Consider the following 56,757-nt stretch of genomic DNA (forward strand, 5'->3'; position numbering starts at 1 on the left):
TGAGCTCTATCGGACTATCGACAGCTATCTCGTCTTGCGGCAGAACACCGACGGTCTGAGCTCTCTCGGTACCCGGTACGTGATGCACATGTATACGTACAGTTTCATCCTCGCTGACAAGCTCATACCTTATGTCGCCGCCAGCAGGACGCGCTAACGGCTCTAGGTTATAGCCAGGCGTTTTTTTTAATGACTCCAGAAGCGCCTCCTCACTACCAGCGCAAATGCTGACGGAGCGCATGTAGTACCCAACTTCCTTTTTCATGCCTAAATCCTATACTCGAAGCCAATAGCGGCGAAAAGACACTAGCATGGGAGAGCATTCAAAGCAGCCGGTTTGAGCCATAACACGAGACGATCGACAGGCCTCGCATGACAAGATAGTCAGCGAGCTGCGTCCTGCTCGGGGCATATGGCGGCGGCCGCATGCGAAAGCCAGGCGTATCTCGGTTGAGCCTGATGCGCCGACCGTTCGGTTCAGTGCAATGCGTCGGCTCCTCGATCTGGAAGCCTTGCTCGGCAGCGTAAAGCTCGGCAGCGAGCCGCACCTGCCCCCACTCAACCTCAAAAGGCACGAACGTTTCGGACAGCGTCTGATATTCGATCTTGCAGTCACGCCGAGGCCAGGCCATTGCCTGATCAGGATTGGCTTGACGTCCTTTCCACTGGCGACCGTTCATATCGGCGGCAGCGCGCAGCAGCAGTTCGACCTGCTCAGCCTCTGATTCAGGTACCCGGAACCCGTAGTAGTCTCGGTAAGCCGCCGCCACCGCGCAGCAGGCCGAACAGGACAGACGTTTGGCGCTTGAGCAGCGGCTGGCGGCCAGCGAGCAAACCCACTTCGAGAAAATGACCAATGCGCAAAATGACCAGGATCGCCTGCGCGATCGCCTTGCCACTGCTGATGTCCGGCTGTCAGTCCTCCTTGACGCAGCCGACGTTTCCAACGGCTGCAACGTGCCAGCCACCTCCTGCGCCGGCGGCGTGGATCATGCAGCCGTACGAGCCAGACTTGACCCGGCGCATGCTCAACGAATTATCGCCATCACCGACACCGGTGACCGGGGACTGATAGCGCTGCAGGCTTGCCAGGCGTACGTGAAAACGTTGGCTCAATGACGAGCAGCGTCGCTTTCTATGATGATGAAGAGCGCTTCAATCGTCGCGGATGGTAGGCGCCGCAACGCCTCAACTCGTTATACAAAGCTATCCGCGCTCGACCGCCATGCGGAATCGGCCTCACTCTGTACATCAGAACATGAGCGTCGAGCTTGCCTTGGAATGATAGTGGAAGCGAAAGCGACTACCTGCCGTCTGGACTGCTTCGGTTAAGCGTTCCCGCAACGGCGTAAACATCTGCGGGAGTTGCAAATTGCCGCATGCTAAAGTCGCGCCCTTGAACGGAACCCGGGGAGGGGCGGCCATGGCCGGCAAATTCAAAGCAGCGGAAGGCATCAGAGGCATTGCGTGCCTGATAGTGCTCGTACTTCATGCGGTAATAATCTTTTATTACGGTTATCACGGTTACTTTAACGGGATGGCCAACCTCGGGGTCTGGTTATTCTTTGTCCTGAGTGCATTTCTCTTAACGGTAAAGTTTGAGAAGGATGGGTTTTCTATAAACTCAGTATGTTCTTACCTTGTTGGCAGGTTTCTTAGGATCGTCCCGCTGTTCTCTTTTTTTGTTTTTGTCTATCTGTACTTCGGAACAGCGGATATCAACACGCTGGAAGATGCAAAAAAAGCTATCTTCATGGTTGAGGGATACCGCCACTTGTGGACGGTGCCAGTTGAATTTAAGTTCTATGCGCTGCTTCCGGTTGTTGCTTGTGCATTGATCTTAACGAAGAAGCGATACGGCTTATTCGCTTCAACATTACTTGGCGCCGCCATGATCGTTGCCCAACAGATGTTGTGGCCGTATTGGAAAATCCCAGGTCAAACTGTTGACCCGGTTTGGTATCTCTCTTGCTTCACCATGGGTGTAATGGCGGCGGTGTCGATCAGTGCTGTGGAGCGGCACGCAACAGATCGAATGGCGGACTTCGTCTTCTTTTCTGGGTTGGCATTGGTAGTTATTACTAGTCCATGGTTTCGATCGGTATTTTTTGGGATTGAACCTGATGGCTATCTTTCCAATAAAATTCTTCACTTCGGTGTCGGATGCTCACTAGTTACGATGTTCTGCATCACTGGCAAAGGGATTGCCGGGAAGATACTGACGAGTGCGCCGCTTCGCCTTATAGGCCGCTGGAGTTTTTCCATCTATCTTGGTCATTGGCTGTTGGTGATGAAGATTGCCGCTAACTATCATGAAAACTTTACTGCCTTGACGTTTTGCATCGTTCTCTCAATCTTGATGGGGGCTCTCACCTTTTATATGGTCGAGCGTCCGCTTGAGATTTTTCGTCACCGGTTCATGGCGGTCAGCGGGAAAGCAGCCGAGCAACTCAAAGTTCGGGTCTCAATAATGATGGCCAGATAAGTTCCCTTTTACTAAAAGCCCGCCCAGCGCGGGCTTTTATCTTATTCAACCATACACAAGCTTTATATCATCTTCGATACGGCGACCGAGGATCGCCGGCGCGCACTGACTTCGAATTAGGACAGGCTGCCTCAGGAATTGTCCCGCTGATTAGGGAAGGGTCTTTGAACGGATTGTCTCCGCTGAGGATCCGAATCTGGGTTCGCAACTCGGCTATGTGCTTGTCTTTCGCCATCAGTTCCCAGTTGCTCTTGGTCTCGATATCGGTAGCTCGCCGGCTGGCATCCGACGTTTCTGACCTCGAAACACTCAATTGAGAGCGGAGGGTTTCGCACTCGGCCGCCGCGGCAGCGTGCATCTCAACCAGCTTGAATATCCGCTCTCTGGACTGTTGCAGCTGAAGGTTCAGTTCCTCGAACTCATTTTCGTAGAGGGCCAACTGGTGCCGGCAAGTTTCGAGCGAAGTCGGGTTACCGAGCCAATCGTCGGTTTCTCCTATATAGAGGGGATCCACGGGGATGCCTTGTTGAATACTGTTTGCATATACAGTAATCGAGGCGATGCAAGCGGGCGAGGGTGAGGCGACGAGCTGTAGGATTTTGGATTGGTGTTTGTCGGCAGAACGCCGTAGGAGGGCAAAGCACTGTAGGAAAATACAGCGCTAAGTTGTTGATTCTTATAGGGAGTAATGGCGATTTTTTACCTTGCGATTTTAGGGTGGTTTCCCTTTTATATCAGTAGCTTACGGTAATTCCGAGGTCACCTTGACATGGTGGTGCTCTGGACAACGTCTTCGGAGCATCGCCTTATGCATAATCGGCATACTTGCCAATCAGCGTACGTGAGCCAAAAGGTGCCAGTACTACCAAATCTCGGCGCCTTTTTCCGGTCCGCAATCATTTGAAGGTATGCGGAAACATTGGGCTGCATGACAGGCTTTCGCGCTTCATTGCAGACCAGAAAACCTATCACAAGGCGCGGCCTGATTGATTTCCGCTCGGGACTTAAAATCCCCCGCTCGTAAGGGCGTGCCGGTTCGATTCCGGCTTCGGGCACCATCTTAAATCAAGGGTTTGCGGGCGAAAGCTGATGCAAGCCCTTGTTTGTTTCTGGTCCGCAATCATTTGGTTGGCATTGCTGTTTGCCCTTGCGATTCCTGATGTATGGCTCGGTCATTATCACGGTCGTACACTCAAGTTGATTCCCCGCCTGCAAAATCTCACGCTGGACTCTGCCTTGTCTGTACCTGCCTTGGCGCGCAAATCTTGCCTCTGAAACTCAGCCTTAAGCCATCCGTTCCGCTGGTCGCCGTTGGGCGCGGAGGGGAATGCATTCAGGTGGTGTGCCAGCGGTTTGATACGAGGCGGTTGTCATAGCTCGCAGTTTCATCCAAATCTCTCGATTGCCCAGCGGCTAATATCTGCAAGCTGCATGGCGTTACGAAAAGATGCCCGGACTTAGCCGGGCTTTTAGGGAAGAGTTCAGCGCGAATCCGCTTCTTTCGGAGAACGAGACGAAGTTTTTTCACTTCGTCTCCGAAGCCAGCTAAAGAACGCGTGCACCGGATGCAGGAAGGCCACAAGCACGCCGATGAGCATGATGATGAAGATGGCCACAAGCGGGATGCTTTCGTGCGAGAACATGGTGGGTTACTCCTGTAGTCACTATGTCGGAACCCGCAGCCTAGACGCATCGAACCATGTTTTCGATGAACGTATATTCATCCTTCAGCGCCTCGGTTGTGCTACAGCGAGGCTCACCAGTCAGGCGGTATCTGGAAATCAGCGAGCAACCAAAAGACCCTCCCGAGTTGGCTGGGTTATTTGAAATTTGGTTCGTAAAACATTCGCTGTATCGCCGCGCAACCGCCAGACAAAACCAGTTGCTCAATGCTGAACCCGCTTGTGAAGTGCCTGTTCGGGTATTAGCACCCGGCAAACTGTGCGTCCGCCGGGAACCCGGCGCGTTTAAGGCATCAAGACAGAGTCGACAACGTGGATCACGCCGTTTGACTGCATCACGTCTGCGATGCTGATACTTGCCTTACCACCTTTGGCGTCCACCACCCATAGCTTGCCTTCGTACAGCTTGATACTCAGCGACTCACCTTGAACGGTTTTCAGCATAACGGTGCCGCCGTTCTTTTTGGCCTCGGCCATTATTTGTGCAGATGTGTGAGTGCCGGACACAACATGGTAGGTCAGGATTTTGGTCAGATCGGCTTTGTGTTCAGGCTTTACCAGCGTGTCGACGGTGCCTGCCGGAAGCTTCGCAAACGCTTCGTTTGTCGGAGCGAAGACGGTGAATGGACCTTTGCTGTTGAGCGTATCAACCAGCCCGGCAGCCTTGACCGCCGCTACAAGTGTCGTGTGATCCTTCGAGTTGACTGCGTTCTCAACGATGGTTTTAGTGGGGTACATCGCTGCTCCTCCGACCATCACCGAGTCGGCGGCAAAGCTGAGCGTTGCAGTTACACAGAGAATGGCGAAGCAGGCTGCTGCAGCAATTTTTTTGTAAAAGGCATGCATGATGTATCTCCTTGGCTCTTGTGCCCTCCGAGTGAGGGTATTGGATCTACGAGCCAGCGATCAAAATGGATGCATCGGTTGTTGAAATGATTTTGTGAGTGCTGTCGGTGTCAGGCTTTTGTCCAGGTACTGGTGGCCGCTCATAACGGTGTGCCGGTTCGGCCACCCTGAATAGCAAAGGCCTGCATGAGTTTCCTCATGCAGGCCTTTTTTGTGCCTTGCTTACACGCACTGCTAGACGAATGCTTGCCCGCTAAAGCCGCGAGGCAAGCGCTGAAGACCGGCCATTGCAGTCAGGCGCTCGATCCACTCTGCGCGCCAGTTGGTTGCGCCGTGGGAGGTTTTGGCCTGACGGGCCATCCGGCGGGTGGCGTTGCGCTGATCCTTTCGCGCCTGTTTGTAGGCATCGGTATTGCGGCAACTGCGGCACTTCACGCGATTGAGTTCGCGGCTTGCCGACAGTTGTTTGCCTTTATGGCCGCAGGCCAGATGCCCGTCGACGTTGAAATGGATAACCATAACTGTCTCCTTTGCGACATGTATAAGTTATGACAACTCACGCACGGCAACCGTTCGCCATTTGGGCGCTGGTCAAAAAAACACCCACATGCGGGCGGGAGAGGGCGTTACTTTGCAAAGGAGTGATTTCACTGTCGTCGCGCAGATGCAGTCGTCACGTGAAAAACTGGAAAAATAGACATTACGGGCAGACACAAGCGCGGTGACTCCTGTGTCACCGCTAATGAGCAAATTCCTGACACCCTGGCCGGGTCGATGTCATCTGAACCGAGGCAGTGGCCGATCAACAGGCTTTAGCGCCGACAGCGTGTTGCGAATCAGCGGAGCATCCTTCTCGATGTCGTTCAGCCGGTCTCGGATGCGCAGGGCGGTGGGGTGTCCACCTTGGTGATCGACCCAGTCGGCGATCTCTTTGCAAGCGGCGGCGAGGCGCGCTTGTCGAGCGTCGAGCAGGGTGAGGAGGGTGGTGATGGACTCTTTTTCGGACATGGAACACCTCCGTTCTATGAAACCTGAGCTGCAGCAAAAAGCCCGCGTGTTGCGAGCCTTCTGCCGTGGGGCGCTGCTCCTTCAGCTGGTTTCAGTATAGACCCGCTTCTGATCGGCATCAGCCTGAAGACTGGCGGGCCGCTGATGGGGAACTCGCTGCGTTGAGGCGTCTGCATTCACGTCCTGCTTCACCCTCCGTGTCGTAGCCATCGCCGATGAAACCGCCAGTACGTGTGTCGCAGATGCGAAACCAGCTAGTGGCTTTCGCGGGATCATGCTGGCTGTCTTCGGCACGTCGGCCGTAAATAATGATCTTGTTGCAACGCTTCACGACGAAAATGTCTTCCATGGCGTCACCGCAGCTGATTCGTGTCAGATCAACTATAGAAGCCCTCGGCAATCGTGCAAAAAATAGGCAGGTCAGCTCGTCGGTTGCCAGCGCCAGCCTTCGGGGTGCCAGGTCAAACAATGGCTTGGGTTTAACGCCTGTAAAAACGCTTGATCGTGGGAAACCGCGACAATCGCTCCGGGAAATGCCTGCAAGGCGTGTTCGAAAGCGTGCACCGACGCCAGGTCCAGATGATTGGTCGGCTCATCCAGCAGCAGTAATTGTGCGGGCGTCTGGCGCCACAACGCCAGCGCAAGGGCTGCTTTCAAGCGTTCGCCGCCACTGAGTGAGGCGCACGGGCGGTTAACGCGTTGTGCGTCGAGTTGCAGATGAGCGAGAAAGCTGCGCAACTCACCTTCGCTCAAAAGTGTTTGCTGTGCCTGCAACTGATCGACAATCGATGTGTGCTCATCCAGCAGCTTCAGTTGTTGGTCAAGAAAGGCAAAAGGCACGTGCGTGATGCACTCGCCACTTACCGGCGCCCATTCACCTGCCAGCAATTTCAACAGCGTCGATTTGCCACAACCGTTGTGACCGCTGACAGCGATGCGCATCGGCCCTTGAATGGCGAGGTCAAGGCGGGTGGTGGGCGCATCTGCCGGTAACCATGGCAAGCACGCGTCGATCAGCGTGCACACCCGCCGATTGCTCGGCACCACGCTGCCCGGCAGATTGATCAGCACGCCGTCGGCGGGCAGGACGTTTTCGTACGCCTCGCGAACACGCTGATCCAGATCGGCCTTGCGTGCCTGGTGGCCGACTTTTACCTGCCCTATGATGTCCCGCGCAGCGGCTTTCAACGCTGCCCGCTCGAAGCCCGAAACGTTGGCACTTTGTGCGTGGCGACGGCTGCCGGCCGCGTGGCGCTGGATCGTGTCGTGCTCGCGTTGCAGCCGCGTACGTTCGCGTTGACGTTCGATACGGGCCTGATCGAGCTGTGCCTGCGCCGCCTGTTGATGGATCCTGCGTTGCTCGGTGAAATCCGAAAACCTTCCGCTGAAAACTGTTACTCCCAACGCCGTGAGTTCGACAATTCGCTGCATCTGCTCCAGAAGCTGGCGGTCGTGACTGACGATAATCAGGCCACCACGCCAGCGCTCAAGCAGGCTCATCAACCATTGCCGACCGGCGCTGTCGAGGTGATTGGTGGGCTCGTCGAGCACCAGCAATGGCGCCTGACTCAGCAGTGCGCCGATCAAAGCGATTCTGGCTTGCTGGCCACCGCTGAGGTGCTCGGTCAGATCCGACCCGGTGAGGTCGGTCAGCCCGGCCCCATCAAGCATCTGGCGCAAGCGCTCGGCCAGATCCCAGCGTTCATCGATGAGGTCGAAGTCGTGCGCAGTGGCAGCACCGCATCTTAGTCGCTCCAGTGCGCTGAGCGCCGGGGCCGTCCCCGTTACATCGGCGACGGTTTGCCCGGGTGTGGCGATGAACGTTTGTGCGACGTAATGCACGCAAACCGAGCGTGCCACGCTGCCGGTGCCGGGTTGTAACTGCCCGGCAATCAAACGTGCAAGCACGCTTTTGCCAACACCATTGCGCCCGACGATCGCAGTCGGTTGATGATCGAAAGTCAGGTTCAGGTCTTCGAACAGTGTTGCGCCATTGGCGAACTGAAAGCCCAGTTGATTCAGGGAAACGAGTGCGGGTGTACGCGAGACGTGAGTCATCGGCACCTCCAAAAAATGTCGTGAAAACTGACAAGCGCCGAGAACGGCGTGTCGCGATTACATTTTTAGAAGGCTGGATTGTTCACTGCTGCGGTCGTCCGAAGGAGGAGAGGTCGCTAGCCTAGATGACGCTCCCTTGCGGATCAAGATGCATCGGTCATCTCGCTCATTCGCTCGAGAAACATCGCCAGTGCCACTTCCTCCGCACGCAGGCCTTTGCGCACGCGCGGGCGAGGTAGTTCGGCGAGGGCGCCGAGCATGAATTTCTCCACCACGGCGGGGTGAATGTAGCATTTTCGGCACACCGCCGGGGTGTTGCCCAACTGCTTGGCGACGCCTTTGACCATCTCCACCACATGCCGCTTGGCCTCGGTCTCGGACTCCCATTGCAACTCGCGCAACACCGCCAGCGCCAAGGCACTGCCGGCCCAGGTGCGGTAATCCTTGGCGGTGAAATCGGCGCCGGTCAGGGTTTGCAGGTAGGCGTTGACGTCGGAAGAACTGACGGTGTGTCGCTCACCGTTTTCATCCAGATACTGAAACAGGTTCTGCCCGGGAATCTCCAGGCAACGCTTGATGATGCGTGCCAGACGCCGATCCTTGACGGTGATCTGGTGTTCGATGCCGCTTTTGCCGCGAAACTGGAACAGGATCGCGCTGCCGTTGACTTCGACATGTCGGCTGCGCAGGGTGGTCAGGCCGTAGGAACGGTTGTCGCGGGCGTATTGCGTATTGCCGACCCGGATCAATGTGGCGTCGAGCAGGGTGATCACCGTCGCCATGACCTTGTCACGACTGAAGCCGGGCGCGGCCAATAGCGCCTCCAGTTGCTTGCGCAGTTTCGGCAACGCGAGACCGAACTCACGCAGGCGCGAATACTTGTCGGCATCGCGCACTTCGCGCCAGCGCGCGTGATAGCGATATTGCTTGCGGCCACGGGCATCACGGCCGGTGGCTTGCAGATGACCGCGCGGATCCGGACAGATCCACACATCGGTATAGGCGGGTGGTACGGCAAGGGCATTGATGCGTTTGATTTCATCCGGATCACTGATGCGCTGGCCGGACGGCTCGAAATAGCTGAACTTGCCACGCAGCTTTTTGCGGGTGATACCGGGCTGGGTGTCGTCGACGTAATGCAGGTCGGATGGCAGGTCGGCAGTCAGCACGGTGTCGGGCATGGCAGTTTCCTTTGATGGCGCGGCGGTCTGTAAAACGATTGACCGCACGCCGTTGCCGTGGTGCCGAATGATTTAAGCGAGGACTGCGACCGCTTTGATCTGCGCCCATAAATGCTGGCCCGGATGCACGCCCAACTGGTCCCGGGAATAACGTGTAATACGCGCGAGCAGCGGAGTGCCGCCAGCATCAAGGCGAATCAACACGTGGGCGGCGTTGTCCGCCGATTGTTCGCTGACCACCGTCACCGGCAGTCGATTGAGGATGCTGCTGAATTCGCTGTTCTGCAGGCTCAGGCTGATATCCCGCGCGTGTACTTTGCAGCGCAGGGCCTGACCCGGTTCCATCGGCGCGTGCGTCACACGGATGCTCATCTCGGTGGCCGGCAATTGCAGGCTCAGCAGTTGATATTGCGCATCGTAGGCGCTGACCTGCCCTTCAATGATCACCCCGGCGTCATCGCCCATCGCCATCGGCAGGTCAAGACGTGCGAGGGTTTCGCCAATCGGGCCGCTGGCCAGCGCTTTGCCTTCGCTGAGCAAGACCAGATGATCGGCCAGTCGCGCCACTTCATCCTGGGCATGACTGACGTACAACAGCGCAATGTCCAGTTCGTCGTGCAGACGTTGCAGGTACGGCAGGATTTCACTTTTGCGCTGGCTATCGAGAGCGGCCAGCGGCTCGTCCATCAGCAGCAGTTTCGGGCTGGCCAGCAGGGCGCGGGCGATGCCGACACGCTGGCGTTCGCCTCCCGACAAATGCTGCGGATGACGCTCGAGCAAATGCTCGATGCCCAAGAGTTCGGTGGCCTGCGCCATGTCGACCCGACGCTGGGACTTGGCGATGCGCTTGAGGCCGAACTGCAAATTGGCCAGCACCGACAGATGCGGAAACAGGCTGGCTTCCTGAAATACATAGCCGAGCGCGCGTTTGTGTGGCGGGACGAAAATGCCGTTATCGCTGTCCTGCCAGACTTCATCGTTGATCTGGATGAAGCCATGTTCAGCGCGCTCAAGCCCGGCAATGCAACGCAGACAGGTGGTTTTACCCGAGCCGGAATGCCCATAAAGCGCAGTCACGCCACGGCCCGGCAAGTGCAGGTCGACATCGAGGCTGAAGTCCGTATAGACCCGTTTCAAACGCACATCGATCATCGATCAGCTCCAGCCTGCGCGGGTCTTGCGGCTGGAGTACAGCGCCAGCAACACCAGAAACGAAAACACCAGCATCGCCCCGGCCAGCCAGTGAGCCTGCGCGTATTCCATCGCTTCGACGTGGTCATAAATTTGTACGGAAACCACGCGGGTCTTGTCGGGAATGTTGCCGCCGATCATCAGCACCACGCCGAACTCACCGACGGTATGCGCGAAACCGAGTATCGCTGCGGTGATAAAACCGGGGCGCGCCAACGGCACAATCACGCTGAAAAACGTGTCCCACGGATTGGCACGCAAGGTCGCGGCCACTTCCAGGGGGCGGGTACCGATCGCTGAGAACGCGTTCTGCAACGGTTGCACCACGAACGGCATGGAATAGATCACCGATCCGATCACCAGCCCGGTGAAGCTGAACGTCAAAGTGCCCAGGCCCAGCCATTGGGTGAACTGGCCGAGAAAGCCGTGCGGGCCCATCATCAGCAACAGATAGAAACCGATCACGGTCGGAGGCAGTACGAGGGGCAGGGCGACGATCGCCCCGATCGGGCCGCGCAGCCATGAATCGGTGCGCGACAGCCACAGGGCGATCGGCGTGCCGACCACCAGCAGGATCGCGGTGGTCAGGGACGCCAGTTTCAGGGTCAGCCAGATCGCCGCGAAATCGGCGCTCGTCAGTGACATTTTAGAGCTGGTAACCGTAGGACTTGATCACCGCAGCGGCTTTCGGGCCTTTGAGGTATTCAACCAAGGCTTTGGCGGCGGCATTGTCTTTGCCTTTGTTCAGAATGACCGCATCCTGTTTGATCGGGTCGTGCATGCTCGCAGGGACGATCCATGCCGAACCGCTGCTGACTTTGCCGTCCTTGTAGATCTGCGACAGGGCGACAAAGCCCAACTCAGCGTTGCCGGTCGAGACAAACTGATAAGCCTGAGTGATGTTCTGGCCTTCAACGATCTTGGCTTTGGTGGCGTCGGTCAATTTCAGTTTTTCCAGCACTTGCGTGGCGGCCAGGCCGTATGGCGCAGCTTTCGGATTGGCGATGGACAGGTGCTGGTATTCGTTCTTTTTCAGCACTTCGCCTTTCGCATCGACATAACCTTCTTTCGCCGACCACAACGCCAGCGTGCCGATCGCGTAGGTGAAACGCGAACCTTTGACGGTCTCGCCTTCTTTTTCGAGTTTTTCCGGGGTGGTGTCGTCAGCGGAGAGGAACACTTCGAACGGCGCGCCGTTCTTGATCTGAGTGTAGAACTGGCCAGTGGCGCCATAAGCTGCGACCAGTTTGTGCCCGGTGTCTTTTTCGAAATCGGCGGCGATGGCCTGGATCGGCGCGGTGAAGTTGGCTGCCACGGCCACCTGCACTTCATCAGCCTGAACTGTGCCGACGGCGAAGACGGCGAGCAAAGAGGCCAGGCAACCAGGGGCAAGACGTGAGGCACGAATGGTCATGTAACAGCTCCGTTATTGACGAGTGCAGCGGGCAGCTATTGTTTGAAGTGGGCTGCGCCGATGCGAGGGGTGAATTCGCTATATAGCGAAATATATAGCGAAATGCCGCCAAACAGGAAGTGTTGGTTAAAACCAGCGTGAGGATGTTTGAATCTTCACGCTGTGCAGCTTCAGCGGCGAGCGAGTTTTGCCAGTGCGCCTTCGGCCAATTGTCGAGTCAGTTCAGCGCTACCGAGGTCTTTGCCCAAGGTGAATGCCTGACCGGCCCAGAGGTTGGCAAACTCTGCTTCGTTGATCGCTCGCAGCGGCATCAGCGCACCCCCGGCCAAGGGAAATGCTGGTGCCTGGGGCGAAATCGGGCCCAGTTCACGCATGACGCGGTTGAGAATGCCCCGTGCCGGCCGCCCGGTAAAAATATTGGTGATTGCCGTTTCGCTTTCCTTGGCGGTGCGCAGCGCCTTGTGGTGAGCGGCGCTGACTTTTGCTTCCGGCGTGAACAGATAGGCGGTGCCGACCTGTACCGCTGAGGCCCCCAATATAAACGCCGCCGCCATGCCGCGCGCATCAGCAATTGCCCCGGCGGCAATCACCGGTACGCTCACCGCATCGACCACCTGAGGCACCAGGGCAAACGTGCCGACCTGACTGCTCAGATCATCACTGAGAAACATGCCGCGATGGCCGCCGGCCTCGTAGCCCATGGCGATAATCGCGTCGCAGCCGTTCTGTTCCAGCCAGATCGCCTCATCGACCGTCGTGGCCGAAGAGAGAATTTTCGCCCCGGTTGCCTTGACCCGCTCGAGCAAGGATTTCTCTGGCAGACCGAAATGGAAGCTCACCACTTCAGGTCGAAACTCTTCCAGCACTTCACAGGCTGCGGCATCGAACGGCGCGCGGTTGGACACCGGCGTCGGTGCAGCGAAATCGGCGCCCAGTTCACGGTAATACGGTTCCAGTAAATGCTTCCAGTCACGTGCACGTTGCTCATCGGCTGCCGGTGGCTGATGGCAGAAGAAGTTCACGTTGAAGGGCTTGTCGGTGTGCTGGCGGATGGTTTTCAGCTCTTCGCGCAATTGCTCGATGCTCAACATCGCGGCCGGCATCGAACCCAGGCCACCGGCATTGCACACGGCGATGACCATGGACGAATTCGTCGCACCGGCCATCGGGCCCTGGATGATCGGCAATTCAATGCCGAGCAGATCAAGAAGACGGGTGTCTGGCCATTGGCTCATGAGGGCGGTTCTCCAAACGGTGTAGCGGGCAGGGGGCAAAACCGGTTTTTAGCAGCAAAACCGGATTCGGGGCCAGTTGGAAATTCAGAACAACCCGTGCAGTTTTTCAGCGTCGATGACATCCGGCGTTCTTCGGCCTCCAGGAGCGTGATGAAAATTGCTGGTACGTCGGTTGTCGCGGCAATGGCGAACTCTTTAAAAATTTCAACGAAACCACGACCGTCGAGAAAGCATAGACGCGGGTCATGGAAATGCCCGGCGAATTCGCCGATTGGCGCAAAGTCGAATGTGGCAAGGTGTTGCGATGTGCTATTTCAAGCCACGACATTCTGAAAACAGTCCAGCGAGGCAGTCATGTTTAACGCCATTGTGATCGACAAAGACGACAGCGGTTACCGCGCCAACCTGCAACAGGTCAACGAGGAGCAATTACCTGAAGGCGATGTCACCGTGGCTGTTGCGTACAGCACGCTGAACTTCAAGGATGGCCTGGCGATAACCGGCAGCAGTCCGGTGGTGCGCAAGTTTCCGATGGTGCCGGGGATCGATCTTGCGGGTACCGTGGAAGCCAGTTCACACCCCGACTATAAGGTGGGTGATCAGGTGCTGCTCAATGGCTGGGGTGTTGGCGAGAATCACTGGGGCGGTCTGGCGCAGAAGGCGCGACTCAATGGCGATTGGCTGATTCCATTGCCCAAGGCCTTTACGGCGGCGCAAGCGATGGCTGTCGGTACGGCCGGTTATACGGCGATGCTGTGCATTCTGGCGCTCGAGCGTAATGGCGTGACGCCAGAGCAGGGTGAGGTGCTGGTCACGGGGGCCAACGGCGGTGTCGGCAGTTTTGCCATCGCCCTGCTGAGCAAACTCGGCTACCGCGTCGTCGCGTCCACCGGACGGGTCTCCGAGCATGAATATCTGCAGCAGTTGGGCGCCGGCGAAATCATTGACCGTGCGACGTTGTCAGCGCCCGGCAAGCCACTGGCCAAAGAGCGTTGGGCGGCGGTGATCGATTCGGTTGGCAGTCACACCCTGGCCAATGCCTGCGCGAGCACCCGCTCCGAAGGCACCGTCGCCGCCTGTGGTCTGGCCCAAGGCATGGACTTCCCGGCGTCAGTGGCGCCGTTTATTTTGCGCGGTGTGACCCTCGCCGGCATCAACAGCGTGACCCAGCCCAAGGCCCGCCGGCTGCAAGCGTGGGAGCGTCTGGCGAAGGATCTGGATTTCTCGCTGCTGGCATTGATCAGCCACGAAATCGGCCTGAGTGAAGCCATCGAGGCGGCGCCAAAACTGCTCGCCGGGCAACTTCGCGGACGGGTTGTGGTGGACGTCAATCGCTGACAGGTTTTCAGGCTGCGTAGCATCCATTGACCGTTCACGCCGGCGTCTCGCGCTCAAGCAACTGACGCTTGCGCTCGACCCCCCAACGATAACCGGAAAGGTTGCCATCGCTGCGCACCACGCGGTGGCAAGGGATTGCCACCGCCAGGCGGTTGGCCCCGCACGCCTGAGCCACTGCGCGCATGGACGTCGGCGCGCCGATGCGCTGGGCAATCTCGGCATAGCTGGCGGTGCTGCCGAGCGGAATCTCCCGCAACGCTTGCCAGACACGTTCTTGAAACGCCGTCCCCCGTACGTCCAGTGGCAGATCCAGGCCAATGGCCGGCGCTTCGATAAAACCCACGACTTTGGCAATCAACTGTTCAAACCCGCTGTCTGCGCCAATCAGGTTGGCTTTGCGAAACTGATCCTGCAGGTCGCACACCAGTTGATGCGGGTCGTCACCCAGCAAAATCGCGCACACCCCACGCTCGCTTTGCGCCACCAGAATCGCGCCCAGCGAGCATTGGCCTACGGCAAAATGGATGTCGTTGTTTTGACCGGCAGCGCGGTAGTCGCCAGGTTTCATACCCAACAGTTGATTGGCCGATTCGTAGAAACGGCTGTTGGAGTTGAAGCCTGCGTCATATAGAGCATCCGTCACCGAATTGCCGTCCGCGAGACGTTCACGCACTCTGCGCGAACGATGGGCGGCGGCGTAGGCTCTTGGCGTCAGGCCAGTGGCGGCTTTGAACACTCGATGAAAGTGAAACGGGCTCAAACCGGCCGTCTCTGCGAGCTCGTTCAGGGCGGGCGGATTTTCGGCCATCTCGATTTGCCGGCATGCCGTGGCGACGGTCGCGGCATGCTGCGCGGCGACATCACTTTGATCCTTGCTCGCACGTTTGCTCGGCCGATAACCCGCGACTTCGGCCTGTTGGGCGGTGTCGAAAAACTCGACATTCTGCGGTTTCGGCAAGCGTGCCAGGCTGCTCGGGCGGCAGTAGATGCCCGTAGTTTTTACCGCATAGACAAACTGCCCGTCCGCCTGCGGATCCCGTGCAAGCACGGCGGCCCAGCGTGGATCATTTTCGGTATCAAGCGGGGTCGAAAGCGTTTTCATGATGAGTAATCCGTTGACCTGTTTGATTCAGGTTAACCAGCCTCGCCAGGCACAACACTCCGGGCCTTGCGGTCAAATTTTTCGGGTTCAGCGAGCGACCCGAAACGTCAGATTGATCCGCTGTTGACCCAAGCGCGGATGCTGACCGTGCTTGATTGGCAACACGCCGTGGTAGCGTAATCGGTCGACGCCGCCCCAGACCACCATGTCACCGTGCAGCAGCGGAATTCGCCGGGTCTTGTCGCTGCGCGCAAAACCGCCGAACAGAAATATGGCAGGCAATCCGAGTGACAGGGAAACGATCGGCGCGGCGTAGTCCTTTTCGTCTTTATCCTGATGCAATGACATTTTTGCGCCGGGGACATAGCGATTGATCAGGCAGGAATCTGCATTGAAGCCAGAGAAACCAGCTCGCTCGGCTGCCGAATGCGCCAGAGCAGCGAAGGTTTTCGGCATCTGCGGCCAAGGCAGCCCGTTGAGCGGGTCGACACTCGAATAACGATAGCCGCTGCGATCAGTGATCCAGCCCCACTCACCGCAACTGCTGGTGCCGACTGACATGCTGAAACCGCCCGGTGTGACCATGTGGCGCAAGGGGGCCGCTGCGAGAACGGCGTCCAGTGCCGGCAGCAATTGATCGACAATCGGCAGGGCGAAGCCGCGCAATAGCCAGGATTGCTCGCCAATTTGTTCGGCTCGGGCTTGTTGTTCGGGTTCGTGGTCAGCGAACAGGTCGAGAGTTGTTGAGGACATGGCCATCAGGTTGCGTCGTGAAAGATGATGCCTAGGGTATGCCTTTTTCCACTGTGCAGGCGACTGACGCCGTGGCGCATGGTCACCCGGTAGTCGCCGCGCACGCCTTTGACGGGGCGCTGATTCACGGCAAAGATCAGCGCATCACCTTTCGTCAGATCGAGTACGTGCGGGCGAGATTGCATGCGCGGGCGCTGCTCGGTGAGAACGAACTCTCCGCCGCTGAAGTCTTGCCCGGGTTCTGACAGAAGAATCGCCACTTGCAGCGGAAAAACCGATTCGCCGTACAGGTCCTGATGCAGGCAGTTGTAGTCCTGCGGGCCGTACTGCAACAGAAGAGGGGTAGGGCGTCGTTGACCGGCGGCATGGCAGCGCTGAAGAAACTCGGCGTGGTTCGCCGGAAAACGTTCGGGCAGGTGCATGCGTTCGTACCAGCGATTGGCCAATGGGACCAAGCGCGGATACAACGCGCAGCGAAGGCGTTCTACCGGTGTCGGCAGGGGATATCGAAAGTATTTGTACTCGCCGCGACCGAAGCCGTGGCGGGCCATGATGACCTGCGATCGAAACGGTTCGGTCTGTGGATACAGCGCACTCAGGTGATCGCAGGTGTTGGTCAGCAGCAGCGAACGGATGATCGCGTAGCCGTCCTGATCCAGTTGCTGCGCAAGGCTTGCCCAGTCGAGCGAATCCAGACGCGAGGGTGACATCGACATGCTGACTCCTTGACGCTTGGTCGAAGAAAGTCAGTCTAGGCAAGGCCTGGCGGCAGAACACTCCGCCGCTTGCGGTCAAATTCGCTGCCGCGCCTTACAGTGCTTTGCTTACCGAGATTTCGCTGATCACGTCGTCACTCTGGCCGTGAAGGGCCTCCAGAGCGGCCTTGGCTTCTTCGGCAGTGCCGTTTTCCAGCTGCGCGAACTCGAAGCGGCGTTCACCGTTGAGTTTGTACTTGATGACGTATTTGGTTGTTTGGGCCACGGTCATGCTTTCCTTTCTGGTTGAGCGGCGTGTCTCAGCTGAGTTTGGTGCTGGAGCGACGGATGATCTTGATCGAGTGGGTCAGCGTCGGCTTGCGGGTTACGCTGATCGCACGGCGGTTGACCGTGTCTATGGTGATGTTCCAGAAACCGGTGCTCGGCGCGGTGATACGGGCCGGGAAGGTGTCGAAGGCGCCGCCGTGATAGGTGTGACGGCCGCCGTTCTTGAAGCTGCGGAAATTGGCGTCGTTCATCAGACGGATGTTGCACATTTGCGAGCATTGGATGACGACGATGTCGTCTTCGTTGAGGTGTTCGCGCTGGTGAATGAATTTCATGGGCGCCTCCAGAAGGGCTTTTTCTACAAAATCAAAACGATAGCTTGTAATTGCGCGCAGTTTATCAGCCCGCACGGGTTATTATCTGGCCGTCGGGCGTTGGTTTGACAATTTTGAACAGATATTCGCAATCGGATGCGGGTTAAATGCAGAAGGCCCCGGAGAAAAACGGCATTTGTGCTGTCGGACGGTCTTTAACGGAGGTTTTGTATGAAGTGGGGTGTGGTGTGTCTGCCGTTGATTCTGGCTGTGGGTGGTTGTGCGAGTGTTTCCGAAATCAATGAAACGCTGCCGACCATGAGCGTGATCTCCGGCAAGAAACCCCATGAATATGCCCAGTGTCTGGCCGATAAACTGGCAGACAGCCGCGGCGCGCTGCAAGTGCAGCCGCACAAGGACGGGGTTCGGGTCATCGTACCGGGGAAACTTTCTACGGGTGCAGCCGCGGTGTTTGATATCGAAGATCGCTCCGGTGGCAGCAGCATCAAGTTGCATGAGCGCATGTCGAATGTGCCGGTTCGCCCGCGTGACGTGCAAAAGGCCGCCAATGCGTGTATTTCCGGCTGATAGACTGACAGTCATCAGCACCGATGCCGTCGCAGTCATGCTGTGACGGCATTTTCATTTCTGGAGTCGCGATGAAGCGAGAGCAAGTACGGGAGCGCCACGTAGAGGGCCTGATCTCTGCCACCCATGTTATCCAGAACCCGGCGAATCCGGGTGAGTGGATCGTGTTTTTCAAGAAGAGCGCCGGGCGCAGCTACTTTCTGGTCGACGATAACGACGAAGTCGAATCCTTCAACCGTCTCGACGATCTGATCGAAGTCGTTCGTGGACTCGGTATCAAGTTCGCCGAAATTCATATGTAAGGTCTATTTGCAGACCACGACAACGCTGCGGTTCTTGTAGTTGCCGACATCAACGCCCAGGGTTTTGTCGCTTTCCTTGGGCTGGGGTGTGCCGTCGGTGCCAACGATTCGGTAGCCAGTGCCCGCGCAGGAGGCATCGGCTTTTTCATAGCAGGTCGCCCAGGAATTCGCTTCGCCGGAACAATCGATCGACAGCCCCTGTTCACCATTGTTCAGGTATGTGGGTTGGGAGGTGGCGCAACCGGCCAGTGCCAATACCGCGATCAGGGGCAGCCATTTTTTCAGATTCATGTTTGTGGTCTTCAGCGAGGGGGACTAGACGCTCTGACAGCGCCGGTGTGAAAAGGTTATAGCGTTTGGCCACTTGTTTGTAAGTGGGCACAAAAAAGCCCTGCTCAAGGGCAGGGCTTGGGGCGTCGCAGTCGATCAGTCCTGATCTTTGCCGCGGCGCTTGGCCGATGCCGGAGTGTCGGTGAACACTGCCGCTACATCGGTCGCCATTTGTTCGCTGTCGAAAGGCCCGGCGATGTGTTCGCCATTGGTCGTGGTCAGCGTCCACTTGCCGTCTTTCTTGTCGATCACATACCCGTTGACGATTTTTACCGCAGCCATCTATCTGTCTCGTTCGCTGGTTCAAAGGCGCCATGATACCGGCAAATGCTCGCATTGGGGGGCGATGAGCGTATGGTGATTCAGTTTCTCGGCTGCTTTGAGCTACGCTGATCTGGCTGCGCCAGGATGTCGATGGAACTATCGGCGAGAATATTTCTCTATGTTGGCATCGGTTAGCCAGTGCGGGGCATTGTAAGGTGCACGCCGCCTGATTAGACTGCGCCGAAACTCGTACACACAGCCCTTTCAAGGACTTATATGATCAAGAAATGCTTGTTCCCAGCAGCCGGTTACGGTACTCGCTTCCTGCCAGCGACTAAAGCCATGCCTAAAGAAATGCTGCCGGTGGTAAACAAGCCACTGATCCAGTACGGCGTTGAAGAAGCTCTGGACGCTGGCCTGACGGAAATTTCCATCGTGACCGGTCGTGGCAAGCGTGCTCTGGAAGACCACTTCGACATCAGCTACGAGCTGGAAAACCAGATCAAAGGCACCGACAAAGAGAAATACCTGGTAGGTATCCGCAAACTGCTCGACTCGTGCTCGTTCTCCTACACCCGTCAAACCGAAATGAAAGGTCTGGGCCACGCGATCCTCACCGGTCGCCCGCTGATCGGTGACGAACCGTTCGCCGTGGTGCTGGCGGACGACCTGTGCGTCAACCTCGAAGGCGACGGCGTACTGACCCAGATGGTCAAGCTGTACAAGCAGTTCCGTTGCTCGATCATCGCCATCCAGGAAGTCGATCCGCAGGAAACCAGCAAGTACGGCGTTATCGCCGGCGAGATGATCCGCGACGACATCTACCGCGTTCACAGCATGGTCGAGAAGCCAAAGCCGGAAGATGCGCCGTCGAATCTGGCAATCATCGGTCGTTACATCCTGACTCCGGACATCTTCGACCTGATCGAACAAACCGAGCCAGGCAAGGGCGGCGAAATCCAGATCACCGACGCCCTGATGAAACAAGCCCAGAACGGCTGCGTCATGGCTTACAAGTTCAAAGGCAAGCGTTTCGACTGCGGTGGTGCTGAAGGCTACATCGAAGCAACCAACTTCTGCTTCGAGAACTTCTACAAGACTGGCAAGGCTTATTAAGAGCGCTTGAATTGTCTGTAAGAAAAACCCGCTTCGGCGGGTTTTTTTATTTTGCGCCCCCATATGATTGGCAGCGCTTGCCCAATGGGTGGCTGCAGGTATGCTGATCCCCTGCCGAGGAGATAGAAATGGCCTACGATTTTGACCTTTATGTGATTGGTGCCGGTTCCGGCGGTGTGCGTGCTGCGCGTTTTGCGGCCGGTTTCGGTGCGAAAGTGGCGGTGGCGGAGAGCCGTTATCTGGGCGGGACCTGCGTTAACGTCGGCTGTGTGCCGAAAAAGTTGCTGGTGTACGGCGCGCATTTCGCCGAAGACTTTGAGCAGGCGTCCGGTTTTGGCTGGAGCCTGGGTGAGGCAAATTTCGATTGGGCGACGCTGATTGCCAACAAGGATCGCGAGATCAATCGCCTCAACGGCATTTATCGCAATCTGCTGGTCAACAGCGGCGTGACCTTGCATGAGGCGCACGCGAAGATTGTCGGCCCGCATGAGGTTGAGGTGAATGGCGAGCGCTTTACCGCGAAGAATATTCTGATTGCTACCGGTGGCTGGCCGCAGATTCCGGAGATTCCGGGGCGCGAACACGCCATCGGTTCCAATGAGGCGTTCTTCCTCAAGGAGCTGCCAAAGCGTGTGCTGGTGGTTGGCGGCGGTTACATTGCGGTCGAATTTGCCGGGATCTTCCACGGCCTTGGCGCGAACACCACGCTGCTGTATCGCGGCGATCTGTTCCTGCGCGGCTTCGATGGTTCGGTGCGCAAGCATTTGCAGGAAGAGCTGACCAAGCGTGGATTGGATCTGCAATTCAACGCCGATATCGCGCGCATCGACAAGCAGGCTGACGGCAGCCTGAAAGCCACCCTCAAGGACGGTCGTGAGCTGGAAGCGGATTGCATTTTCTATGCAACCGGCCGGCGTCCGATGCTCGACAATCTGGGGCTGGAAAACACCGATGTGCAGCTCACCGACAAAGGCTTCATCAAGGTTGACGAGCAATATCAGACCAGCGAGCCGTCCATTCTCGCCCTGGGTGATGTCATCGGTCGCGTGCAGCTGACGCCTGTGGCTCTGGCAGAAGGCATGGCCGTAGCGCGGCGTCTGTTCAAGCCTGAGCAATACCGCCCAGTGGATTACAAGATGATCCCGACTGCAGTGTTCAGCCTGCCGAACATCGGTACAGTTGGTTTGACCGAAGAAGATGCACGCGAGGCTGGCCACGACGTGGTGATTTTCGAGAGCCGCTTCCGCCCGATGAAGCTGACCTTGACCGAGTGTCAGGAAAAGACGCTGATGAAGCTGGTAGTCGACGGCAAGACCGACAAAGTCCTCGGCTGCCACATGGTCGGCCCGGACGCTGGCGAGATCGTTCAGGGTTTGGCGATTGCGTTGAAGGCTGGCGCAACCAAGCGCGACTTCGACGACACGATCGGGGTACACCCGACGGCCGCCGAAGAATTCGTCACCATGCGTACGCCGGTCGGCGCTTAAGCGTCTTTCGGCTTGGCTGAGTCTGGCGCTGCCGTAACGGCAGCCGCCAGACGCTGGCTTTCTTCCAGGCTTGCCTGAGCCTTGTTCAATTCCTTTTTCAGTGACTGGTTGAGCAGCGTCTGCTCCTCGACGCTCTGCTTGAGTGTCTGGCTTTCCAGGGTGGCCACGCGCAGGCGTTCCTGGAGAAGGGTGCGTTCGCTGTCGACGCGGGTCGCTTGCTCGAGCAGTTGATCCTGACGCTGATTGCTCTGCTTGAGCTGATCCTGCAGCAGACTCAGTTCGCGCTGCGTGCCACGGTTTTCCGTGAGCAGGCGTTCGTTGTCGCGGTGCAGTTGCGTGATCTCGTCCTGGCGGACCAATGCACTTTGCTGCGCCTGACGCAATTCGGCCTGAATCTGCTGCACCTGCGCTTCGTGGCGGCTCTGTTCCTGCTCGCGCTGCTCTTTGCTGGCGTTGCGGTAGTGCTCCAGCGCGTCACGGGCATGCAGGTGTTTTTCTTCCAGTGAGCGGATCTGCTCGTCCTTGTCCTGCAAGCGCAACTCAAAGTCGGCCAATGCCTGATTCAGCCCGGCATTGCGGGTCTGCTCGGTCTGCAGCATCGAGCGTGTGTTGTTCAACGCTTCGGATTCACGCGCCAGTGCAGCGCCTTGAATGTCGTGCTCGTGTTCGAGCTTTTCCAGTGCCTGACGCGTCTGTTGCAGCTCCGACTCCAGTGCTTCGCGCTGCTCCTCGAACTGCTCGCGGGCTTGCTCGATGGGCTCTTGCGCTTGTTCTTTGAGGCGTTGGGCGAGCCTCGAGACGAGGGCGGTCAACTCGTCATCGATAGGCTCAGCCGAGGCTTCAACGGGCTGGGCGCCGTCATCCAGTTCTTTCAAATAGCGATGGATCGTGGTTTTCGAGCCGGTGTTGCCCATTTCAATGCGTACTGCATCGATGCTCGGGTGTTCGCCACGGGCGAGGATCGCTGTGCGCGCGATCTGCACCAGTGCTTTGGTTATGCCGCCACGGGCCATGTGAACTCCTACGTTTACGTACTGTGGTACATGCCACTAAAGTACGCAGTGTACCATCTCAAAAATAAAGATAAACCTTTGATATTGAAGACGCGGGATATACTGGTATTACCCAGTGTCAGGCGGCAAAATGCGCCTTTGCATTCCTGCATCAGTACGCCAGCGAGAAAACAGCCCATGAGCGACCTGGATCGCTATCTGCAAGCCGCCACCCGTGACAACACGCGCCGTAGCTATCGCGCGGCCATCGAGCATTTCGAAGTGAAGTGGGGCGGGTTCTTGCCGGCGACGGCCGACAGCGTCGCGCGGTATCTGGTAGCGCACGCCGAAGAGTTGTCGATAAACACGCTGAAGCTGCGTCTGTCGGCGCTGGCGCAGTGGCACAACAGCCAAGGGTTTGCCGATCCGACCAAGGCGCCGGTGGTGCGCAAGGTTTTCAAAGGGATTCGGGCTTTGCATCCAGCGCAGGAGAAACAGGCTGAGCCGTTGCAGTTGCAGGATTTGCAGCGCGTCATCGAATGGCTGGAGCATGAGGCGCAAACCGCAAAAGAACAGCAGGATCGTCCGCTACTGCTCAAGGCTTATCGTGATCGCGCCTTGATTCTGCTGGGCTTCTGGCGCGGCTTCCGCAGCGATGAGCTGTGCCGCCTGCAAATCGAACATGTGCAAGCGCATGCCGGCAAAGGCATCACCTTGTATTTGCCGCGTAGCAAAGGCGATCGGGAAAACCTCGGGCAGACCTATCAAGCGCCGGCGCTGCTCAAGCTCTGCCCGGTGCAGGCCTACATCGACTGGATCACCGAAGCGGCGCTGGTACGCGGCCCGGTTTTCCGCAGCATCGACCGCTGGGGCAATCTGAACGAGGAGGGCCTGCACGCCAACAGCATCATTCCTTTGCTGCGCCAGGCGTTGCAGCGTGCCGGGATTGCCGCCGAAAACTACACCAGCCATTCCCTGCGTCGCGGCTTTGCCACTTGGGCACACCAAAGTGGCTGGGATCTGAAATCGTTGATGAGTTACGTCGGCTGGAAGGATATGAAGTCGGCGATGCGCTATGTTGAAGTCAGCCCATTCCAAGGGATGGCTCGGATTACGGATAACCCGGCTTCGTCGTAGATATCGTTTTCTTCTATTAATACAGTCGGCTAATAGCGAAAACAAATCAGCAGCATCAGGTTTGCCAATGAGCCATCCGTCGAGTGAGTGGGTAGGATTCACCCATCGAATTCACAACCCTGACGGAGAGTCATCAATGCCTATCATCAACAGCCAAGTTAAACCGTTCAAAGCTACCGCGTTCAAAAACGGCGACTTCGTTCAAGTCTCGGACGCTGACCTGAAAGGCAAGTGGTCGGTTGTATTCTTCTACCCAGCCGACTTCACCTTCGTTTGCCCAACCGAGCTGGAAGACCTGGCTGACAACTACGCTGCCTTCCAGAAACTGGGCGTAGAGATCTACAGCGTTTCCACCGACACCCACTTTGCCCACGCTGCCTGGCACAACACTTCGCCAGCCATTGGCAAAATCGAATACACCATGATCGGCGACCCGACCCACGCCATCTCCCGCAACTTCGACGTGCTGATCGAAGAAGCTGGTCTGGCTGACCGTGGCACCTTCGTGATCAACCCAGAAGGCCAGATCAAAATCGTTGAACTGAACGATGGCGGCGTTGGCCGTGACGCTTCCGAGCTGCTGCGCAAGATCAAGGCTGCTCAGTACGTTGCTGCTCACCCAGGCGAAGTTTGCCCAGCCAAGTGGAAAGAAGGCGAGGCCACTCTGGCACCGTCCCTGGACCTGGTCGGCAAGATCTAAGTCTGTGACACGCAATGCAGGGCGGTACGCCGCACCTTCTTAAGTACGCTGCACCGCCCAATAAAAATGCCCGGGCGAGTTTCGCTCGGGCTTTTTTTCGCCTCAAATAAAGGAAATCGCCCGTATGTTGGACGCCAATCTTAAAGCCCAGTTGAAATCGTACCTGGAACGGGTCACCCAGCCGATCGAGATCGTTGCCTCCCTCGACGACGGTGCGAAATCCCGTGAAATGCTGGAACTGCTGAAAGACGTTGCCAGTCTTTCGAGCCAAATTACCCTGATCGACAGCGGTGACGATGCACGCAAGCCATCGTTCTCGATCAACCGCCCGGGCGCCGACATCAGTCTGCGTTTCGCCGGTATCCCGATGGGCCACGAGTTCACCTCGCTGGTGCTGGCCCTGCTGCAAGTCGGCGGCCACCCATCGAAAGCCAGTGTTGAAGTGATCGAGCAGATCCGCTCGCTCAAAGGCCAGTTCAGCTTCGAGACCTACTTCTCGCTGTCCTGCCAGAACTGCCCGGACGTGGTCCAGGCGCTGAACCTGATGGCTGTGCTCAACCCGAACATCCGCCACGTCGCCATCGACGGTGCGTTGTTCCAGGACGAAGTCAACGATCGCAAGATCATGGCCGTGCCGAGCATCTACCTCAACGGTGAGAACTTCGGTCAAGGCCGCATGGGCCTGGAAGAGATTCTGGCCAAACTCGACACCGGTGCCATCGAGCGTCAGGCTGAGAAAATCAGCGCCAAAGAGGCCTTTGATGTGTTGGTCGTCGGTGGTGGCCCGGCCGGTGCGTCGGCAGCGATTTACGCTGCACGTAAAGGTATCCGCACTGGCGTCGCCGCTGAGCGTTTCGGCGGCCAGGTGCTCGACACCATGGCCATCGAGAACTTCATTTCCGTACAGGAAACCGAAGGACCGAAACTGGCCACGGCGCTGGAAGAACACGTCAAGCAATACGACGTCGACATCATGAACCTGCAACGTGCCGACAAGCTGATTCCGGGCAAAAACGGCGAGCTGCACGAAGTCCGTTTCGCCAGCGGCGCGACCCTCAAAGCCAAGAGCGTGATTCTCGCGACCGGTGCGCGCTGGCGTGAAATGAACGTGCCGGGCGAGCAGGAATACCGCAACAAAGGCGTGGCGTACTGCCCGCACTGTGACGGTCCGCTGTTCAAAGGCAAGCGCGTGGCAGTGATCGGCGGCGGTAACTCCGGCGTTGAAGCGGCCATCGACCTGGCCGGCATTGTCTCGCACGTGACGCTGCTGGAGTTCGACGTACAACTGCGTGCCGACGCGGTATTGCAGCGCAAACTGCACAGCCTGCCGAACGTCACGGTGATCACCAGTGCGCAAACCACTGAAGTCACCGGCAATGGCGAGAAGGTCAACGGCCTGCGCTACAAGGATCGCAACACCGATGAGTTGCGTACCGTCGAGCTGGAAGGGATCTTCGTGCAGATCGGTTTGCTGCCGAATACTGACTGGCTCAAGGGCACTATCGAGCTGTCGCCACGGGGCGAGATTATTGTCGATAACCGGGGTGAAACGTCGATCCCGGGCATCTTCGCTGCCGGCGACGTGACCACCGTGCCGTACAAGCAGATCGTGATCGCGGTGGGCGAGGGCGCCAAGGCTTCGCTGAGTGCTTTCGATCACCTGATCCGCACTTCGGCTCCGGCGTAAGCGTCCAGCCAGAAATGAAAAAACCCGTGAGCGATCACGGGTTTTTTATTGCGCGTGAAAAGCTGCCCCTCACCCCAGCCCTCTCCCGAGGGAGAGGGRGCCGACCGAGGTGTCTGGCGTTTTCCATCGACCTGAATGACCGAGTCGATTATGGATTCGGTAAAGATCTYTCAYGTCGGCGGAATTCTTGMATATCCCCCAATCAGTTCCCTCTCCCTATGGGAGAGGGTTAGGGTGAGGGGCTTTTCAGCTTTTACAGCGGCGCAGGCTGAATGATCTCGACCCAGTAACCATCCGGATCCTTGATGAAAGCCAGGCTCTTCATGCGGCCATCGGTCAGGCGCTTCTGGAAGTCACAGCCCAACTCTTCAAAGCGTGCACAGGCCGAGACGATATCCGGCACCGAAATGCAGATATGACCAAAACCACGCGGGTCGGTATTGCCGTTGTGATAGGCAAAATCCGCATCGTTTTCGGTGCCGTGGTTATGGGTCAGTTCGAGAATGCCCGGGATCGACTTCATCCACTCAGTGCGGGCAGCCGCGTCGGCCGGGATCTGCGCTTTGTCGACCAGTGCGAGGAAGTACAGGCTGAACTCGGCTTCCGGGAAATCGCGTTTCTCCACCAGCGAGAAGCCCAGGACGCGGGTGTAGAAGTCCAGGGATTTAGTGATGTCTTTGACGCGCAACATGGTGTGGTTGAAAACGAAGTTGCGGGTTGCGCTGTCTGGGGTGGCGGTGACGCCGGGGAACGTATTGAGTTCGTGCAGGCTCATGAGCCCTCCAATAACTATGGGCGAGTGAATGGACGCAATGATACGCATGCCTGTCGGCATCGCCAAATGAAAGGGCAGGCTTGCCCTGCGTGCGGGCGAGCCTCAGACTTTACGGTTCAATCTGCGAGTGCGTCCGGCAATGATCCGACTGTTTAAATCCGTGTTTGTTTTTTTTGTGTTGTCGCTTGTGGCGGTCTGCGCGTCAGCGGACGAACCAAGCATTACCTGGCCAGCCGGTTGGCAAGTCGAGGCGCTGCCCGAGGCGGCTGCACAGGTTTCCCGTCAGCGCGCGGTCAAGAATGACGCCGATGGCAATCAGGTGATGGTTATGGAATTGACCATGACTCATGTCGAAGCAGGGCATCAGGTCAATTTGCAGGGCGTGCTGCTGGAGATGCGCAAGTCGATACAGAAGGACTTCTTCCAGGGCGGTTACCAAAGTGTCTGCAACAAAGTGCATCCGGCGACGCTGGGTACTTTGTCGGCGCTGGAAACCACTTGCACCATCACCGAAAACGGTCGGCATGTGTTGTCGCAAACCCTCGTGGCGGCAGTCGAGGCGGACAAGGCTTATGTTCTTTCCTACGCCGGGCAAGCTGAGATTTATAAGGCCAGCGCAGACGAGATAGTGGCGCTGAGAAACAGCTTGAAACTTTAAGGCGCTGTACTCTTCACGGAGGAGGTTAGATACCCGAACGGATTAAGCACAAAGTTTAATGGCGGCCTTGATCGCAACATCGCGCCGCAAAATGTTTAGCTTTCTGACTCAGCAACGTTACAGAAAACCCGCAACTTGTTCGATGAAATTCATTTCATTTGTTAGATATTGTCAACAAAAAAGCCCTGCGTCATGCAGGGCTTTTTTATTGGCGTTGGATTAACCGCGCAACCAGGAATCAACGGTGGCTGCACCGTATTGTTCCTTCCAGGCTTTCAGGCCACGGTGATTGCCGCCCTTGGTTTCGATCAGTTCACCGGTATGCGGATTCTGATAAACCTTGACCACGCGAGCGCGGCGGGTTTTAGGGGCTGCAGAAGTCTGCAAAGCGGATTTTGCCGGGTTCGGATCGAGGATGGCGACGATGTCCTTCAGGCCTTTGCCGTAGGTTTTCATCAGCCCTTGGAGCTTTTCTTCGAATTCGATTTCTTTCTTGAGCCCGGCATCGTTCTTCAGCGATTCCAGCTGTTTGAGCTGTTCCTGAAGGGCCTTTTCAGCTGCACGAAATTCAGCGAGTCTGGACAATATCTTTACTCCAATAGTGTGTTTGGCTGATACCAACCGCAAACAAAGCTAATAAGCCAAGAGCCTTGAAGCGACTCGGTGATAAATGGCTCACCTGCCAATCTTGCTCAGGTTGAAAAAATTGTAGTAGTTAATGCGCCAAGAGTAAATCCTGATGTTGTCCTCATGTAACAACAGCGGTCTTTTGTATCAATTTGGTGCGCCTGGCCGGTACGCTCGTCTTAATCTGGCTTAGTTAATGGTGAGTTAACGCGCTGATGAATTCCGCAGCCGGCATCGGTTTGCCGAACAGATACCCTTGCAGAAAGTTGACGTGATGTGCGGTCAGATAATCGGCTTGCGCCTGAGTTTCGACACCTTCGGCAACAATACCCAGATCAAGCTTGGCCGACAGGTCGATAATGGTATCGAGAATGTGTCGGGACAACGCATCGACACCGATCATGGCAACGAAACTCTGATCGATCTTGAGGAAATCCACATTGAATTTGCGCAAGTAGCCCAGGCTTGAGTGGCCGGTGCCGAAGTCGTCAATCGCGATCTTCACACCCAGCGCATGCAGTTGCTCGAACAGCTGGCGAGTGATGTCGGTCGGCTCGATCAATTCGCGCTCGGTCAACTCCAGCACCAGGTTGATGCTGTATGCGGCGAACGCGGCGAGAAACGTTCGACAATCCTCCACCAGTTCCAGGTCTTTGCAATGGCTCGCAGTGATATTGATGCCGATATGAAATGGCGCGGTGAACGTTGCTGATAGCGGCCCCAGCAGCGCGGCAGTTTGTTGCATCAGGGCGCGGGTCATCGGCACGATCAACCCCGAATGCTCGGCGAATGGAATAAACAGATCCGGACGTACCAGGCCTTCTTTCGGGTGAGTCCAGCGCATCAACACTTCAGCTCCCGACCATGCCTTGCTGTCGCCATGCACCACGGGCTGGAAGTAGGGAATGAACTCGCCAGCCTCGAGCGCGCGGAGCATTTCGTGGCTCGGTGAAGTGGAGCGCTTCTGCAGGACATGGCCGATGGCCCCCGACACCACGCCAAAAAAAATCAGCAGACTGAACAGCGGCGGATATTCATCGACCATGTAGCGCCAGGTTTCGCCCTCGGGAAACCCGGCAGAAACACTGAACGCATAACGGGAGGAGGCCAGGGTGTTTTGCGCTATCGGCAGCGTGGGGAGGGTACCGGTGTGGACTTTGCCGTCGGCCGACAGCCAGTTATCGCCCACTTGCAGCACCAGCAACATGTGCCGGCCGATCAAACGCAACATATTGCTTAGATGGTAACCGTCCAGTGTCGTCAATGCGCCGCCGCGACCTTCGCTGAGCCGATAAACCAGCAGCGCGGTGTTGGGGGTGACCGGATTGCCGTTCATCAGCCACAACTTGCCCTGGTTGTAGTCGCCCGCGTTGACGGCTTCCTTGAAGTCGCCAAACAAAGAGCTGCAATAAAGGTTGTCGTCCCACACCAGATTGGTCGAGCGCACGAACGGGCGGCGGGTTACTTGCTCGCGCAAGGCGAGTTTGACGTTTTCGCAATTCTGACCGGCCAATGGCAGCAATTCGCGCGCCGCTTGCGCGGTGTTGTCGAGCATCAACTCGAACTGCTGCAGTGCCTCTTCGGCGGTCTGTTGTGAACCTTGCTCCAGCGTGCGTCCGGCCTGCATGTAAAGAATGGCGCTGCCCAGCAGCACCGGAAGCAAACCGCTGAGTAGTGTGACGAGAATGCGTGTGCTGCGTTTGCGGCGGAGTCTGACGGTCAACGGCATGGGCGCATCCTGTCGCGGTGGAATGGAACTATTGAATTCAGGCCGGATAACGGCGCGCCGCTGAAATAACTTCAGCCAGAGGGGAGGATAGATGGCAGAAGGCGCTTGCGCCGCTCATCAGTGCTTCATTCGCGTCGCCAGCGCGATAAAGGCCAGAGCGGCGGGAGATGCCTGGCGCCGATCAAGCACGGCGAGTCCGACTTGACGTTGTACGGCGGGCAGCAATGGCCTCTTTACGTAGCGAGGCGCTGCCTCTTGCGGCAAAGAACCYTCGGCGACAATCGTGATGGCGTCGCCACGGCCAACCGTATCGAGTGTGCTGAGCAACTGCGAGCAGCGATAGCGAATGTTCGGTTGCAAACGCGCGGCCATGAACAGTCGCGACACCAGCTCCGCAGAACCCGCTTCGGTCAGGACAAACGGTGCATCGCACAAATCCTTGAGGCTCAACGCGGTTCGGGCTGCCAGCACATGGCCCACCGGGAGAAGCGCAACCATCTGGTCTTCGATCAAGGTGAAGGTGTCGAAGCGCTCCTCTGGCAGCACCACGAAGCCGATGTCGATCCGCCGCTCCTCCAGCCATTGCGTCACTTGTCGATCCGGCCCTTCATCGATGTGCACTTCGATGCCCGGATGCGCCTCGCGATATTGCCGCAGAATGTTGGGTAGCAACTTGATCGACGAAGTCGGGCCGAACGAGCCGATGCGCAAGGTGCCGCTTTTCATGCCGCGCGCATCGGCGGCTTCCTGGCGCAAGGTGTTGGCCAGCCCGAGCATGGCGCGGGCGCGCAGCAGCAATTGCTCACCGATGTCACTGAGCTCCACGGACGACTGATGCCGGCGCAGCAGTTCGACACCCAGTTCCTGCTCCAGCGACTTCATTGCGTGGGACACCGCCGACTGCGAAATCCCCAGGCGATGGGCCGCGAGGGTGAAACCGCGCAGTTCGGCGACCAGCGAGAAGATTTCCAGTTGTGTGAGGGTCATGAGTTTTTGCTCATTTTACGATGATGTGAAATGAGGTGAATGATACGGCATTCCTCAAAAGCTTTGGTCTGGAGCCTCATGCGCAACGTCGGGCAACTGCACACAACATCATCCGACATCCCGGTTTATCTGACACTCGCGATGGTGACTATGGTTTGGGGGGGCACCTTTGTCGCTGGACGTTTTCTCGCCGGCAGCCTGAGTCCGGTGTTCGCCGCCAGCCTGCGTTTCCTGCTCGCCAGTGCGGTGCTGCTCGGCTTTCTGTGGCTGGCGCGGATCCCTTTGGCACGGCCGACTCCACGACAATGGCTGCACCTGGCGCTGCTGGGGTTCTTCGGGATCTTCTTCTATAACCTGTGCTTTTTTTACGGCCTGCAATACATCAACGCGTCGCGCGCTTCGTTGATTGTGGCGTTGAACCCGGCGGTAATCGGTCTCGCCTCGTGGTGGTTGTTTAAAGAGCGTCTGGGAAGACTTGAAACTGCTGGTATCGCGATCTGTATTGGCGGTGCTGGCCTGGTGATCGTCAGCCGCAATCCGCAATGGCTGGCCGCAACGCCGCAGGCATGGATCGGCGATCTGTTGATTCTCGGCTGTGTGCTGGGGTGGGGCGTTTATTCGTTGTTTTCCCGTGATCTGAATCGGACGTTAGGGCCGGTGCAGACCGTGACGTACTCGATCCTGATCGGCACACTCATGTTGTGGGCTCTGGCGGCGGTACGCGGCGAGCTGAGCTGGCAGGCGCTGAATAATCTGGGCGTGGCGCAATGGCTGAGCCTGCTGTACCTCGGTGTCCTGGGCTCGGCGCTGGCCTACATCGGCTATTACGATGGCATCCGTAAAATCGGCGCGACGCGCAGCGGGGTGTTTATCGCGCTTAATCCTTTGACGGCGGTCATCCTTGGCGCGCTGCTGCTGGGCGAACAGTTGACACCGGCCATGTACCTCGGTGGCGCGCTGATCCTGAGTGGCATCTACCTGTGCAACAAACCCCTTGCACCGGGCGCGAAAAAGCGGATTTTATAGGGAGGGCAGACAAGCCTATTTACGCTGTGTAGAATCGGGTTACGCATACAATAATAATCGTCTTCTGGCAGCAGAAGCCTCGCCCGCAAGAGCCTTGGGTCGACAATGAAGATATTCGGGTTTCAACTGATCTACGGTGACTTCCTCGCCCGCAGTGTGCGTGGCATCTCCTGCGCGCCACCCACCGACCTCGCATGACTGACAAATAACCCTGGTTAATTGATAAGAAATGATGAGGCGCCACCATGGCAGATTTATACGAAAACCCAATGGGCCTGATGGGCTTTGAATTCATTGAACTCGCATCGCCGGTGCCGGGCACCCTGGAGCCGATCTTCGAGATCATGGGCTTCACCAAAGTCGCGACCCACCGCTCCAAGAACGTGCACCTGTACCGTCAGGGCGCGATCAACCTGATCCTCAACAACGAACCGAACAGCGTGGCGTCGTACTTCGCCGCCGAACACGGCCCATCCGTGTGCGGCATGGCGTTCCGCGTCAAGGATTCGCAAAAAGCCTACAACCGCGCACTGGAACTCGGCGCTCAGCCGATCCATATCGAAACCGGTCCGATGGAGCTGAACCTGCCGGCGATCAAAGGCATTGGCGGTGCGCCGCTGTACCTGATCGACCGTTTCGGCGAAGGCAGTTCGATCTATGACATCGACTTCGTGTTTATCGAAGGCGTTGATCGCAATCCGGTCGGTGCCGGCCTGAAGATCATCGACCACCTGACCCACAACGTCTATCGCGGTCGCATGGCCTACTGGGCGAACTTCTACGAGAAGCTGTTCAACTTCCGCGAGATCCGTTACTTCGATATCAAGGGCGAGTACACCGGCCTGACCTCGAAAGCGATGACCGCACCGGACGGCATGATCCGCATCCCGTTGAACGAAGAGTCGTCCAAGGGCGCTGGCCAGATCGAAGAGTTCCTGATGCAGTTCAACGGTGAGGGCATCCAGCACGTTGCGTTCCTCACCGATGACCTGATCAAGACCTGGGATCAGTTAAAGAAGATCGGCATGCGCTTCATGACCGCGCCGCCAGATACTTACTACGAAATGCTCGAAGGTCGCCTGCCGAACCACGGCGAGCCGGTTGATCAGCTGCAATCGCGCGGCATCCTGCTCGACGGCGCCTCGGAGCAGGGCGACAAGCGCCTGCTCCTGCAGATCTTCTCGGAAACCCTGATGGGCCCGGTGTTCTTCGAATTCATCCAGCGCAAAGGCGATGATGGTTTCGGCGAAGGCAACTTCAAGGCCCTGTTCGAGTCGATCGAGCGCGATCAGGTGCGTCGTGGTGTGCTTGCTACCGAGTAATCGGCCACTGAAATGAAAAAATCCCGGCCTGCTGAAATGCAGAGCCGGGATTTTTTTTGTAGATCAAAAGATCGTAGCCTTCGCTTTTAAGGACGGCGTTGGCGCATCAGGTGTTTGAAGCCTTCGAAGACCAGCACCACAACGGCCAGCCAGATCGGAATGTACGTCAGCCACTCCCCGGACTTGATGCTCTCACCGAGCAACAACGCCACACCGAGCAACAGCACCGGCTCAACATAACTCAACAAACCAAACAGACTGAACGGCAGCAAACGGCTGGCAATGATGTACACCACCAGCGCCGATGCGCTGATCAGCCCCAGTAACGGAATCAGCCACATCAGCCCCGGGTACTGGTCAAACACGCCAAAGCCTTGCTCGCCACCCTGCACAAACCAGTACGCCACCGGCAGCATCAAGGTCATATCGACCCACAAGCCACCCAGGTTGTCAGTCTTGAGGTATTTGCGCAGCACGAAGTACAGCGGATAGCCGACCACCACCACCAGCGTCGCCCAGGAAAAACCACCGACCTGATACAGCTCATTGAGCACGCCCAAACTGGCGAAGAACACTGCAATTTTCTGCAAATAAGACAGGCTCTCGCCGTAGGCAATCCGTCCGGTCAGCACCATCGCCAGTGGCAACAGAAAGTAGCCCAGCGACACGTCGAGGCTGTAGCCATTGAGCGGCGCCCACATGAACAGCCACAGTTGCACGCCGAGCAGGGCAGAGGAGACGAGCAGGCCGGCGATCAATTTCGGTTTTGCCGCCATCAACCGCACCAGCTCCAGCACCCGCCGCCATTCTCCGGACACCAGCATGAACACGGTCATGCACGGTACCGTCAGGAGCATCCGCCAGCCAAAGATCTCCACGCCGCTCAACGGTGTGAGCAACGAGGTGTAGTAATACATGACGGCAAACAGCACCGAGGCTGAAACCGATAGAGCGATACCTTTAGACAAACTGTCCTCGCGGGTTGATGGTCAAACGGGGCGCGAAGGATACGTGGTTTTTGTGCTGAATATTGGGCAGATGCTCAATATTCTTCACACCTATACCGTCTAGGCGTTGCCGCCCACTGCGATCTTTTGGTCTTGCCTTTAAAAGTCGAAGATCGCAGCCTGCGGCCATTCCTCCACAAGCGTAGTCAGTGCCAGGAAAACATCACTGAGCAACCTTCAACGGATTACCGAAGCGCTTGAGGTACATCTCGCCGAACTTGTAAGAGGCGTAATCGGTGACGTGACCAATATCACGATAGACCGGCAAGCCATCGACGGTGGTCATACACGCGTCGTCTTTGCATTGCACGATTTTCGGGTCAATGACGATCAAGCCGGGATATTCAGCCTTCAGGTCATTGAAGAGTTTTTCCAGCACCGGCTCTTTGGCACCTGACCATGGCGCTGTGGCGCAGAGACTGCTTTGCTCGGCACTGCCCATCAAGCCGCGCAACTTGACCTGTTGCAGCAGGCAGGTGTTGATCCCGGCAGGCATGGGCAGCGTGTTTTCCAGAAGGACCGGCGTAGCGCCTGACTCGACAATCTTGTCCAGCGCCTTGCGGATCGCGGTGCCGAGGCGTTGTTGCGACAGTTCCGGGCTGCGCGGGTCGTCCCGGCTGGTGACGATGTCGTCGTCGAGATAGGCCTCCCAGAACTGACCCACGATCACATACTTGAAATGCTGCTTCGCAATCATCTCGTAATAGCGTTGAGTGGCGTTATGGCATTTTTGATACAGCCCGTTCGTGTATTTACTCTCGTCATAGAGGTAGATCCCGGGCAAGGCCAGGCACGCCGGGTAGCCCTGTGTGAGGACGGCAAGGTTGGCATCCCTGGCCAGTGTTTCAACGAAACCCCAGTAATGATTCGAAAACGAATCGCCCATCAGCAATATTTGCGGCGCGGCCTGCACGGCGCCTGATATGCAGCCAGGATCGGCGCCATCGCTGACGCCCAGGCATCCTTCCCGATTGGCTGGAACAGAGGCTTTCAAGCCATTGAACACCTCGTTATAGCCTTGGTTGAAACGGTCGGGCCAGCCTTCATGCCTGACACTGGCAGCGTGGAGCAGCGACAGACCGATAGCCGGTACGATCATCAGCACGACCAGCGTTTTGGCAAAGCCGAGCCTGGCCTTTCGAAACCGGTTTTCGACCAGCACATAGCAGAGCCAGGCCATAACGAACGTCGAAACAAAGTAAAAGATGGTCATCGGCAGGGTGAGGGCGATGCCCATGTAACTCATCACCGCCAGTATCGGCCAGTGCCACAAATACAAGGAGTACGAGAGCGTGCCGATAAACACCAGCGGTTTGAAGGCCAGCAGTTTCGAGGTGATGCTCGCATCACCAATACCCTGAAACAACAACGCTGCAGTGGCCAGGCACACGGCAATGGCGTGGTACTGCGGGAAGCCCGGCAGGATATCGTCGAGGGTGGCGCAATAGATGATGGTGACAAGCGCAAGTGCACAGACCAGAGAGGCGCTCAGGCGATTGAGCCTGAACTTGCCTGTGCCGAAGATGACTGCGCAGGAGCCAATCATCAATTCGAAAATTCGCGCGGTGAAGAAGTAGTAATTTTTTTCTGGATTGGCGTAAGACAGGTACAGCGCGAGCGCCATTGCCGCCAGGGTCAAACCGAGCACCGCCGCTTTGAAAACGCTTTTTGCCAGATAGCGGTTAAGCAACCAGAGGCCCAGCGGCAGGGCCAGATACCACTGCCATTCGATGGCCAGTGACCAGGTGTGCAGCAGTGGCAGGCTCGCCGTATCCGGCGTGGCGTAACCCGTTGTCACTTTGGAAAAGTATTGGTTGGAGATGATTAACGACGTGTACTTTTCGCTTTTGAGAAAATCGACATAGTCATCGGGCAAATACAGCAGCGTGCTGACTATCAGCGTTACGACCAGCAACGCAATCACGGCCGGTTGCAAGCGCCAGATTCTACGCGTGTAGAACCCCGAGAAAGTGAACGTGCCGTTGTTCAGCGATTTCATGATGATCGCGGTCGTCAGATAACCCGAGATCACGAAGAAGATATCGACGCCAATAAAACCGGACGGAAAAAACGTCAGACCACCGTGAAAAATCAATACCAACAACACCGCGATTGCGCGCAGTCCGTCAATATCCGCACGGTATTCAATCGATGGTTTGCGCTTGCCGGTAGTGGCGTTTACTTGCGACGAAGAGGGATCGCGCAGCTTATCGCCTGGCAGTTTGAACAGCAGACTGCGCAAAAGCTTGCTGGAAACCGCAATGGGGCGATTGGGCATTTATCAGTCCTTGGTTATTTCTGAACGATCAATCAACTCATTCCGTTTGATCGCGCTTTGACCGCTGAAAAAACAGCCGAGGGTGTCGGCTGTCGAAGGGAGGCGGGCAAACTCAAGCCTGGTGCGGTTTACGCCCCGACACAAAATGACTCACATCGTTGAATCCAGGTGTCGATGAGTGCCCTGGCGTGACCAGCGAATCGATAAATGCCTCATCTTCAGCGCTGATCTTCACGGCCTGCGCCTTGGTGTACGCATCCCATTGCTGCTCCGTCCGCGGGCCGACGATCGCCGACGTCACAGCACTGTTGTTCAACACCCAAGCGATCGCAAACTCCACAGTTCCGACGCCGCGCTGCTCGGTGTACTGCTGAATCTGTTGGGCAATACGCAGCGACTCGACGCGCCATTCGGTTTCCAGAATGCGCTTGTCCTGACGTCCGGCGCGGCTGTTGGCGTCCGGTTTGGCGTCCGGTGCGTATTTGCCGCTCAGCACGCCCCGGGCCAGCGGGCTGTAAGGCACCACGCCAAGGCCATAGCTTTGCGCTGCTGTGATCTGCTCGGTCTCGGCCTGACGGTTGACGATGTTGTACAGCGGCTGGCTGATCACCGGGCGGTCAACACCGAGTTTATCGGCGATACGAATCACCTCGGCGATCCGCCAGCCGCGATAGTTGGACAAACCCCAGTAGCGAATCTTGCCCTGACGGATCAGATCGCCAATCGCCGACACGCTGACTTCAAGCGGTGTGTTGTGGTCTTCACGGTGCAGGTAATAAATGTCGAGATAGTCGGTGCCGAGCCGGGTCAGGCTGGCATCGATGCCATTGAAGATATGTTTGCGGCTCAAGCCGCTGCGGTTTGGCACGCCGTCCACCGGGCCGAAACCGACCTTGGTCGCCAGCACCCACTCATGCCGATGCCGGGCAATTGCTTCACCGACGATCTCTTCGGAGCGGCCGTTGGTGTAGACATCGGCGGTGTCGATGAAATTGATCCCCTGATCCCAGGCTTTGTCGATGATGCGCAGCGAATCCTCCGCGCTGGTCTGCTCGCCAAACATCATTGTGCCGAGGGTGAGGGTGGACACCTGTAACCCTGAGTGCCCGAGAGTGCGAAAGCTCATGCCGAAATCCTTTTGTCGGTGGGAAAGGGTTAATCAAATACCAGAAGCGTGCAATGCGGCAAAGTGAATTATTGGCTAAACACAGCCCTCACCCTAACCCTCTCCCGGAGGGAGAGGGGACCGACCGAGGTGTTTCAAAGAGGTACGCCGACGTGCAATACCGAGTCGAATTCAGATCCTGAATAGCTCGGCAATCGGCTCCCTTTCCCCCTCGCCCCCCTGGGGGAGAGGGCTGGGGTGAGGGGGAAAAGGATCTACAGAACACCACAAACTCCAAGCCGAACCCCCAATAAAAAACGACCCTGAAAAGGGCCGTTCTTCCGTGCATCAAAAACTCAAGCCCGCAACGTCCGCGTCATGCGCAACGCCAGTAGACTCCCGCCCACAATCACACCCGCCAGCAAATACAACGCCGCATCCGTCGAACCCGTGCTGTCCTTTACCCAACCCACCAGATACGGACTGAGAAACCCGGCCATCTGCCCCATCGAGTTGATCAACGCCAGACCACCGGCCGCAGCTCCGGCGCTCAACATGGCCGTCGGCACTGGCCAGAACATCGGCAGACCCGTCAACGCGCCCATGGTGGCAATGGTCAGACCGAGAATCGCAATCGCCGGATTCGCCGCAAAATTCACCGCAATCACCAGACCGATCGCGCCCATCAGCATCGGCACCACCAAATGCCAGCGGCGTTCTTTGCGCAGGTCCGCCGAGCGCCCGACCACCAGCATGAACACCGCCGCCAGCAGATAAGGAATCGCACTCAGCCAGCCAATCACCAGGTTATCGCTGAAGCCAAGGTTCTTGATAATCGACGGCAACCAGAAGTTGATCGCGTACACGCCGCTCTGGATGCAGAAGTAGATCAGGCCAAATGCCCAGATCGCCGGCTTCTTGAACACCGCCAGCAGCGAGTCGGAGGTGGTTTTCGGTTTGTTCGCCAAATCTTCGGCCTGATCCGCTTCCAGCACTGCACGCTCATGCGGGCTCAGCCACTTGGCGTTGGCGAAGCTGTCGCTCAGCAGGAACCAGGCGAGGGCGCCGAGGATTACCGTTGGAATGCCTTGCAGCAGGAACATCCACTGCCAACCGGCCAGACCGCCCTGGCCTGCAGCAAAGTGATTGAGGATCCAGCCCGAGAAAGGGCTACCGAGCAAACCGGACACCGGGATCGCCGACATGAACAGCGCCATGATCCGGCCACGGCGGAAGGTCGGAAACCACTGCGAGAGGTACAGCACGACGCCCGGGAAGAACCCGGCTTCAGCTGCACCGGTGAACAGGCGCAGGGTGTAGAACTCGGTCGGGGTGGTGACGAACAACAGGCAGGTCGACAGCGTGCCCCAGGTGATCATCATCAGCGCGATCCAGCGCCGTGGGCCGAATCTGGTCAACGCCAGATTGCTCGGCACGCCGCACAGCACGTAGCCGATGAAGAAGATACCGGCACCGAGGCCGTACACGGTTTCGCTGAATTTCAGGGCATCAAGCATCTGCAATTTGGCAAATCCAACGTTGACCCGGTCGAGGTAGTTGAACAAGTAGCAGATGAAAATGAAGGGGATCAAACGCAGGGTGATGCGTTTATAAACGGCGTTTTTACCGTCATCGATGGTCTGGGTAGCTGCGGCGCTCTGCGACATAGCGGCTCTCTCTATTTATTATGATTTTTTGCGATGCAAAGGGTAACGTTGATCGCCCCGAGAGTCTCGGCCACCTTTGGCTGGATTGTCTTTGTGCCTGCGCACAGGGTTTGCCGTCAGACCCTGTGCGGGTGAACAACCGCCAGTGCCATAAATCAAGGATTGCCGCCGCTATGTTTGAACTCGATCACGACCTCGCCCAGGATATCGTCGACCGGGCCATGGCCATTTTGCCCTACAACGTCAACGTCATGGACAGCCAGGGGTTGATCCTCGGCAGTGGCGAACCGGAGCGCATCAATACTCGTCACGAAGGCGCGCAACTGGTGCTGGCCAACGGTCGTGTGGTGGAGATCGATGCGCAAACCGCTGTGCATTTGAAAGGCGTGCAACCGGGGATCAACCTGCCGCTGTTGCTCGATCAGCGCTTGATCGGTGTACTCGGCATCACCGGCGAACCGGAGCAGTTGCGCACTTATGCCGAACTGGTGCGCATGACCGCCGAAATGCTCGTTGGCCAGCGCAATCAACAGGCCGAGCAGCAATGGCGGCGCCAGCGTTGTGATGATTTGCTGGCGCTGCTGTTGAGCGAGGCGGGGGACTCGCCGCGTCTGGTCGATGAGGCGCAGCAACTTGGGCTCAAGCCGCAATTGACGCGAGTGCCGTATCTGTTCGAGCTGGGCCTTGAACATGGACCTGGGCAAACCGTCGAGGCGTTGAGTGCCTGGCTGACGTCGCGTTATCCCGATAGCTGGTGCGTGAGTTCGGCGAAGTCATCGCTGTTGTGGTGCCGCCCGGCAAGTCAAAACGTCGAGCATGATCGCCTGCTAGAAAAACTCGACAGCCTCGGCTGGAAGATTCTGCGCATTGCCGTGGGCGGGCAGGCCGATGGACTCGCCGGGCTGCGCCGTTGTTATCGCCGCGTGGGCGACTTGCTCGCCTATGGTCGCGAAGTGTTGCCGCATTCGCGATTGCTGACGCTGAACCGTTATCGATTGCCAGTGATGTTGTGGCGGCATCGTAACGATGATGCACTGGACGAATTGCTCAAACCGCTGCGCAAGGTGATTGCCAAGGACGGCAACGGCCAGTTGCTGGCGACGTTGCGCAGTTGGTGCGAGCACGATGGCCAGAGTCAGGCCTGTGCCGATGCCTTGGGCATTCATCGCAACAGTTTGCGTTATCGGATGGAGCGGATTGCTGAACTGAGCGGGGTTGATCCGCTGCGGCTCGATGGGATGCTGGCGCTGTATCTCGGGGTGCAGCTTCTTCCCCAGACTGATCCGAACTGATTGGGCGCCTTTAAGGAAGCCTTCGCGAGCAAGCTCGCTCCCACAGGGGAATGCATTTCAAATGTGGGAGCGAGCTTGCTCGCGAAGGGGCCGGAACATTCAACATCAGATCTTTTTGTGAAAATGAACAATAAACGCCCCCGCCACTTGTGCAGCGGACAGGCGTCAAGGCGCATGCCGACTGGCAGCATGAGGGGCATTGCAACCGGAGAATTCCCATGAAGATCGTCATCGCCCCCGACTCGTTCAAGGACAGCCTCAGTGCCCAAGGCGTCGCCGAAGCCATTGCCCTCGGCCTGGCCCAGGTCTGGCCGCAGGCAACGATGATCAAATGCCCGATGGCTGATGGCGGCGAAGGCACGGTCGAATCGATTCTGGCTGCCTGCGAAGGCGAACTGCGCCGCACCCGCGTGCGTGGCCCTTTGGGCACTCCCGTCGACGCTGCGTGGGGCTGGTTGCCGCATAACCACACCGCAATCATCGAAATGGCTGAAGCCAGCGGCTTGCAATTGGTGCCGCTGGGACAACGCGATGCCTGCATCAGCAGCACCTTCGGTACCGGCGAACTGATTCGCGCAGCGCTGGATGCTGGTGCGCACCGGGTGATTCTGGCGATTGGCGGCAGTGCCACCAACGATGGTGGTGCCGGGGCGATGCAGGCGTTGGGTGTGAAATTGCTCGATGCGCAACATCAGTCGCTGGTGCCCGGCGGCTTGGCCCTAGCGCAACTGGCACGCTTGGACTTGAGCGAACTCGACCCGCGACTGGCGCAGGTGCGTTTCGATATCGCCGCTGATGTGAACAATCCGCTGTGTGGCCCACACGGTGCCTCGGCGATTTTCGGCCCGCAGAAAGGTGCATCGCCGGCGCAAGTGCAGCAACTCGATCAGGCGTTGGGGCACTTCGCCGAACTGTGTGCGCAGGCGTTGGGCAAAGATGTCCGCGACGAACCGGGCAGCGGAGCGGCGGGAGGTTTGGGCTTTGCGGCCAAGGCTTTTCTCGGCGCGCAGTTTCAAGCCGGGGTTGAAGTGGTTGCCGAACTGGTCGGCCTCGCCGAAGCGGTCAAAGGCGCTGATCTGGTGATCACCGGAGAAGGGCGATTCGATGCGCAGACGTTGCGCGGCAAGACCCCGTTCGGCGTCGCACGGATTGCCAAGCAACACGACGTGCCGGTGATTGTCATCGCCGGGACATTGGGAGAGGGTTATCAAGACCTCTACAATCACGGTATCGATGCGGCATTCGCCGTGACCAGCGGCCCAATGACGCTGGAGCAGGCCTGCGCCGAAGCACCGCGCCTGTTGCGTGAACGGGCGACGGACATCGCCCGCGTCTGGCAGATGGCCGCCAAACGCTGAGCCAGATCGGCAGCTCCTACACCAAGCGACCAACTGTGTTTCATTGTTGTAACACCCGGAAAAATAATTTCTCTTGACCCGCAATCTTCCTAAAGCCTGGCCGATACAGATAACAGGCGCGCACCAAACTTCCTGAAAACAGCGACGCCAGACTGAGCCCGTCCCCCTAGGGCCAGTGACGACGCATGGACGCTCGTGGTTTCTATCTTTCGAGAGCTCAACTATGTCCCTGCGTAACCTGAATATCGCGCCCCGTGCCTTCCTCGGTTTTGCCTTTATCGCCTTGTTGGTGATCGTGCTCGGCGTGTTTGCCGTCAACCGCATGAGCACTATCCGTCAAGCCTCGATCGACATGGAGACCAACCAACTGCCCAGCGTGACGAACCTTGGCGTGGTGACGGAAAACGTTCTGCGTCTGCGGATTCTGTCGTTCCGGATTCTGGTCAACCGTGACCCTGCCGGTCTGCAAGAGGCGCAAACACGCATTGGCGTGCTGGTAGACAAGGTACGCAGTGCTCAGGCGAGTTACGCTGCGCTACCTGCCGAGGCCGATGAACGTGCCTTGTATCAGGCTTTCGCGACGACGCTCGACAACTACCTGCAAGCGCAAAACCAGATGATGGAGCTGTCGCGTCAGGACAAGGTCGATGAGATGCGCACGCTCATCAACACGCGGATCAAGGACGGCACCGACCAGATGGGCGAACAGCTCAACAAGCTGATCGCAATCAACGCCGCAGGTGCGAAAGTCGCCTCGACTCAGGCGGGTGAGCATTACGACAGCGCCATTACCGGCATCGTCATTGTTGCCGTGATTGCAGCGTTGGCGACGGTGTTGTTGGCACTGCTGCTGACCCGCAGCATCGTCACCCCGCTGAACCGTGCCGTACTGGCCGCGCAAACCATTGCCGACGGTAACCTGAGCAAAACCATCGAAGTCGACGGCAAGGACGAAGCGACGCAGTTGCTGCAGGCGCTCGCCACCATGCAGAGCAACCTGCGCAAAACCATCGAACAGATCGCCGGTTCCGCCACACAACTGGGCGCCGCTGCCGAAGAACTCAGCGCGGTGACCGAAGAAGCCTCCCGTGGCCTGCAGCAGCAGAACAACGAAATCGAGCAAGCCGCCACCGCCGTCAACGAGATGACCGCCGCTGTCGAAGAAGTGGCGCGCAACGCCGTGTCGACCTCCGAAGCCTCGAACCAGTCGACCCACGCCGCCCGCGAAGGTCGCGATCAAGTGGTGAAAACCGTCGACGCGATCCAGACCATGACCCACGACGTGCAGAACACCGCGCAGATGATCGAAGGCCTGGCCGCGCAGGGCCGTGATATCGGCAAAGTGCTCGATGTGATCCGCGCCATCGCCGAACAGACCAACCTGCTGGCGCTCAACGCAGCGATCGAAGCCGCCCGCGCCGGTGAGGCAGGGCGTGGTTTTGCCGTGGTCGCGGACGAGGTTCGGGCATTGGCTCATCGCACCGCGCAGTCGACCCAGGAAATTGAAAAAATGGTCGCCGGCATCCAGAACGGCACCGGCGAAGCGGTGTCGTCGATGCAGCAAAGCAACCAGCGCACCCAGACCACCCTGGAAATGGCCCGCGCCGCTGGGGTTGCGCTGGAGCAGATCACCCAGTCGATCCATCAGATCAACGAACGCAATCTGGTGATCGCCAGCGCCTCGGAAGAGCAGGCGCAAGTCTCGCGCGAAGTCGACCGCAACCTGGTCAACATCCGCGATCTGGCTACGCAATCGGCCGCCGGGGCCAACCAGACCAGCGCCGCGACCCACGAACTGTCGCGTCTGGCGGTGGATTTGAACGCCATGGTGGCGCGTTTCGTGATTTGAGATACGGTGAAGGCTGGAGACCGCGCAATCAGGAGACGTACATGCGCTATTCAGCCTTGACCCAACGAATCGCCGGGGAGGGAGCCGCTGCCTGGCAGATTCACGACCGAGCGCTGGAGCTGCGCGCCGAGGGTGTCGATATCCTGCTGCTGAGCGTGGGCGACCCGGATTTCGATACACCGCTGCCGATTGTCCACGGCGCGATCGACAGTTTGCTGGCGGGCGATACCCATTATTCCGAAGTGCGTGGCCGTTTGGCGCTGCGCAAGCTGATTGCCGACCGCCATCGTCGGCGCAGCGGTCAAGCGGTAGATGCCGACCACGTAATCGTCATGCCCGGCGCGCAATGCGCGGTGTATTCGGTGGCGCAATGTCTGCTTGATCCCGGCGATGAAGTGATCGTCGCCGAACCGATGTATGTCACCTACGAAGGCGTGTTTGGCGCGTGTGGCGCAACGGTGGTGCCGGTGCCGGTGCGTCCGGAAAACGGCTTTCGCGTCGACCCGGTGGATGTTGCCGCGCGTATCACCCCGAAAACCCGCGCCATGCTGCTCAACAGTCCGAACAACCCCAGCGGCGCGAGCCTGTCACTGCTGATCTGGCAAGAACTGGCGGCGCTGTGCATCCGCCATGACTTGTGGCTGATCAGCGACGAGGTCTACAGCGATTTGCTTTACGAAGGTCAGCACGTCAGCCCGGCGAGTCTGCCGGGCATGGCCGAACGCACGGCAACAATCAACAGCCTGTCGAAATCCCACGCCATGACCGGGTGGCGCATCGGCTGGATGATCGGGCCGAAGTCGTTGGCCGAGCATTTGGTCAATTTGTCGCTGAGCATGTTGTTCGGGCTGCCGGATTTTGTGCAGAAAGCCGCAGAGATTGCGTTGCAGTCAGACCTGCCGGAAGTGACGCAGATGCGCGAGGAATATCGCCTGCGCAGGGACCTGGTGTGCGAACGTTTGAGCGGTTGCCCGGGGCTGTATCCGATCCGTCCGGATGGTGGCATGTTCGTGATGGTCGATGTGCGCCAGACCGGTCTCGGCGCACAGGCGTTTGCCGAACGGTTGCTGGAGGGCTATGGGGTTTCGGTCCTCGCCGGTGAAGCGTTCGGGCCGAGCGCGGCGGGGCATATCCGCATTGGTTTGGTGGTCGATCGGGTGAAACTCGCGGATGCCTGTGCGCGGATTGCCTTGTGTGCGGCGCAGCTGTTACAGGCGCGTAGTGCCTGATGGTTTTGGGTTACCTGTCCCGGCCTCTTCGCGAGCAAGCTCGCTCCCACATTGGATATGCATTCCCCTGTGGGAGCGAGCTTGCTCGCGAAGGCGGCATGACTGCCACCCTAGAGTTCAGCCCTGCCATGCCAATGGATTCACCAGATTCGCCGGCTTCTCCCCACTCAACGCAGCCAACAGATTCTCCACCGCACACCGCGCCATCGCCTCGCGCGTCTCATGCGTCGCCGAACCCATGTGCGGTGTCGCCACCACATTATTCAGCTGCAACAGCGGCGAATCGTGATTCAGCGGCTCACGCTCAAACACATCCAGCCCCGCCGCCCGAATCCGTTGATGACGCAGCGCCTCTATCATCGCCGCCTCATCGACCACTTTGCCCCGCGAGATATTGATGAAGATGCTTTCCGGGCGCATCAGCGCGAACTGCTCGGCGCCGATCAAACCTTCGGTCTGCGCCGTCAGCGGCAACGTCAGGCAAATGAAGTCAGCCTGCTTGAGCAGATCTTCGAGGCTGCGGTATTGCGCATCGAATCGCGCCTCGACCGCCGGTTTGCGCGACTGGCTGTGATAGATCACCGGCATGCCGAATCCGAAATGCCCACGCTGCGCCAACGCCTCGCCGATACGGCCCATGCCGATAATCCCCAGCGTCTTGCCATGCACGTCGGTGCCGAAATGTGCCGGGCCGATATTGCGGTTCCATTGGCCGCTGCGCACCATGTTCGCCAGTTCGACCACACGCCGCGCGGCGGCGAGGATCAGGGCGAAACCGGTGTCTGCGGTGGTTTCGGTGAGCACGTCCGGGGTGTTGCTCAGCAAGATCTTGCGCTGACTCAGGTAATCGATGTCGTAGTTATCGACGCCGACTGAGACGCTAGCGATAGCTTCGAGTTGCGGCGCCAGATCAAGCAACGCGGCATCGAGCTTCAGGCTGGCGCCGAGCATGCCTTGGGCGCGGGGCAGGGCATCACGCAGCTGCATGAGGCCGTCGGCGTCGAGGCTTTCGATCAGCGTGACTTCGCACTGTTCCTGCAAACGCGCCATCAGCGCGGGCGAAAGTTTCTTGTACAACACGACCTGTTTTTTCATGGCAAAAGTCTCTTCAGGAATGCGCCGGCACGGCACGCGTGGCGACGGCTTTGGCGACGACGCGATCACTGGCGCCGGGCTTGAGAAAAATCGTCAGGATCACCGACAGCAGCAACGCGCCGCTCATCAACAGATACGAAGCGCCGGGCGAGCCGGTGGAGCTGTTCAGGTAACCGACCAGGTACGAGCCGCCGAACGAGCCGAGCGCACCCATGCTATTGATCAGCGCCATGGCGCCACCGGCGACGTTGGCCGGAAGAATCTCCGGGACGATGGCAAAGAACGGCCCGTAAGGTGCGTACATGCAGGCGCCGGCAATCACCAGCAGCGTGTACGACCACCAGAAGTGTTCTGCGCCCAGCGCGTAGGAGCCGTAAAACGCGATGGAGGCGATCAGCAGCGGTGGCCAGACAAAGCGTTTGCGCTTCTGCAACTTGTCCGAACCCCACGACACCACGAGCATGCCAATCACCGCCGCCAGATACGGCAGCGCCGACAGCCAGCCGGCCTCGATCATGTCCATTTGCGCGCCAGCCTTAAGAATCGATGGCAGCCACAGTACAAAGCCGTAAACGCCGATGCTCCAGCAGAAAAACTGCAGCGCGAGAATGATCACCTTCGGCGAACGGAATGCCTCGGCATAGTTTTTCACCGCTTTGATCCCGACCTGTTCGGCTGCCAGTGCGCTTTCCAGATCCTGCTTTTCCTGCTCGTTGAGCCACTTGGCCTGCGCTGGACGATCATCGGCCAGACGCCACCAGATAAACGCCCACAGCACCGCCGGCAGGCCCTCGATGATGAACATCCAGCGCCAGCTGAAATGTTGCACCAGATACCCCGAAACCACCGACATCCACAGCATCGTCACCGGGTTGCCAAGGATCAGAAAGGTATTGGCCCGTGAGCGTTCGGCACGGGTGAACCAATGGCACAGATACACCAGCATCGCCGGCATCACCGCCGCTTCAACCACGCCGAGCATGAAGCGGATGACGATCAGCCAATAGGCGTTGGAGACCACGCCGGTCAACGTGGCGAGGCCGCCCCAGAGAATCAGGCTGACGAAAATCAGCTTCTTCACGCTGTGTTTTTGCGCGTAGATCGCACCGGGCACCTGGAAGAAAAAGTAACCGAGGAAAAACAGCGCACCAAGCAGCGAAGACAGGCCCGGGGTGATCATCAGGTCTTCGGCCATGCCCGATGCGGCGGCGAAGCCGTAGTTGGCGCGGTCCAGATACGCCAGGCTGTAGGTGATGAACACGATAGGCATGATGTACCACCAGCGGCGGGTGGCGAGGGTTGCGGTTTTCATGGGTCTTGCTCCTGAGCTTGTTGTTTTTGTCGCAGCAGGTTCAATTGATCAGTTGTCTGTGACGGCCCCATCGCGAGCAGGCTCACTCCTACATTTGAAATGCGTTCCCTTGTAGGAGTGAGCCTGCTCGCGATCGGCGCCTTCGAATTCAGTGAGGAGTTCAGCCCGGGTTGGAAGGCCCTCCATATCCCCGCGACTCTGCACCGCCCGACTGCCAATCCAGTTCGCACGCTGCACCGCCTCGGCAAAACTCTGGTGCTCAAGCAGGGCACTGATCATCCCCACCGCAAAACCATCACCGGCACCGACAGTGTCGACGACATGCGCCACCGGCACACCGGCGACAAACCCCGATGCCAGATGCGTTCGGTAATAAGCGCCTTGCGGGCCAAGCTTGATCGCCACCGCTTCGGCACCTTGATCAAGATAAAACGCAGCAATGTCCGCAGGGTCTTCGAAACCGGTGAGCAAACGACCTTCGCTCAACCCCGGCAGCACCCAATGGGCGAGGGCGGCGAGGCGGTTGATCTCGCCGATCATTTCGCCCTCGCTGGCCCACAGGCTCGGGCGCAGATTGGGATCGAACGACACGCTGCGTCCGGCGTTGCGCATGCGTGTCATCAATTCAAAGGACATCTCTCGCGTCGAGGCCGAGAGCGCTGGAGGAATGCCGGTGGCATGCAGATGGCGGGCGCTCAACAGGTTGGCCGTGATCGACTGTGGCGACAAATGACTGGCCGCCGAACCGCGCCGGAAATACTCGACCTGCGGATCGCTGCCATCATCATTGCGCGATTTGAACTGGAACCCGGTCGGGTGCTGTTTGTCGACGTCGACGTGACTGCAGTCCAGACCCTCCTTGATCAAGGTCTCGACCACAAAACGCCCGAGCGAATCATTGCCGACCCGGCTCAGCCACGCGACCTTGAAACCCAGGCGCGACAGCCCGATCGCGACATTGCTGTCGGCCCCGGCGATACGCTTGTGAAAGTGCTCGACCGCCGCCAGATCACCGGTCTGCTCGGCGACCAGCATCGCCATGGTTTCGCCGAACGAAAGAATATCGATCTCAGACATGAGCAGACTCCAGACGCGATTGGCCGAGGCGGGCGAGGGCGGCGACGTGCTCGGTGGTCAGTTGCACCAGATCATCGCCCTGCAACGGATATTCGGCGGCGCGCATAACRCCTTGGGCCATGTGCCGCAACAGTTGTTCCCATAGATGCAGGTCACTGACGGCCGGCGGCACCGCCACCAGTTTGCCGTCGGCGCGACGGGCCACGGCTTTGCAGTGCACATAACCGACATGCCGGCCGAGCAGGCGGGCGGCGCTGGCAGCGGACTGGTCCTGCCACTGCCAGTTGCCGATGTCGAAGGTCATCTTGATTGGCACGTTGTGCTGCTCGACGGCGGCGAAGAAGCGCTGAAATGGCTCGATCCGACCGCCGTGCAGGGTCTGGTCGTTTTCCACCAGCAACTGCACCGGGCTGAGCTTCAAGCGTTCGGCCAGGGCTTGCAGATCGTTGGTGTCGGTGAAGTAGCCGAGGGAGACTTTCAGCCATTTCGAGTCGAACGCTTCGGCTTGTTGCAGTGCGGTGATCAACTCGGGATTGGGCTGCGCCTGCCCGGCCAGCCACAGTTCGGTCGGCGAGGAATAGATGCTTAGCAAGCCCTGCGCCTGCGTGGCCTGCGCCAGTTGCGCCGGGTCTTCGCGCGTCAGCAGCTCTTCGCGCCATTCGATGCGATTGGCCCCGGCGGCAGCCAGAACATCAATGAAAGCATCCTGCCCGCGCTGACGCACAAGCTCGGCGCCGTAGCTGGACAGGCTGATGGAAACGTCGGGTTTATTCATTGTTATTGACCTCTGAAACCGGTTTCATTTTTGTTCAAAAAAATATCAGGTGTTTCTGTGTTGTGCTCGCGAAGGCGTCAGATCAAGCACTACCAACCTCACGGGTTGACCCACGCTCAACCAGCACCGGCGCAAAATCCACCACCCGCGCCACCTCATCATCCCCACGCAAGCGCATGAGCAAACACTCAAACGCCCGCGCGCCGATCTCCTGCGTCGGTTGAGCCAGCGCGGTAATCCCGCTGCCCACCAACGGATACCAATCCAGATCATCCAGGGCAATCAGCCCGACATCCTCAAACAACCGCACACCCATCTCCCGCAATGCCGTTGTGGCAGTAAGCGCCGCCACACCATTGGCGCAAAACAATGCTTTCGGGCCGTCGCCGGGAGTGTTTAAAAAGGTTTGAAGTTGCGTGTTCAGGTCATCGCCGGTTTCCAGCACCGCCCCGGCCAGGTTCGAATGCAGCGCGATCTGCGCCTGAAAACTGCTGACCCGCTCGATCCGCGAGCTGGTGCCGTCATACGGTTCAGTCACCAGCACCAGATCCCGATAGCCACGTTGCTGCAGATGCGTAAGCGCCATGCCGACAGCCTGCGGGTTGTTCAACCCAACCATGTCGCTGTCCAGTCCGTCGACCTTGCGATCCACCAGCACCAGCGGCATCTCCCGGCGCAGCTCGTGCAGTTCGTCACGGTGATGGCCAAGGGTGTTCACGATCAACCCTTCGATGTTGTACGAGCGCAACAGGGCCAGGTGCTGGCGTTCCTGCTCGTCATCGCGGTCGGTGTTGCACACCACCAGGCTGTAGCCGTGCGCTCGGCAGGCGGTTTCCACCCCGTGCATCACGGCAATCGAATAAGGGTTACGAATATCGGCCACCAACATGCCGATCAGGCGCGTACGTCCGCGTTTCAGACCACGGGCCATTTGGTTAGGGCGATAGCCGAGTTCGGCAATGGCTTGCTCGATGCGCAGGGCAATGGCATCGGAGAGCAGGGCGCGATCATCGCCAATGAAGCGCGAGACGCTGGCCTTGGACACGCCGGCGCGTCCGGCGACGTCGAGCATGGTCACGCGGCTGCGCTGGGCGGTTGAGAAGTCGTTCATTAATGAACCTTGTTGTTATAGGAATGCGCTGAAACCGGTTTCAGGAGATCCGATTTGCAGGAAAGTCGTCAAGCGATTTTATCTGCTGACAGGGCGATATTCCGACAGGCGGTCGAAATACCTGTCAGATATGACAGTAGGCAAGAAGTCTGACACGACGTCTAATCGGACCGAGGCTTTTCATCAATTCCAATAGGTATTAAGGGGCTTTGACGTATGTCTAATCGAGGGCCGCTAAACTTTAATCCACCGAGAGTCATCGGTGTAGAAGATGCCGATATTGACCCGGACGGATATATCCCGCTGGATTTGTTACTGACAGGAATCGACGTGGTCATTCCCCTGTGGCCCAGTTACGCAACGCTGCCTGATGATAGGGACATTTTAACGGTTTACTTTGATCAGCCAGGGCAGCCGCTGTTCAAGATCGAAAATATCTACACAGCAGCGGACATCCAGCCAGAATTTATTATTCGTATCGATGCGAGCTTTCTGCAGGTTAACGGCGTTGGTCAGTTGCGCTACGAGGTTTTGGATACTGCGGATCAACTCTCAAAGTCAGATCCTCGCAATCTAACAATTGATCACACCCCCATTCCACGAGATCTCGAGAAGCCGGATTGCCCGGATAAAGATGACCATGGATATCTGAACTGCGACACATCTCCGCCTTTATGGGAGGGCGTTAAAGTATCTGTTCCCCCCTTGTCGGGATTCAAAGTTGGAGATCGAGTTGAGTTGCTTTGGAGAGGTTATCCAAGTTTAAACGGAAGTAATGTGGAGTACGTTAGGGCTCGCAAGAAAAGTATCCGTTTTCCACTGAGCGAGAATGATATAAAAGACGGGTACTCGCTGGTGATCGAGCCTTACGATGTTCATATAAAACCCATGGTGAAGAACTCTTCCGCGCTCGTTCAGTATCGGGTTTTTCGCGGCCGGAGACTCATTGGAGTCTCCAAAGTCAGAGTGGTTAAAATTGATCGAATAGTTGTTGGCGAGGAATTTCCATGCGGGCCGTAAAGTATGGAGCGAAAGTGGTAAGTAATAAGTGTGGGATAACCAAGAGACTAGAAAGATTTCCTGATATGCAGACGTATGGAGAGAACCATGAACGCTATAGTTAAAAAGGCACACCTGTCCAGGCTGGCGGCGCTGAAAGCAAGGTCCACCGTGCATAACGCTGTGGATGCGGATCCGCCATTGGCTGTTACATTCCCTGCGCAAACACTACTTCCTGATTTGCGCATCCCGATTGCTTCTCTTAACGGTGATTTGGAATATGTGGTGCCAAAGCCGGTAATTGAGGACGACGATGATTCATTTCAACCACAGATTCGAATAGCAGGTACGACGACGTGGCTGGACGTTGTTGATTCAGCTGATCCAGACTCTCCGTATATCATTCCCGGTGCGGTCACTGGTCGAGACTGGACGGTGCCCTACAAGATTCGACGCAGCTTGTTTAGAGAGGAGCTTACGCCCGAAGCGCCTACCCAATGGGAGTTCCGATATATTTTCTTTGCTGGCGGTATTAATGATGTCGCATCCAGTACCGCTACCTTCGCCATCGATCTTACACCGCCCTACAGAGTAAAAACCCCGCCCGGCTCCGACCGAAACCCCGGAGCGCCTACATGGCCTGCCGATTTAGGGCCGACTGTTCCCATTGATGAAGCCTACCTCGAAGGCAAAACCCATATCATCGTCAAGCCCGCGATTCCCGCAAACTACGAGGCAACTGACGTTTACAGATTTTTCTTCGGGCCTGCGCCGGATCCCGGCCGCGATACTCCCGTATTTAATGCTGTACTGTCGGCGGCTCGGGAAGCTGCAATTGAAGTCAAAGTGTTTGTCGATGCCGCTGATGGTCCTCATCAGCTTATTTATGTGTCCAAAGATCTGCCAGGAAATGAAGGGCGCCGATCAAACTTCAGTCAGCGTACCGTTCAACATGCCAAGGATCCCGATCCCGATACGGTGGTACCACCGATTGTCACGCTGGCAAATGGTACCGATGGCGACAACTTGATCGATCTTGCAGACACTCAGTTTGATTCTCAAGGTGTGGAGTTCAAGGTCAAAGTGCCTACTCCCAATGCTCCAGCGGATACGATTGCCGGCTACTGGGGGGGGCAACAGGTAGGCACCGAGCAGCGCGTGGGTGCCAATACCGAACTGACGTTTTACGCCCCCTATGATCTGGTCAAGCAGGTATACGGCGATACCGATGGCATCGTTAAAACCAATGTCAGTTTCAATATGTTTCGTGGTATCCGTCCGTTGGCTGACTCAAACGTTGAAATCGATGTTGATATTTCATATATCGGTCCGGATCCAATAACCATTGGTCTGGAGGCGCCAACGCTGAAGACAACTGCGGGCACTGACAACGCAATCGAGGAGGGTGATTACGGAGATAACGCCATTACTGCGACTATCAAACTTTTTGCTGCCCCCCCGACAGAGGAAGGTTGGCTGATCGATCTGTTTTATGACGACATCCAGATTGGCGACCCCATCCCGTTAACAACAGGTCAAGAGGGCAAGGAAATAACTCATGTCATTCCTTGGTCTGTTATTCAACAGCAGGAAAGTGGGCCCAAGGTTCTACGGTATACCCTCTACACTCCGGGCTCGAACAACCCAACTCCGTCGAGACCGAGGGATATCCCGGTCGACCCATTCCCGATTGAAATGGCTGCGCCGGTAATATTGGGTCTGGCGGGGTCGGTAAGAAGGATTGGATGCTCCACCTTGAACTTCCCTACGGAGACTGTCCCAAATGATGGTACCGCGAGACGAAATTTGCTCGTTCGTGTATTGCCCAATACGTATACGGTCGATGGTGAAACCATTACTTTGAAGTATCAGGCATTTGAGCGGGCGGAGCCGACGAAACCTATTCCCAATACTGATGCAACGGCGACTTACCCAATCTCGGGGACATTTCCTACCGATGGTGCGCTAATCAATATTGGTGATTACGAGGAAGATTTCAAACCGGCTCATATGCAGCTTGGCAGGTTGACTTATTCCATTTCCCGCGGGGGAGCTGGTAATAATCCGACACCAGACTCGCTGCCTGCTGAGAGCACGCTGGATCTGGATGACAGTCAAGGTCGTTTTTGTGAGGAATTTATTCCCGTGCCAAATCCATGATGGATGATTTTTGGGGGGGCGATCGCAAAGTTTGTGACCGCCTCCTCCGATTACTTACATCTGATATTAAAACTTTTAGCCCGAAAGAATTTTCGCCAACTAATTGAGGATAACTCCTACATAAATTTATGAGTCTTCTCTATAGCCTTGCGCCCCTCCAGGAATGGCTACGACTGCCATTTCACCAGTCAGACAGCAGGTATTCACTATGCGGGGTAAGTCATTGTCGGGTCCAGGCCGTTCGCGGCGTTACATAGTTTTGAGCCCATCGTTGTTGGCAATTTTGAGTGCCTGCGCCAGCGCGGCTCCGGTGGTGGGCCGCGAGGAAACGGTAAACGGCGGCACGCCGGAACGCTGGGACCTTTCCCAGAACGCCACGCTGACAGTCAACGGCGCGCAAACGCTGGCCATCAACTCTGAAAATTCAACATTGATCGTGAATCCTGGTAGCACAACGCAGCAGATCTCGGCTCGCGAAGGGTCAACGGTCAATCTGAGCAATGCGACCGTTTCGGCTACCGGGGGCTTGGCGGCGGTCTTTTTAAGTAGCTCTCAAGCGACGATCGACAGCAGTTCGATTACCGGAAATCGTGTTGGACTCCAAGTGGTTCGCGATGCCAATACACAGGACGGCTCCAATGTTTCTGTTACCAATGGCACGAAGATCACTGGTGTGACCGGGGGAGCGTTGGTCAGTGCCTTCAGCGTCCTGAACCTCAGCGATTCCGACCTTCTCGGCACCGGAGCCAGCAGCTACGGACTTCGGCTGAATAGCGGTCAAGCCACGGCCCGAAACAGCTCTATCATTGGTGGTCGAGAAGGCGTCGTCATCGATGCCGATCTCAATCAGGTTCAACCGGCGACGTTGAATCTTGAGAACACTACAGTGCAAGGCAAAACCGGCGCTGCCATTCTGGTCGACTTGGCTAACACCACGGATTCCACGGCGGCCATTACGTTGACCAACTCGCGCTTGCTCGCTGGCAACGGCACCTTACTGGATGTCCGAGGCGGGGCGGATGCCTCGCTGGTGGTCAACGACAGTACGCTCAATGGTGACATCGTCACGGAGCAGGGCAGCACCACAACGTTGACTCTGCAAAACAACTCGAAGCTGACAGGCCAATTGCAAAATGTGGCCAGTGCCACGATCAATGACAGTTCCCAGTGGGTACTGACGGGTAATAGCAGTATCGACCAGTTGAGCCTGAACAACGGTGGCTCGGTGGTCTTCGGGGCTACCGACGCCTTTTATCAACTCAACGTAACGTCCTTGTCTGGCAATGGCCGTTTTGTGATGGGCACCAACTTCACCACGGGTGAAACGGATGTGTTGAATGTCACGGGCACCGCCCAAGGGACACATGAACTGCTGATCGCCAGCAGTGGGCTTGACCCTGCTAGCGGACAACCTGTCCGCGTGGTGCAAACCGCAGGCGGCGACGCTCGGTTTTTCATGAGCCGTGATGTCGATCTGGGGACGTATTCCTATGGTCTGGCGAAAAGTGGCAACGACTGGATACTCGATCCCACTACGCGGACCATCAGTCCTGGGGCTCGCTCCGTACTCGCCCTGTTCAACACGGCCTCAACGGTATGGCTGGGCGAATTGACTTCATTGCGCACGCGTATGGGCGAATTGCGCTTCAACGGTGGTCAATCCGGCGCGTGGGGGCGTACTTACACCAACAAGTACAACATCGCCGATGGCTCGGGTGTCGGCTATCAGCAACGTCAGAGCGGGTTTACTTTAGGGGCGGATGCGCCGCTGCCGGTGGGTGACGGGCAGTGGCTGGTCGGGGTGATGGCAGGTCAGAGTCAATCCGACCTCGATCTTGACGCAGGCACCTCCGGGAGCGTGGACAGCTACTATGTGGGTGGTTATGTGACCTGGCTGGATGCGCAAACCGGTTATTACTTTGATGGAGTATTGAAGGCCAACCGCTTCAACAATGATGCCAAGGTAGGGCTGAGTGATGGAACGCGGGCCAAGGGTGACTACGACAATTCCGGGGTCGGTGGTTCGGTGGAAATCGGTAAACACATCAGTCTTGCTGACGGAAACTTCCTGGAACCCTACACGCAATGGTCTGCAGTGGTCATTGAGGGCAAGGACTATTCCTTGAGTAATGACCTGCAGGCAGAAGGTGATCGAACTCGTTCATTCATCGGTAAAGTGGGTGTTACTGCCGGTCGAAATATCGAACTGGATCAGGGGCGGATTTTACAACCTTATATTCGACTTGCCTGGGCACATGAGTTTGCAAAGAACAATGAAGTCCAGGTGAATAACAATGTGTTCAACAATGACCTGTCCGGCTCTCGTGGGGAACTGGGTGCTGGCGTCGCTGTAGCGATAGCCAGGAGTTTCAGCGTGCATGCCGATTTCGAGTACAGCAACGGCCGGTACTTTGAGCAGCCCTTGGGTGCCAACATCGGAATTCGCTATATCTGGTGAACGAGGCAATAAAAAAGGAAGCAAAAGCTTCCTTTTTTTTGTTTGCCGGTATTATGGTTATGCGGCGATCAACCGATATCCACGCAATTTCATGATGTCTCCCTTTGCTGCGAATCTAACCTCCAAGGTTAGTTCTTTCTCCACATCGTCGTCTCGATTCTCCACCACGACGTTGTTCAAGTTCCCGGAAAGAGTAGCGGAATCAGGATCATAAGCGATGATGGTTGTCCCCGAACGCTGAGTATAAGTTACAGGCTTGGCTGGATCGCTGTTGTCGACAAATGTCAGGCGAACCTCATGGGATGTTGGTGTCAGTTCGTAGCTGTCATTCGGCAGGTTTTTGGAGAAGGACAGGGTGATTTCTTTGGTCGTAAAGTCCATTTTACGCTGACGAGCAAACATTACGTAGGCCTCACCATGCGGCAGCGGGAAGGTTTGCTCGGAGAGTTCAACCAGGCTTGCTTCAAACTGTTCTACGGCGTTGATTGTCCCTACACACTCACCTGTGCCGATTGCATTTCTACGTTTGAGAATTTTATTGATCATTTTTGCGGTCTCCATGTCATGACGAGATATCCCGTGATTAAAGGAAACTTTCGGGATGAGCTATCAGAGCGCTAATGAGGCCAACTGTAAACTGTCAGACTTGACAGTTTACAGTTGGCCAG

The 56,757-nt window shown here is 57.5% G+C and carries 55 protein-coding genes and 1 pseudogene; 20 read left to right on the plus strand and 36 right to left on the minus strand.

The features are described from left to right. On the minus strand, positions 1-265 hold a 265-nt coding region (locus tag AC1DVF_RS19460; RefSeq protein ID WP_477782995.1), incomplete at its 3' end, for a hypothetical protein. 58 nt (positions 266-323) lie between these two features. Then, a complete protein-coding gene (locus AC1DVF_RS19465; protein ID WP_477782996.1) occupies positions 324-770 on the minus strand; it encodes a DnaT-like ssDNA-binding protein in 447 nt (148 codons plus the stop codon). On the opposite strand from AC1DVF_RS19465, the pseudogene AC1DVF_RS19470 reads away from it, so the two are divergent. After that, positions 760-1,119: pseudogene (locus AC1DVF_RS19470) on the plus strand (lysis system i-spanin subunit Rz); the annotation flags it as partial. The gene AC1DVF_RS19465 and the pseudogene AC1DVF_RS19470 sit on opposite strands and share 11 nt — an antisense overlap. Positions 1,120-1,423: 304 nt before the next feature. After that, positions 1,424-2,485, plus strand: a complete 1,062-nt coding sequence (locus AC1DVF_RS19475) for an acyltransferase family protein (RefSeq protein WP_477782997.1) — start codon at positions 1,424-1,426, stop codon at positions 2,483-2,485. A 67-nt stretch (positions 2,486-2,552) separates the two neighbouring features. Here AC1DVF_RS19475 and AC1DVF_RS19480 read toward each other — a convergent pair whose 3' ends face one another. From AC1DVF_RS19480 to AC1DVF_RS19535, 12 genes are all read right to left on the minus strand, one after another. Next, complete coding sequence (locus AC1DVF_RS19480) at positions 2,553-2,999, minus strand: hypothetical protein (protein WP_477782998.1); 447 nt, start codon at positions 2,997-2,999, stop codon at positions 2,553-2,555. Positions 3,000-3,966: 967 nt separating this feature from the next. Continuing rightward, positions 3,967-4,128 (minus strand): hypothetical protein, encoded by a 162-nt coding sequence (locus AC1DVF_RS19485; protein WP_175559572.1) that lies wholly within the window; start codon positions 4,126-4,128, stop codon positions 3,967-3,969. A 324-nt stretch (positions 4,129-4,452) separates the two neighbouring features. Beyond that, complete coding sequence (locus AC1DVF_RS19490; protein WP_477782999.1) at positions 4,453-5,013, minus strand: fasciclin domain-containing protein; 561 nt, start codon at positions 5,011-5,013, stop codon at positions 4,453-4,455. A 234-nt stretch (positions 5,014-5,247) separates the two neighbouring features. After that, the gene (locus AC1DVF_RS19495; protein WP_093431037.1) at positions 5,248-5,532 is read right to left on the minus strand and encodes a hypothetical protein; all 285 of its coding nucleotides are present in this window, start codon (positions 5,530-5,532) and stop codon (positions 5,248-5,250) included. Between the two features lie 258 nt (positions 5,533-5,790). Then, positions 5,791-6,021 carry a hypothetical protein gene (locus AC1DVF_RS19500; RefSeq protein ID WP_008082703.1) on the minus strand — a complete coding sequence of 77 codons (231 nt, stop codon included), beginning with the start codon at positions 6,019-6,021 and terminating at the stop codon, positions 5,791-5,793. Between the two features lie 118 nt (positions 6,022-6,139). After that, a complete protein-coding gene (locus AC1DVF_RS19505) occupies positions 6,140-6,370 on the minus strand; it encodes a hypothetical protein (protein ID WP_099759293.1) in 231 nt (76 codons plus the stop codon). Between the two features lie 71 nt (positions 6,371-6,441). After that, positions 6,442-8,079: an ABC-F family ATP-binding cassette domain-containing protein gene (locus tag AC1DVF_RS19510; RefSeq protein WP_477783000.1), complete on the minus strand. Its 1,638-nt coding sequence runs from the start codon at positions 8,077-8,079 to the stop codon at positions 6,442-6,444. Positions 8,080-8,222: 143 nt separating this feature from the next. Further along, complete coding sequence (locus AC1DVF_RS19515) at positions 8,223-9,260, minus strand: DNA topoisomerase IB (RefSeq protein ID WP_093431046.1); 1,038 nt, start codon at positions 9,258-9,260, stop codon at positions 8,223-8,225. A 72-nt stretch (positions 9,261-9,332) separates the two neighbouring features. After that, a complete protein-coding gene (modC, locus tag AC1DVF_RS19520; protein WP_477783001.1) occupies positions 9,333-10,412 on the minus strand; it encodes a molybdenum ABC transporter ATP-binding protein in 1,080 nt (359 codons plus the stop codon). 3 nt (positions 10,413-10,415) lie between these two features. Then, complete coding sequence (gene modB / locus AC1DVF_RS19525; RefSeq protein WP_093431052.1) at positions 10,416-11,096, minus strand: molybdate ABC transporter permease subunit; 681 nt, start codon at positions 11,094-11,096, stop codon at positions 10,416-10,418. A gap of 1 nt (position 11,097) precedes the next feature. Next, entirely contained in the window at positions 11,098-11,865 is a 768-nt protein-coding gene (modA, locus tag AC1DVF_RS19530; RefSeq protein WP_320336672.1) for a molybdate ABC transporter substrate-binding protein, read from the minus strand. 170 nt (positions 11,866-12,035) lie between these two features. Next, positions 12,036-13,100, minus strand: coding sequence for an NAD(P)H-dependent flavin oxidoreductase (locus AC1DVF_RS19535; RefSeq protein ID WP_477783002.1), 1,065 nt, complete (start codon positions 13,098-13,100; stop codon positions 12,036-12,038). Positions 13,101-13,454: 354 nt separating this feature from the next. On the opposite strand from AC1DVF_RS19535, the gene acuI reads away from it, so the two are divergent. Further along, positions 13,455-14,438: an acrylyl-CoA reductase (NADPH) gene (acuI, locus tag AC1DVF_RS19540; RefSeq protein ID WP_477783003.1), complete on the plus strand. Its 984-nt coding sequence runs from the start codon at positions 13,455-13,457 to the stop codon at positions 14,436-14,438. A 34-nt stretch (positions 14,439-14,472) separates the two neighbouring features. On the opposite strand, the gene ada is transcribed toward acuI, so the two are convergent. The 5 genes from ada to AC1DVF_RS19565 all read right to left on the minus strand — a co-directional run bounded on the left by ada (position 14,473) and on the right by AC1DVF_RS19565 (position 17,611). Further along, entirely contained in the window at positions 14,473-15,540 is a 1,068-nt protein-coding gene (gene ada / locus AC1DVF_RS19545; RefSeq protein ID WP_477783004.1) for a bifunctional DNA-binding transcriptional regulator/O6-methylguanine-DNA methyltransferase Ada, read from the minus strand. Positions 15,541-15,627: 87 nt separating this feature from the next. Continuing rightward, positions 15,628-16,293 carry a DNA oxidative demethylase AlkB gene (alkB, locus tag AC1DVF_RS19550; protein WP_320336675.1) on the minus strand — a complete coding sequence of 222 codons (666 nt, stop codon included), beginning with the start codon at positions 16,291-16,293 and terminating at the stop codon, positions 15,628-15,630. Positions 16,294-16,298: 5 nt separating this feature from the next. Further along, the gene (locus AC1DVF_RS19555) at positions 16,299-17,009 is read right to left on the minus strand and encodes a 2OG-Fe(II) oxygenase (protein ID WP_257355272.1); all 711 of its coding nucleotides are present in this window, start codon (positions 17,007-17,009) and stop codon (positions 16,299-16,301) included. Positions 17,010-17,103: 94 nt separating this feature from the next. Continuing rightward, the gene (locus AC1DVF_RS19560; RefSeq protein WP_093431686.1) at positions 17,104-17,274 is read right to left on the minus strand and encodes a hypothetical protein; all 171 of its coding nucleotides are present in this window, start codon (positions 17,272-17,274) and stop codon (positions 17,104-17,106) included. Positions 17,275-17,308: 34 nt separating this feature from the next. Further along, a complete protein-coding gene (locus AC1DVF_RS19565) occupies positions 17,309-17,611 on the minus strand; it encodes a DUF1883 domain-containing protein (protein WP_007912251.1) in 303 nt (100 codons plus the stop codon). Between the two features lie 210 nt (positions 17,612-17,821). On the opposite strand from AC1DVF_RS19565, the gene AC1DVF_RS19570 reads away from it, so the two are divergent. Together AC1DVF_RS19570 and AC1DVF_RS19575 are read left to right on the plus strand one after the other, a co-directional pair. Next, positions 17,822-18,178, plus strand: a complete 357-nt coding sequence (locus AC1DVF_RS19570) for a hypothetical protein (RefSeq protein WP_093431070.1) — start codon at positions 17,822-17,824, stop codon at positions 18,176-18,178. A gap of 71 nt (positions 18,179-18,249) precedes the next feature. Further along, the gene (locus AC1DVF_RS19575; RefSeq protein ID WP_008082673.1) at positions 18,250-18,480 is read left to right on the plus strand and encodes a hypothetical protein; all 231 of its coding nucleotides are present in this window, start codon (positions 18,250-18,252) and stop codon (positions 18,478-18,480) included. Between the two features lie 3 nt (positions 18,481-18,483). Here AC1DVF_RS19575 and AC1DVF_RS19580 read toward each other — a convergent pair whose 3' ends face one another. Continuing rightward, a complete protein-coding gene (locus tag AC1DVF_RS19580; protein ID WP_093431076.1) occupies positions 18,484-18,771 on the minus strand; it encodes a hypothetical protein in 288 nt (95 codons plus the stop codon). A gap of 135 nt (positions 18,772-18,906) precedes the next feature. Beyond that, entirely contained in the window at positions 18,907-19,092 is a 186-nt protein-coding gene (locus AC1DVF_RS19585) for a hypothetical protein (protein WP_090283267.1), read from the minus strand. A gap of 258 nt (positions 19,093-19,350) precedes the next feature. Here AC1DVF_RS19585 and galU point away from each other — a divergent pair, with 258 nt between their 5' ends. Beyond that, a complete protein-coding gene (gene galU / locus AC1DVF_RS19590; protein ID WP_093431079.1) occupies positions 19,351-20,190 on the plus strand; it encodes a UTP--glucose-1-phosphate uridylyltransferase GalU in 840 nt (279 codons plus the stop codon). A gap of 128 nt (positions 20,191-20,318) precedes the next feature. Then, a complete protein-coding gene (gene gorA, locus AC1DVF_RS19595; protein ID WP_477783005.1) occupies positions 20,319-21,677 on the plus strand; it encodes a glutathione-disulfide reductase in 1,359 nt (452 codons plus the stop codon). On the opposite strand, the gene AC1DVF_RS19600 is transcribed toward gorA, so the two are convergent. Then, positions 21,674-22,690 carry a DNA-binding protein gene (locus tag AC1DVF_RS19600; RefSeq protein ID WP_093431083.1) on the minus strand — a complete coding sequence of 339 codons (1,017 nt, stop codon included), beginning with the start codon at positions 22,688-22,690 and terminating at the stop codon, positions 21,674-21,676. The genes gorA and AC1DVF_RS19600 overlap by 4 nt on opposite strands. Before the next feature lie 177 nt (positions 22,691-22,867). Here AC1DVF_RS19600 and AC1DVF_RS19605 point away from each other — a divergent pair, with 177 nt between their 5' ends. The 3 genes from AC1DVF_RS19605 (at position 22,868) to ahpF (ending at position 26,193) form a co-directional block, all read left to right on the plus strand. After that, complete coding sequence (locus AC1DVF_RS19605; protein ID WP_477783006.1) at positions 22,868-23,806, plus strand: site-specific integrase; 939 nt, start codon at positions 22,868-22,870, stop codon at positions 23,804-23,806. Positions 23,807-23,942: 136 nt separating this feature from the next. Continuing rightward, positions 23,943-24,506 carry an alkyl hydroperoxide reductase subunit C gene (ahpC, locus tag AC1DVF_RS19610; protein WP_034154256.1) on the plus strand — a complete coding sequence of 188 codons (564 nt, stop codon included), beginning with the start codon at positions 23,943-23,945 and terminating at the stop codon, positions 24,504-24,506. A gap of 124 nt (positions 24,507-24,630) precedes the next feature. Next, positions 24,631-26,193 (plus strand): alkyl hydroperoxide reductase subunit F, encoded by a 1,563-nt coding sequence (ahpF, locus tag AC1DVF_RS19615; RefSeq protein ID WP_038368199.1) that lies wholly within the window; start codon positions 24,631-24,633, stop codon positions 26,191-26,193. 253 nt (positions 26,194-26,446) lie between these two features. On the opposite strand, the gene gloA is transcribed toward ahpF, so the two are convergent. Further along, positions 26,447-26,968: a lactoylglutathione lyase gene (gene gloA, locus AC1DVF_RS19620; protein ID WP_460091065.1), complete on the minus strand. Its 522-nt coding sequence runs from the start codon at positions 26,966-26,968 to the stop codon at positions 26,447-26,449. 139 nt (positions 26,969-27,107) lie between these two features. Between gloA and AC1DVF_RS19625 the strand changes: the two genes are divergently transcribed. Further along, complete coding sequence (locus AC1DVF_RS19625) at positions 27,108-27,626, plus strand: DUF4946 domain-containing protein (protein ID WP_093431098.1); 519 nt, start codon at positions 27,108-27,110, stop codon at positions 27,624-27,626. A gap of 219 nt (positions 27,627-27,845) precedes the next feature. Here the strand turns inward: AC1DVF_RS19625 and AC1DVF_RS19630 are convergent, their stop codons facing one another. The 3 genes from AC1DVF_RS19630 to AC1DVF_RS19640 form a co-directional block, all read right to left on the minus strand. Continuing rightward, positions 27,846-28,211 carry a histone-like nucleoid-structuring protein, MvaT/MvaU family gene (locus tag AC1DVF_RS19630; RefSeq protein ID WP_093431101.1) on the minus strand — a complete coding sequence of 122 codons (366 nt, stop codon included), beginning with the start codon at positions 28,209-28,211 and terminating at the stop codon, positions 27,846-27,848. A gap of 235 nt (positions 28,212-28,446) precedes the next feature. Next, positions 28,447-29,982, minus strand: a complete 1,536-nt coding sequence (locus tag AC1DVF_RS19635; RefSeq protein ID WP_477783007.1) for an EAL domain-containing protein — start codon at positions 29,980-29,982, stop codon at positions 28,447-28,449. A 117-nt stretch (positions 29,983-30,099) separates the two neighbouring features. Then, positions 30,100-30,969, minus strand: a complete 870-nt coding sequence (locus tag AC1DVF_RS19640; protein WP_093431107.1) for a LysR family transcriptional regulator — start codon at positions 30,967-30,969, stop codon at positions 30,100-30,102. 78 nt (positions 30,970-31,047) lie between these two features. Between AC1DVF_RS19640 and AC1DVF_RS19645 the strand changes: the two genes are divergently transcribed. Together AC1DVF_RS19645 and hppD are read left to right on the plus strand one after the other, a co-directional pair. Then, a complete protein-coding gene (locus AC1DVF_RS19645; RefSeq protein ID WP_099759282.1) occupies positions 31,048-31,995 on the plus strand; it encodes a DMT family transporter in 948 nt (315 codons plus the stop codon). A gap of 245 nt (positions 31,996-32,240) precedes the next feature. After that, entirely contained in the window at positions 32,241-33,317 is a 1,077-nt protein-coding gene (gene hppD, locus AC1DVF_RS19650) for a 4-hydroxyphenylpyruvate dioxygenase (protein WP_007912211.1), read from the plus strand. A gap of 86 nt (positions 33,318-33,403) precedes the next feature. Here hppD and rarD read toward each other — a convergent pair whose 3' ends face one another. The 4 genes from rarD to AC1DVF_RS19670 form a co-directional block, all read right to left on the minus strand. After that, on the minus strand, positions 33,404-34,285 hold the full coding sequence (gene rarD, locus AC1DVF_RS19655; protein WP_093431116.1) for an EamA family transporter RarD: 882 nt from the start codon (positions 34,283-34,285) through the stop codon (positions 33,404-33,406). 202 nt (positions 34,286-34,487) lie between these two features. Beyond that, entirely contained in the window at positions 34,488-36,602 is a 2,115-nt protein-coding gene (locus AC1DVF_RS19660; protein ID WP_477783008.1) for an acyltransferase family protein, read from the minus strand. Between the two features lie 112 nt (positions 36,603-36,714). After that, positions 36,715-37,728, minus strand: coding sequence for an aldo/keto reductase (locus tag AC1DVF_RS19665; protein WP_099759281.1), 1,014 nt, complete (start codon positions 37,726-37,728; stop codon positions 36,715-36,717). A 335-nt stretch (positions 37,729-38,063) separates the two neighbouring features. Then, positions 38,064-39,374, minus strand: coding sequence for an MFS transporter (locus tag AC1DVF_RS19670; RefSeq protein ID WP_460091061.1), 1,311 nt, complete (start codon positions 39,372-39,374; stop codon positions 38,064-38,066). Positions 39,375-39,547: 173 nt separating this feature from the next. Between AC1DVF_RS19670 and AC1DVF_RS19675 the strand changes: the two genes are divergently transcribed. From AC1DVF_RS19675 to AC1DVF_RS19690, 4 genes are all read left to right on the plus strand, one after another. Next, entirely contained in the window at positions 39,548-40,666 is a 1,119-nt protein-coding gene (locus tag AC1DVF_RS19675) for a sugar diacid recognition domain-containing protein (protein ID WP_320336682.1), read from the plus strand. Between the two features lie 218 nt (positions 40,667-40,884). Next, the gene (locus AC1DVF_RS19680) at positions 40,885-42,024 is read left to right on the plus strand and encodes a glycerate kinase (RefSeq protein WP_477783009.1); all 1,140 of its coding nucleotides are present in this window, start codon (positions 40,885-40,887) and stop codon (positions 42,022-42,024) included. Between the two features lie 223 nt (positions 42,025-42,247). Next, complete coding sequence (locus AC1DVF_RS19685) at positions 42,248-43,873, plus strand: methyl-accepting chemotaxis protein (RefSeq protein ID WP_099759278.1); 1,626 nt, start codon at positions 42,248-42,250, stop codon at positions 43,871-43,873. Between the two features lie 41 nt (positions 43,874-43,914). Beyond that, a complete protein-coding gene (locus tag AC1DVF_RS19690; RefSeq protein ID WP_320336685.1) occupies positions 43,915-45,102 on the plus strand; it encodes a pyridoxal phosphate-dependent aminotransferase in 1,188 nt (395 codons plus the stop codon). Between the two features lie 117 nt (positions 45,103-45,219). On the opposite strand, the gene AC1DVF_RS19695 is transcribed toward AC1DVF_RS19690, so the two are convergent. The 5 genes from AC1DVF_RS19695 to AC1DVF_RS19715 form a co-directional block, all read right to left on the minus strand. Continuing rightward, positions 45,220-46,197 carry a 2-hydroxyacid dehydrogenase gene (locus tag AC1DVF_RS19695; protein WP_477783010.1) on the minus strand — a complete coding sequence of 326 codons (978 nt, stop codon included), beginning with the start codon at positions 46,195-46,197 and terminating at the stop codon, positions 45,220-45,222. A gap of 13 nt (positions 46,198-46,210) precedes the next feature. Next, on the minus strand, positions 46,211-47,509 hold the full coding sequence (locus AC1DVF_RS19700; RefSeq protein WP_477783011.1) for an MFS transporter: 1,299 nt from the start codon (positions 47,507-47,509) through the stop codon (positions 46,211-46,213). 48 nt (positions 47,510-47,557) lie between these two features. Next, on the minus strand, positions 47,558-48,586 hold the full coding sequence (locus AC1DVF_RS19705; protein WP_460091057.1) for a sugar kinase: 1,029 nt from the start codon (positions 48,584-48,586) through the stop codon (positions 47,558-47,560). Continuing rightward, positions 48,579-49,361 (minus strand): sugar phosphate isomerase/epimerase family protein, encoded by a 783-nt coding sequence (locus AC1DVF_RS19710; RefSeq protein WP_460091056.1) that lies wholly within the window; start codon positions 49,359-49,361, stop codon positions 48,579-48,581. Before AC1DVF_RS19710 ends, AC1DVF_RS19705 begins: the two co-directional genes overlap by 8 nt. 82 nt (positions 49,362-49,443) lie before the next feature. Beyond that, positions 49,444-50,472 carry a substrate-binding domain-containing protein gene (locus tag AC1DVF_RS19715; RefSeq protein WP_476334568.1) on the minus strand — a complete coding sequence of 343 codons (1,029 nt, stop codon included), beginning with the start codon at positions 50,470-50,472 and terminating at the stop codon, positions 49,444-49,446. Between the two features lie 216 nt (positions 50,473-50,688). Between AC1DVF_RS19715 and AC1DVF_RS19720 the strand changes: the two genes are divergently transcribed. From AC1DVF_RS19720 to AC1DVF_RS19730, 3 genes are all read left to right on the plus strand, one after another. Then, the gene (locus AC1DVF_RS19720) at positions 50,689-51,492 is read left to right on the plus strand and encodes a hypothetical protein (protein ID WP_477783012.1); all 804 of its coding nucleotides are present in this window, start codon (positions 50,689-50,691) and stop codon (positions 51,490-51,492) included. A gap of 87 nt (positions 51,493-51,579) precedes the next feature. After that, complete coding sequence (locus AC1DVF_RS19725; RefSeq protein WP_460091053.1) at positions 51,580-53,631, plus strand: hypothetical protein; 2,052 nt, start codon at positions 51,580-51,582, stop codon at positions 53,629-53,631. A gap of 208 nt (positions 53,632-53,839) precedes the next feature. Further along, on the plus strand, positions 53,840-56,089 hold the full coding sequence (locus tag AC1DVF_RS19730; RefSeq protein ID WP_477783013.1) for an autotransporter outer membrane beta-barrel domain-containing protein: 2,250 nt from the start codon (positions 53,840-53,842) through the stop codon (positions 56,087-56,089). A 57-nt stretch (positions 56,090-56,146) separates the two neighbouring features. On the opposite strand, the gene AC1DVF_RS19735 is transcribed toward AC1DVF_RS19730, so the two are convergent. Beyond that, the gene (locus tag AC1DVF_RS19735) at positions 56,147-56,635 is read right to left on the minus strand and encodes a hypothetical protein (RefSeq protein WP_460091051.1); all 489 of its coding nucleotides are present in this window, start codon (positions 56,633-56,635) and stop codon (positions 56,147-56,149) included. Between the last annotated feature and the right edge of the window lie 122 nt (positions 56,636-56,757).

It is taken from the genome of Pseudomonas sp. P4_D7, from assembly GCF_056401755.1.

Bases quoted from the DNA above. Each gene is read 5' to 3' on its own strand.
- AC1DVF_RS19475 (WP_477782997.1), top strand. From the start codon at position 1,424: ATGGCCGGCAAATTCAAAGCAGCGGAAGGCATCAGAGGCATTGCGTGC.
- AC1DVF_RS19485 (WP_175559572.1), bottom strand. From the start codon at position 4,128: ATGTTCTCGCACGAAAGCATCCCGCTTGTGGCCATCTTCATCATCATG.
- AC1DVF_RS19490 (WP_477782999.1), bottom strand. From the start codon at position 5,013: ATGCATGCCTTTTACAAAAAAATTGCTGCAGCAGCCTGCTTCGCCATT.
- AC1DVF_RS19495 (WP_093431037.1), bottom strand. From the start codon at position 5,532: ATGGTTATCCATTTCAACGTCGACGGGCATCTGGCCTGCGGCCATAAA.
- AC1DVF_RS19500 (WP_008082703.1), bottom strand. From the start codon at position 6,021: ATGTCCGAAAAAGAGTCCATCACCACCCTCCTCACCCTGCTCGACGCT.
- AC1DVF_RS19505 (WP_099759293.1), bottom strand. From the start codon at position 6,370: ATGGAAGACATTTTCGTCGTGAAGCGTTGCAACAAGATCATTATTTAC.
- AC1DVF_RS19510 (WP_477783000.1), bottom strand. From the start codon at position 8,079: ATGACTCACGTCTCGCGTACACCCGCACTCGTTTCCCTGAATCAACTG.
- AC1DVF_RS19515 (WP_093431046.1), bottom strand. From the start codon at position 9,260: ATGCCCGACACCGTGCTGACTGCCGACCTGCCATCCGACCTGCATTAC.
- modC (WP_477783001.1), bottom strand. From the start codon at position 10,412: ATGATCGATGTGCGTTTGAAACGGGTCTATACGGACTTCAGCCTCGAT.
- modB (WP_093431052.1), bottom strand. From the start codon at position 11,096: ATGTCACTGACGAGCGCCGATTTCGCGGCGATCTGGCTGACCCTGAAA.
- modA (WP_320336672.1), bottom strand. From the start codon at position 11,865: ATGACCATTCGTGCCTCACGTCTTGCCCCTGGTTGCCTGGCCTCTTTG.
- AC1DVF_RS19535 (WP_477783002.1), bottom strand. From the start codon at position 13,100: ATGAGCCAATGGCCAGACACCCGTCTTCTTGATCTGCTCGGCATTGAA.
- acuI (WP_477783003.1), top strand. From the start codon at position 13,455: ATGTTTAACGCCATTGTGATCGACAAAGACGACAGCGGTTACCGCGCC.
- ada (WP_477783004.1), bottom strand. From the start codon at position 15,540: ATGAAAACGCTTTCGACCCCGCTTGATACCGAAAATGATCCACGCTGG.
- alkB (WP_320336675.1), bottom strand. From the start codon at position 16,293: ATGTCCTCAACAACTCTCGACCTGTTCGCTGACCACGAACCCGAACAA.
- AC1DVF_RS19555 (WP_257355272.1), bottom strand. From the start codon at position 17,009: ATGTCGATGTCACCCTCGCGTCTGGATTCGCTCGACTGGGCAAGCCTT.
- AC1DVF_RS19565 (WP_007912251.1), bottom strand. From the start codon at position 17,611: ATGAAATTCATTCACCAGCGCGAACACCTCAACGAAGACGACATCGTC.
- AC1DVF_RS19570 (WP_093431070.1), top strand. From the start codon at position 17,822: ATGAAGTGGGGTGTGGTGTGTCTGCCGTTGATTCTGGCTGTGGGTGGT.
- AC1DVF_RS19575 (WP_008082673.1), top strand. From the start codon at position 18,250: ATGAAGCGAGAGCAAGTACGGGAGCGCCACGTAGAGGGCCTGATCTCT.
- AC1DVF_RS19580 (WP_093431076.1), bottom strand. From the start codon at position 18,771: ATGAATCTGAAAAAATGGCTGCCCCTGATCGCGGTATTGGCACTGGCC.
- AC1DVF_RS19585 (WP_090283267.1), bottom strand. From the start codon at position 19,092: ATGGCTGCGGTAAAAATCGTCAACGGGTATGTGATCGACAAGAAAGAC.
- galU (WP_093431079.1), top strand. From the start codon at position 19,351: ATGATCAAGAAATGCTTGTTCCCAGCAGCCGGTTACGGTACTCGCTTC.
- gorA (WP_477783005.1), top strand. From the start codon at position 20,319: ATGGCCTACGATTTTGACCTTTATGTGATTGGTGCCGGTTCCGGCGGT.
- AC1DVF_RS19600 (WP_093431083.1), bottom strand. From the start codon at position 22,690: ATGGCCCGTGGCGGCATAACCAAAGCACTGGTGCAGATCGCGCGCACA.
- AC1DVF_RS19605 (WP_477783006.1), top strand. From the start codon at position 22,868: ATGAGCGACCTGGATCGCTATCTGCAAGCCGCCACCCGTGACAACACG.
- ahpC (WP_034154256.1), top strand. From the start codon at position 23,943: ATGCCTATCATCAACAGCCAAGTTAAACCGTTCAAAGCTACCGCGTTC.
- ahpF (WP_038368199.1), top strand. From the start codon at position 24,631: ATGTTGGACGCCAATCTTAAAGCCCAGTTGAAATCGTACCTGGAACGG.
- gloA (WP_460091065.1), bottom strand. From the start codon at position 26,968: ATGAGCCTGCACGAACTCAATACGTTCCCCGGCGTCACCGCCACCCCA.
- AC1DVF_RS19625 (WP_093431098.1), top strand. From the start codon at position 27,108: ATGATCCGACTGTTTAAATCCGTGTTTGTTTTTTTTGTGTTGTCGCTT.
- AC1DVF_RS19635 (WP_477783007.1), bottom strand. From the start codon at position 29,982: ATGCCGTTGACCGTCAGACTCCGCCGCAAACGCAGCACACGCATTCTC.
- AC1DVF_RS19645 (WP_099759282.1), top strand. From the start codon at position 31,048: ATGCGCAACGTCGGGCAACTGCACACAACATCATCCGACATCCCGGTT.
- hppD (WP_007912211.1), top strand. From the start codon at position 32,241: ATGGCAGATTTATACGAAAACCCAATGGGCCTGATGGGCTTTGAATTC.
- AC1DVF_RS19660 (WP_477783008.1), bottom strand. From the start codon at position 36,602: ATGCCCAATCGCCCCATTGCGGTTTCCAGCAAGCTTTTGCGCAGTCTG.
- AC1DVF_RS19665 (WP_099759281.1), bottom strand. From the start codon at position 37,728: ATGAGCTTTCGCACTCTCGGGCACTCAGGGTTACAGGTGTCCACCCTC.
- AC1DVF_RS19670 (WP_460091061.1), bottom strand. From the start codon at position 39,374: ATGTCGCAGAGCGCCGCAGCTACCCAGACCATCGATGACGGTAAAAAC.
- AC1DVF_RS19675 (WP_320336682.1), top strand. From the start codon at position 39,548: ATGTTTGAACTCGATCACGACCTCGCCCAGGATATCGTCGACCGGGCC.
- AC1DVF_RS19680 (WP_477783009.1), top strand. From the start codon at position 40,885: ATGAAGATCGTCATCGCCCCCGACTCGTTCAAGGACAGCCTCAGTGCC.
- AC1DVF_RS19685 (WP_099759278.1), top strand. From the start codon at position 42,248: ATGTCCCTGCGTAACCTGAATATCGCGCCCCGTGCCTTCCTCGGTTTT.
- AC1DVF_RS19690 (WP_320336685.1), top strand. From the start codon at position 43,915: ATGCGCTATTCAGCCTTGACCCAACGAATCGCCGGGGAGGGAGCCGCT.
- AC1DVF_RS19695 (WP_477783010.1), bottom strand. From the start codon at position 46,197: ATGAAAAAACAGGTCGTGTTGTACAAGAAACTTTCGCCCGCGCTGATG.
- AC1DVF_RS19700 (WP_477783011.1), bottom strand. From the start codon at position 47,509: ATGAAAACCGCAACCCTCGCCACCCGCCGCTGGTGGTACATCATGCCT.
- AC1DVF_RS19705 (WP_460091057.1), bottom strand. From the start codon at position 48,586: ATGTCTGAGATCGATATTCTTTCGTTCGGCGAAACCATGGCGATGCTG.
- AC1DVF_RS19715 (WP_476334568.1), bottom strand. From the start codon at position 50,472: ATGAACGACTTCTCAACCGCCCAGCGCAGCCGCGTGACCATGCTCGAC.
- AC1DVF_RS19720 (WP_477783012.1), top strand. From the start codon at position 50,689: ATGTCTAATCGAGGGCCGCTAAACTTTAATCCACCGAGAGTCATCGGT.
- AC1DVF_RS19725 (WP_460091053.1), top strand. From the start codon at position 51,580: ATGAACGCTATAGTTAAAAAGGCACACCTGTCCAGGCTGGCGGCGCTG.
- AC1DVF_RS19730 (WP_477783013.1), top strand. From the start codon at position 53,840: ATGCGGGGTAAGTCATTGTCGGGTCCAGGCCGTTCGCGGCGTTACATA.
- AC1DVF_RS19735 (WP_460091051.1), bottom strand. From the start codon at position 56,635: ATGATCAATAAAATTCTCAAACGTAGAAATGCAATCGGCACAGGTGAG.